Annotated in this window: 60 protein-coding genes and 1 tRNA gene (1 of these 61 only partly in view); 10 read left to right on the plus strand and 51 right to left on the minus strand. The window is 63.1% G+C overall.

From position 1 onward, the window contains the following. Positions 1–59 precede the first annotated feature (59 nt). Complete coding sequence (locus tag B4F07_RS09050; protein ID WP_293701819.1) at positions 60–971, minus strand: LysR family transcriptional regulator; 912 nt, start codon at positions 969–971, stop codon at positions 60–62. Positions 972–1,067: 96 nt separating this feature from the next. Between B4F07_RS09050 and B4F07_RS09055 the strand changes: the two genes are divergently transcribed. The 3 genes from B4F07_RS09055 to B4F07_RS09065 all read left to right on the plus strand — a co-directional run bounded on the left by B4F07_RS09055 (position 1,068) and on the right by B4F07_RS09065 (position 2,641). Next, entirely contained in the window at positions 1,068–1,397 is a 330-nt protein-coding gene (locus B4F07_RS09055; RefSeq protein WP_293701355.1) for a YybH family protein, read from the plus strand. Continuing rightward, positions 1,394–2,182: an SDR family oxidoreductase gene (locus tag B4F07_RS09060; RefSeq protein WP_293701354.1), complete on the plus strand. Its 789-nt coding sequence runs from the start codon at positions 1,394–1,396 to the stop codon at positions 2,180–2,182. Before B4F07_RS09055 ends, B4F07_RS09060 begins: the two co-directional genes overlap by 4 nt. A 216-nt stretch (positions 2,183–2,398) precedes the next feature. After that, positions 2,399–2,641, plus strand: a complete 243-nt coding sequence (locus B4F07_RS09065; RefSeq protein ID WP_293701351.1) for a hypothetical protein — start codon at positions 2,399–2,401, stop codon at positions 2,639–2,641. 123 nt (positions 2,642–2,764) lie between these two features. Here the strand turns inward: B4F07_RS09065 and B4F07_RS09070 are convergent, their stop codons facing one another. The 13 genes from B4F07_RS09070 to B4F07_RS09130 form a co-directional block, all read right to left on the minus strand. Then, positions 2,765–2,998 carry a helix-turn-helix domain-containing protein gene (locus B4F07_RS09070; RefSeq protein WP_051035681.1) on the minus strand — a complete coding sequence of 78 codons (234 nt, stop codon included), beginning with the start codon at positions 2,996–2,998 and terminating at the stop codon, positions 2,765–2,767. Positions 2,999–3,002: 4 nt separating this feature from the next. Further along, a complete protein-coding gene (locus B4F07_RS09075) occupies positions 3,003–3,215 on the minus strand; it encodes a DUF2274 domain-containing protein (RefSeq protein ID WP_017499928.1) in 213 nt (70 codons plus the stop codon). Beyond that, on the minus strand, positions 3,208–4,446 hold the full coding sequence (locus B4F07_RS09080; protein ID WP_017499929.1) for a TrbI/VirB10 family protein: 1,239 nt from the start codon (positions 4,444–4,446) through the stop codon (positions 3,208–3,210). Before B4F07_RS09080 ends, B4F07_RS09075 begins: the two co-directional genes overlap by 8 nt. Then, complete coding sequence (trbG, locus tag B4F07_RS09085; protein WP_006635655.1) at positions 4,443–5,294, minus strand: P-type conjugative transfer protein TrbG; 852 nt, start codon at positions 5,292–5,294, stop codon at positions 4,443–4,445. Before trbG ends, B4F07_RS09080 begins: the two co-directional genes overlap by 4 nt. Continuing rightward, positions 5,291–6,133 (minus strand): conjugal transfer protein TrbF, encoded by an 843-nt coding sequence (gene trbF / locus B4F07_RS09090; RefSeq protein WP_026108910.1) that lies wholly within the window; start codon positions 6,131–6,133, stop codon positions 5,291–5,293. Before trbF ends, trbG begins: the two co-directional genes overlap by 4 nt. Before the next feature lie 3 nt (positions 6,134–6,136). Continuing rightward, positions 6,137–7,444 (minus strand): P-type conjugative transfer protein TrbL, encoded by a 1,308-nt coding sequence (gene trbL / locus B4F07_RS09095; protein WP_017499931.1) that lies wholly within the window; start codon positions 7,442–7,444, stop codon positions 6,137–6,139. Between the two features lie 136 nt (positions 7,445–7,580). Beyond that, positions 7,581–8,333, minus strand: coding sequence for a P-type conjugative transfer protein TrbJ (gene trbJ / locus B4F07_RS09100; protein ID WP_017499932.1), 753 nt, complete (start codon positions 8,331–8,333; stop codon positions 7,581–7,583). Between the two features lie 6 nt (positions 8,334–8,339). After that, positions 8,340–10,808 (minus strand): conjugal transfer protein TrbE, encoded by a 2,469-nt coding sequence (gene trbE / locus B4F07_RS09105; RefSeq protein WP_017499933.1) that lies wholly within the window; start codon positions 10,806–10,808, stop codon positions 8,340–8,342. Next, positions 10,802–11,032, minus strand: a complete 231-nt coding sequence (locus B4F07_RS09110; RefSeq protein ID WP_051035683.1) for a VirB3 family type IV secretion system protein — start codon at positions 11,030–11,032, stop codon at positions 10,802–10,804. Before B4F07_RS09110 ends, trbE begins: the two co-directional genes overlap by 7 nt. 50 nt (positions 11,033–11,082) lie before the next feature. Continuing rightward, positions 11,083–11,436: a TrbC/VirB2 family protein gene (locus B4F07_RS09115; protein WP_017499935.1), complete on the minus strand. Its 354-nt coding sequence runs from the start codon at positions 11,434–11,436 to the stop codon at positions 11,083–11,085. After that, positions 11,433–12,455: a P-type conjugative transfer ATPase TrbB gene (gene trbB, locus B4F07_RS09120; protein ID WP_017499936.1), complete on the minus strand. Its 1,023-nt coding sequence runs from the start codon at positions 12,453–12,455 to the stop codon at positions 11,433–11,435. Before trbB ends, B4F07_RS09115 begins: the two co-directional genes overlap by 4 nt. Beyond that, positions 12,452–12,877 (minus strand): hypothetical protein, encoded by a 426-nt coding sequence (locus B4F07_RS09125; protein WP_017499937.1) that lies wholly within the window; start codon positions 12,875–12,877, stop codon positions 12,452–12,454. Before B4F07_RS09125 ends, trbB begins: the two co-directional genes overlap by 4 nt. Before the next feature lie 2 nt (positions 12,878–12,879). Further along, positions 12,880–14,907, minus strand: a complete 2,028-nt coding sequence (locus tag B4F07_RS09130; protein WP_038292469.1) for a conjugal transfer protein TraG — start codon at positions 14,905–14,907, stop codon at positions 12,880–12,882. 342 nt (positions 14,908–15,249) lie between these two features. Here B4F07_RS09130 and B4F07_RS09135 point away from each other — a divergent pair, with 342 nt between their 5' ends. The 5 genes from B4F07_RS09135 to B4F07_RS09155 are packed head-to-tail and all read left to right on the plus strand — an operon-like array spanning position 15,250 to position 18,411. Further along, the gene (locus tag B4F07_RS09135; RefSeq protein ID WP_017499939.1) at positions 15,250–15,588 is read left to right on the plus strand and encodes a hypothetical protein; all 339 of its coding nucleotides are present in this window, start codon (positions 15,250–15,252) and stop codon (positions 15,586–15,588) included. Beyond that, complete coding sequence (locus B4F07_RS09140; RefSeq protein ID WP_017499940.1) at positions 15,585–15,959, plus strand: helix-turn-helix domain-containing protein; 375 nt, start codon at positions 15,585–15,587, stop codon at positions 15,957–15,959. The genes B4F07_RS09135 and B4F07_RS09140 overlap by 4 nt, the downstream gene beginning before the upstream one ends. Before the next feature lie 3 nt (positions 15,960–15,962). After that, positions 15,963–16,973: an ImmA/IrrE family metallo-endopeptidase gene (locus B4F07_RS09145; protein WP_017499941.1), complete on the plus strand. Its 1,011-nt coding sequence runs from the start codon at positions 15,963–15,965 to the stop codon at positions 16,971–16,973. 6 nt (positions 16,974–16,979) lie between these two features. Continuing rightward, positions 16,980–17,660, plus strand: coding sequence for a C1 family peptidase (locus B4F07_RS09150; RefSeq protein WP_017499942.1), 681 nt, complete (start codon positions 16,980–16,982; stop codon positions 17,658–17,660). After that, on the plus strand, positions 17,632–18,411 hold the full coding sequence (locus tag B4F07_RS09155) for a hypothetical protein (RefSeq protein WP_017499943.1): 780 nt from the start codon (positions 17,632–17,634) through the stop codon (positions 18,409–18,411). Before B4F07_RS09150 ends, B4F07_RS09155 begins: the two co-directional genes overlap by 29 nt. On the opposite strand, the gene B4F07_RS09160 is transcribed toward B4F07_RS09155, so the two are convergent. The 6 genes from B4F07_RS09160 to B4F07_RS09185 all read right to left on the minus strand — a co-directional run bounded on the left by B4F07_RS09160 (position 18,378) and on the right by B4F07_RS09185 (position 23,631). After that, a complete protein-coding gene (locus tag B4F07_RS09160) occupies positions 18,378–19,082 on the minus strand; it encodes a uracil-DNA glycosylase (RefSeq protein ID WP_017499944.1) in 705 nt (234 codons plus the stop codon). The two genes, B4F07_RS09155 and B4F07_RS09160, sit on opposite strands and share 34 nt — an antisense overlap. Beyond that, on the minus strand, positions 19,079–20,257 hold the full coding sequence (locus B4F07_RS09165; protein ID WP_017499945.1) for a nucleoside triphosphate pyrophosphohydrolase family protein: 1,179 nt from the start codon (positions 20,255–20,257) through the stop codon (positions 19,079–19,081). Before B4F07_RS09165 ends, B4F07_RS09160 begins: the two co-directional genes overlap by 4 nt. Continuing rightward, positions 20,254–20,454 (minus strand): hypothetical protein, encoded by a 201-nt coding sequence (locus B4F07_RS09170; RefSeq protein ID WP_017499946.1) that lies wholly within the window; start codon positions 20,452–20,454, stop codon positions 20,254–20,256. The genes B4F07_RS09165 and B4F07_RS09170 overlap by 4 nt, the downstream gene beginning before the upstream one ends. Positions 20,455–20,505: 51 nt before the next feature. Further along, positions 20,506–22,470: a relaxase/mobilization nuclease RlxS gene (gene rlxS, locus B4F07_RS09175; protein ID WP_017499947.1), complete on the minus strand. Its 1,965-nt coding sequence runs from the start codon at positions 22,468–22,470 to the stop codon at positions 20,506–20,508. Between the two features lie 346 nt (positions 22,471–22,816). Next, entirely contained in the window at positions 22,817–22,978 is a 162-nt protein-coding gene (locus B4F07_RS09180; RefSeq protein WP_168196079.1) for a hypothetical protein, read from the minus strand. Positions 22,979–23,310: 332 nt separating this feature from the next. Next, complete coding sequence (locus B4F07_RS09185) at positions 23,311–23,631, minus strand: DUF736 domain-containing protein (RefSeq protein WP_017499949.1); 321 nt, start codon at positions 23,629–23,631, stop codon at positions 23,311–23,313. Positions 23,632–23,991: 360 nt separating this feature from the next. Here B4F07_RS09185 and B4F07_RS09190 point away from each other — a divergent pair, with 360 nt between their 5' ends. Beyond that, positions 23,992–24,219, plus strand: a complete 228-nt coding sequence (locus B4F07_RS09190; protein ID WP_017499950.1) for a hypothetical protein — start codon at positions 23,992–23,994, stop codon at positions 24,217–24,219. A 53-nt stretch (positions 24,220–24,272) separates the two neighbouring features. On the opposite strand, the gene B4F07_RS09195 is transcribed toward B4F07_RS09190, so the two are convergent. The 14 genes from B4F07_RS09195 to B4F07_RS09260 form a co-directional block, all read right to left on the minus strand. Then, positions 24,273–24,776, minus strand: coding sequence for a hypothetical protein (locus tag B4F07_RS09195; RefSeq protein ID WP_017499951.1), 504 nt, complete (start codon positions 24,774–24,776; stop codon positions 24,273–24,275). Further along, positions 24,769–25,236 carry a hypothetical protein gene (locus tag B4F07_RS09200; protein WP_017499952.1) on the minus strand — a complete coding sequence of 156 codons (468 nt, stop codon included), beginning with the start codon at positions 25,234–25,236 and terminating at the stop codon, positions 24,769–24,771. Before B4F07_RS09200 ends, B4F07_RS09195 begins: the two co-directional genes overlap by 8 nt. Before the next feature lie 110 nt (positions 25,237–25,346). Further along, the gene (locus B4F07_RS09205) at positions 25,347–27,158 is read right to left on the minus strand and encodes a ParB/RepB/Spo0J family partition protein (protein ID WP_017499953.1); all 1,812 of its coding nucleotides are present in this window, start codon (positions 27,156–27,158) and stop codon (positions 25,347–25,349) included. An 85-nt stretch (positions 27,159–27,243) separates the two neighbouring features. Continuing rightward, the gene (locus B4F07_RS09210; protein ID WP_017499954.1) at positions 27,244–27,678 is read right to left on the minus strand and encodes a DUF2958 domain-containing protein; all 435 of its coding nucleotides are present in this window, start codon (positions 27,676–27,678) and stop codon (positions 27,244–27,246) included. Then, positions 27,675–28,646, minus strand: a complete 972-nt coding sequence (locus B4F07_RS09215) for an ArdC family protein (protein ID WP_017499955.1) — start codon at positions 28,644–28,646, stop codon at positions 27,675–27,677. Before B4F07_RS09215 ends, B4F07_RS09210 begins: the two co-directional genes overlap by 4 nt. 515 nt (positions 28,647–29,161) lie before the next feature. Next, complete coding sequence (locus B4F07_RS09220; protein WP_136175471.1) at positions 29,162–29,605, minus strand: hypothetical protein; 444 nt, start codon at positions 29,603–29,605, stop codon at positions 29,162–29,164. Between the two features lie 66 nt (positions 29,606–29,671). Beyond that, positions 29,672–30,313, minus strand: coding sequence for a lytic transglycosylase domain-containing protein (locus B4F07_RS09225; RefSeq protein ID WP_017499957.1), 642 nt, complete (start codon positions 30,311–30,313; stop codon positions 29,672–29,674). Continuing rightward, positions 30,301–30,822: a S26 family signal peptidase gene (locus B4F07_RS09230; protein WP_017499958.1), complete on the minus strand. Its 522-nt coding sequence runs from the start codon at positions 30,820–30,822 to the stop codon at positions 30,301–30,303. The genes B4F07_RS09225 and B4F07_RS09230 overlap by 13 nt, the downstream gene beginning before the upstream one ends. After that, the gene (locus tag B4F07_RS09235; RefSeq protein WP_081095412.1) at positions 30,815–31,126 is read right to left on the minus strand and encodes a helix-turn-helix domain-containing protein; all 312 of its coding nucleotides are present in this window, start codon (positions 31,124–31,126) and stop codon (positions 30,815–30,817) included. The genes B4F07_RS09230 and B4F07_RS09235 overlap by 8 nt, the downstream gene beginning before the upstream one ends. 30 nt (positions 31,127–31,156) lie before the next feature. Beyond that, the gene (locus B4F07_RS09240; protein ID WP_017499960.1) at positions 31,157–32,038 is read right to left on the minus strand and encodes a phytanoyl-CoA dioxygenase family protein; all 882 of its coding nucleotides are present in this window, start codon (positions 32,036–32,038) and stop codon (positions 31,157–31,159) included. Positions 32,039–32,043: 5 nt separating this feature from the next. Further along, positions 32,044–32,658 (minus strand): acyl-homoserine-lactone synthase, encoded by a 615-nt coding sequence (locus B4F07_RS09245; RefSeq protein ID WP_017499961.1) that lies wholly within the window; start codon positions 32,656–32,658, stop codon positions 32,044–32,046. Between the two features lie 92 nt (positions 32,659–32,750). Then, positions 32,751–33,497, minus strand: a complete 747-nt coding sequence (locus B4F07_RS09250; protein ID WP_017499962.1) for a LuxR family transcriptional regulator — start codon at positions 33,495–33,497, stop codon at positions 32,751–32,753. An 86-nt stretch (positions 33,498–33,583) separates the two neighbouring features. Next, positions 33,584–33,910 (minus strand): helix-turn-helix domain-containing protein, encoded by a 327-nt coding sequence (locus B4F07_RS09255; protein ID WP_017499963.1) that lies wholly within the window; start codon positions 33,908–33,910, stop codon positions 33,584–33,586. Positions 33,911–34,397: 487 nt separating this feature from the next. Further along, positions 34,398–35,543, minus strand: a complete 1,146-nt coding sequence (locus B4F07_RS09260) for a CaiB/BaiF CoA transferase family protein (RefSeq protein ID WP_026108913.1) — start codon at positions 35,541–35,543, stop codon at positions 34,398–34,400. A 32-nt stretch (positions 35,544–35,575) separates the two neighbouring features. Here B4F07_RS09260 and B4F07_RS09265 point away from each other — a divergent pair, with 32 nt between their 5' ends. Next, positions 35,576–36,625 carry a LysR family transcriptional regulator gene (locus B4F07_RS09265; protein WP_293704733.1) on the plus strand — a complete coding sequence of 350 codons (1,050 nt, stop codon included), beginning with the start codon at positions 35,576–35,578 and terminating at the stop codon, positions 36,623–36,625. Between the two features lie 164 nt (positions 36,626–36,789). Here the strand turns inward: B4F07_RS09265 and B4F07_RS09270 are convergent, their stop codons facing one another. The 17 genes from B4F07_RS09270 to mltG all read right to left on the minus strand — a co-directional run. Further along, the gene (locus B4F07_RS09270) at positions 36,790–37,977 is read right to left on the minus strand and encodes a TonB-dependent receptor (RefSeq protein ID WP_231679523.1); all 1,188 of its coding nucleotides are present in this window, start codon (positions 37,975–37,977) and stop codon (positions 36,790–36,792) included. After that, entirely contained in the window at positions 37,872–38,936 is a 1,065-nt protein-coding gene (locus B4F07_RS09275; protein WP_231679520.1) for a TonB-dependent receptor plug domain-containing protein, read from the minus strand. The genes B4F07_RS09270 and B4F07_RS09275 overlap by 106 nt, the downstream gene beginning before the upstream one ends. 197 nt (positions 38,937–39,133) lie before the next feature. Then, positions 39,134–40,036: an SDR family oxidoreductase gene (locus tag B4F07_RS09280; RefSeq protein WP_011415065.1), complete on the minus strand. Its 903-nt coding sequence runs from the start codon at positions 40,034–40,036 to the stop codon at positions 39,134–39,136. A 105-nt stretch (positions 40,037–40,141) separates the two neighbouring features. Continuing rightward, on the minus strand, positions 40,142–41,287 hold the full coding sequence (locus tag B4F07_RS09285; protein ID WP_017499968.1) for an acyl-CoA dehydrogenase family protein: 1,146 nt from the start codon (positions 41,285–41,287) through the stop codon (positions 40,142–40,144). A gap of 37 nt (positions 41,288–41,324) precedes the next feature. Then, entirely contained in the window at positions 41,325–42,563 is a 1,239-nt protein-coding gene (locus tag B4F07_RS09290; RefSeq protein WP_011415063.1) for a thiolase family protein, read from the minus strand. A gap of 43 nt (positions 42,564–42,606) precedes the next feature. Beyond that, positions 42,607–43,401, minus strand: coding sequence for an enoyl-CoA hydratase/isomerase family protein (locus B4F07_RS09295; RefSeq protein WP_011415062.1), 795 nt, complete (start codon positions 43,399–43,401; stop codon positions 42,607–42,609). 66 nt (positions 43,402–43,467) lie between these two features. Beyond that, complete coding sequence (locus B4F07_RS09300; protein ID WP_026108915.1) at positions 43,468–45,012, minus strand: class I adenylate-forming enzyme family protein; 1,545 nt, start codon at positions 45,010–45,012, stop codon at positions 43,468–43,470. A gap of 129 nt (positions 45,013–45,141) precedes the next feature. Beyond that, positions 45,142–46,776 (minus strand): GMC family oxidoreductase, encoded by a 1,635-nt coding sequence (locus B4F07_RS09305; protein WP_292923121.1) that lies wholly within the window; start codon positions 46,774–46,776, stop codon positions 45,142–45,144. A 76-nt stretch (positions 46,777–46,852) separates the two neighbouring features. Further along, positions 46,853–48,277, minus strand: a complete 1,425-nt coding sequence (locus tag B4F07_RS09310; protein ID WP_157228455.1) for an aldehyde dehydrogenase family protein — start codon at positions 48,275–48,277, stop codon at positions 46,853–46,855. 1 nt (position 48,278) lies between these two features. Beyond that, positions 48,279–48,422 (minus strand): hypothetical protein, encoded by a 144-nt coding sequence (locus tag B4F07_RS09315; RefSeq protein WP_168196078.1) that lies wholly within the window; start codon positions 48,420–48,422, stop codon positions 48,279–48,281. 86 nt (positions 48,423–48,508) lie between these two features. Next, complete coding sequence (locus tag B4F07_RS09320) at positions 48,509–51,052, minus strand: TonB-dependent receptor (RefSeq protein WP_136176541.1); 2,544 nt, start codon at positions 51,050–51,052, stop codon at positions 48,509–48,511. Between the two features lie 504 nt (positions 51,053–51,556). Further along, positions 51,557–52,882 (minus strand): tyrosine-type recombinase/integrase, encoded by a 1,326-nt coding sequence (locus tag B4F07_RS09325; RefSeq protein WP_081095415.1) that lies wholly within the window; start codon positions 52,880–52,882, stop codon positions 51,557–51,559. A 190-nt stretch (positions 52,883–53,072) separates the two neighbouring features. Beyond that, positions 53,073–53,149 (minus strand) — tRNA-Met (locus tag B4F07_RS09330). 61 nt (positions 53,150–53,210) lie between these two features. Continuing rightward, positions 53,211–53,696, minus strand: coding sequence for a 2'-5' RNA ligase family protein (locus B4F07_RS09335; RefSeq protein WP_293701813.1), 486 nt, complete (start codon positions 53,694–53,696; stop codon positions 53,211–53,213). Between the two features lie 73 nt (positions 53,697–53,769). After that, positions 53,770–54,330, minus strand: a complete 561-nt coding sequence (locus B4F07_RS09340; protein ID WP_293701331.1) for a peroxiredoxin — start codon at positions 54,328–54,330, stop codon at positions 53,770–53,772. Positions 54,331–54,433: 103 nt separating this feature from the next. Next, positions 54,434–55,183: an alpha/beta fold hydrolase gene (locus tag B4F07_RS09345; RefSeq protein ID WP_293701329.1), complete on the minus strand. Its 750-nt coding sequence runs from the start codon at positions 55,181–55,183 to the stop codon at positions 54,434–54,436. Between the two features lie 111 nt (positions 55,184–55,294). After that, a protein-coding gene (mltG, locus tag B4F07_RS09350; RefSeq protein ID WP_293701810.1) for an endolytic transglycosylase MltG crosses the window boundary here: on the minus strand, positions 55,295–55,822 show its 3' portion. Its footprint extends 390 nt past the window's final position; only the last 528 of its 918 coding nucleotides appear in the window; its start codon lies beyond the right edge, outside the window; its stop codon occupies positions 55,295–55,297.

Genomic DNA, 55,822 nt, shown 5'->3' on the forward strand with positions numbered 1-55,822 from the left:
GGTCATAGCTCATCGCGCGCGGGAGCCGAACCGGCTCATCTGGACGCGTACCATCAGGCTCAAGGCTGTGCGAGCCGTCCGGCAGCGAAGTCGCGCGCGAGCGCGATAAAGGCTTGGAAGGCCGCCGAGGAATTGCGCCGATTGGAATAATAGAGGCACAGCGGCACCAGCGGCGGGGTCCAGTCGTCGAGAATGCGCACGAGCCGTCCCGACGCGATGTCGTCGCGTACATCGGTTTCCATGAAATAGCCGATCCCTACGCCGCTCATTACCGCGATCCGGGTCAGGGAGGCTTCGTCGAGCGTGATCGGGCCCTCGACGTCGAGTTGCAGTTCTTCGCCGCCCTTCTCGAACCGCCATCGGAACAATGCGCCATTGGGAAGCCGTACGCGAACGCAGGGATAAGTGAGCAGCTCCTGCGGCACTTGGGGGATCGCCCGATTTTCGAAGAAAGCGGGGGATGCGGCAACCGCCATGCGGCGCATCTGACCCAGCGGTATAGCGATTGCGTCGCTTGGCACCAGATCCGCGCTGCGCACGCCCAGATCGAAACCCGCCGCCACGACATCGACAAGCCGCCCCTCGGTAACGAGGTCGATGTGAACCTGGGGATAGCGCTGCATATAGCTCAGGACCAGCGGCGCCATGATCTCGCGCGCCGCCGTTGCGAAGGCATTGATGCGCAGCGTACCGGACGGCGTTTCCTGCTGGGAGCGCACCGTATTCATCGCTTTTCGAATGTCATCGAGAGCTGGTTTGATCTGTTTGACGAAGATTCGCCCCGCATGGGTGAGCGAGACGCTGCGTGTGGTCCGATTGAATAACCGCACGGCAAGCTCCCGCTCGAGCTTGCCCACTGCATTGCTGATGGCCGTGGTCGACATGCCGAGATCGAGCGCCGCTGCTCGAAACGAGCCGCACCGAACAATGGCAAGGACTGCCTCCAATTCAATCAGCGAATGGCGAGTCATTATCCCGATCTCCGTGATACCCCATGCCGATTTGTCCCGATTATCAGGCGACAAGTCCATCGCTAATTATGTCTCGTCACGATCGAGGAGATGAAAATGTCAGTGGACCTACCCAAACCCATCGCCGACTATGTCGAGGCAAATGCCCGTCTCGATATCGACGGCATGCTGAAGCCTTTTCTGCCCGACGCTGTCTTCATCGACAACGGCAAGCATTTCGAGGGGCAGTCGGCAATCCGCCAGTTGTTCGAAGAAGAAGTGATCCCGGTCAAAGCCATCTTCGTGCCCGATGCCGTTCGGGAAGAAGGCGGCGATGTTGTCGTGGAGGGGCCCGCACATGGTGACTTCCCGGGCAGTCCGCTCCGTTTCACCTATCGCTTCACGCTGGTGCACGGCGCCATCAAAACCCTGGAGACCACCGTATGAGCATCAAGGCAGACCCCACCGAGTTCGCGGGCAAGCGCGTCGTCGTCAGTGGTGGAACCAAGGGCCTAGGCCGCGCCACAGTCGAGCGCTTCCTTGCCGGCGGAGCCCGTGTTGTCACAGCCGCCCGCGCGATCAAGGATCCGATCGAGGGCGTTGAATATGTCCAGGCCGACCTGACGACTGCGGAGGGCGGCGAAACGCTGGCCAAGGCGGCGCTCGAACGGCTGGGCGGCATCGATATTCTCGCCCATGTTGTCGGAGGTTCGGCTTCGCCGGCGGGTGGCTTCGCCGCGCTGACGGACGACCACTGGCTCGCCGAGTTGAACCTCAATCTCTTGGCGACCGTCAGGCTCGATCGGCTGCTGATCCCGCAGATGCTCGAGCGGGGCAGGGGCACCGTGGTGCACGTCACCTCGATCCAGTCCGTCCTGCCGCTGCCTGAGTCCACCACCGGCTATGCCGCGGCCAAGGCCGCGCTGAGAACCTACAGCAAATCCATTTCGAAGGAGCTCGGTCCCAAGGGTGTGCGGGTCAACGCCGTCTCGCCGGGATGGATCATGACCGAGGCCACCGGCGACTTTCTCGAAATGCTTCGAGCAGCCAATGGCGGTACGATCGAGGACACGCGCCAGTCCGTGCTCGATGCCCTCGGCGGAATCTCGATCGGGCGGGGTGCCGAGCCCGAAGAGGTGGCCGACCTCATCGCCTATCTCGCCTCGGACCGGGCCGCTGCAATCCACGGCGCCGAGTTCGTCATCGATGGCGGGACCATCAGCACCGTCTGAGGGTGCCGCCCGGCGCTCGGCCCCCTTCTGAGGGCGGACGTCGGCATGCGGACGACGGCAAGCAACCGCTGCCTGCTGCCGTCATCCGGGCAAAGCAAGTTTCGCCACGATGGACGCGGTCCTGGCCCGCCAAGCCGCCCGGCGCAATATTTGCAATCGGCGGCGAGGCGCCAGACGCGGCAGGTGCGCCGACTAGGCAGGACGGCAATCCAGGCTATGGCCAGCACAATCGTCGATATCCGGAAGTCGCTTGAGGCCTCGCAGCTCAGTGGGAGCGAGCCGGCCGCGGAAATGATCTGTCAGGCGCTTGAGCGTGTGACCATCGTCTATGCCCCCGATGCCCCGGAAGAGTTTATGCTGAAAGTGAACGGCAAACTCGACGCATTCACCCGGCGCACGGCCAAAGAAGGAATATGCGTAACGATGGTAGCGGAGGAGGGATTCACACGAAAAACATAAGATACTGATTTATAACAACGTTCTTGATCGTCGTGCCGATAATTCCGCTCAATCCACCCCCAATTTTACCCCTTCGCGACAGGCCGTGCCGAAATATCGACAGGCCGACATGCGCGATCCCTGCTACGCCCGAGAACGCGGCTGTTTACAGTGTGATCGCAGAAAGGACCGCAGACTATCGACAAACACCACGGTTGCACGGCCGACCTTGGCTGCCTCGATGTCGCCGGAAGCGATGAGCTGGTAGATCTTGGATTTGCTGAGCCCCGTCATCCGTACTGCGTCGGGAATGCGAACGCTTATCGGCCCAATCGGGGGCGCGTCGTCGCCATTCGTTGCAGGCTGCCGGGCCGACATCGGACTATTTCTTACGTGCCCGGCTGAACGAGCGGTCGCTCGCCAGGAAGCCGCTAAGCATGAATGGAATGAGGTCCGGTACGGACTCGCGTCGGCCGTAGGCCGCCTCATAGGCCTCGGCGTAGTCGTTCAGCGCTTCGATGAGATCCGGCATGACGTTGATCGTGATCTTAGCCGGCGTCCGATCGGGCAGCCTTGGCAGCTTCAAATCAGCCATGACGGCCTCCCCAGGGTCCGGGCAATATGATGTCTTTGTGCACGACCACCCGTAGCGGCCAGCCGGGACGCACGCGCAAGGTCGGCTGGATATTGAGATTGCGCGTGACGAGCTGATCGCCGGCGCGCGCGCCGCTCTGCTGCGCTGACTCGCGGATCGCCCGGACAAGGTCGCTTTCGGTGCTGCCGAAGCTCAATTCAGTGCCGACGCCCAGCAGTGTCGACAGGGCGACGCCCTTCAGAAGTTGCCAAGTATGCCGGTCGATCCGGTCGGACAGACCCGCATAGCCCTGCGTATCGGTCGCCGGCACATTGTCGATACGAATCGACGAGCCGTCGGGCAGGATAATCCGCTGCCAGACGACCAGCGCACGGCTCTGCCCAAACGCTACAACGCTGTCGTAGCTGCCGATCAGCCGCGATCCTTGCGGAATGAGCAGACCGCGCCCGGTCACACTGTCATAGACGTTCTCCGTGATCTGCGCGGTGACGAGCCCGGGAAGATCCGAGTTGAGCCCGGTTATGAGGCTCGCGGCAATGATGCTGCCGGCCTGCAAGGTCCAAGGCGATACGGACTGCGCCAGCGCGTGCGGATTGATGTCGTCGTCGCGATTGGCGTGGCCGACCAATTCGTTCTTGCGCCCCTGGGCGTTAGGATCTCGGTCAGGGTCGAGGAGCGGCTTGGCAGTCTCGGCCGATGCTGGCGGAACACTTGCATCGGTAGTCACCGGTGCAGGGGCGGCGGCGCGACCGCCGCCCGCCAATTGCAGCATGACGCCAGACTCGCGTGCGGCCTTCTGCTCAGCGGCGATGCGCTGGCGCTCGGCTTCGGCTTCCTGCGCGGCCCGGCTCACCGCATCGGCAGCGGGGTCAGGGGGAACCATCCCGCCAAGCTGCCGCTGGCGCTCGAGGATCGGCCGCCCGAGATCACCGGGAAGCGGTAGCCCGAGCTTCGGCACGTCGCCATAGCTCGTCGGCGCGCCCGCGAGCGCATCAGGCGGCGCCTTCGCGCCAACCAGCTTTTCATCGCTTCGTGCGATCAGGCTCAGGGTCGCGGGCTTGAGCGCCAGCCAGGCGACGCCGATGATCGCGGTCGAGCCGGCGGCAGCGATGGCGACGATCGCACCGCGGCGAAAACGGGTGACGCGGCCCGGCGCCGCGCGCAGAACGAGCGTTTCGGGGTCGGCTTTGGGCGCCGCGATCGGCGCGGAAGAAGCGGTTGGATCGGTCACGCGCCCCTCCCGGCCTTGCGCTGCCGGCTCTTCGGCTGGGCGGCGGTGATACGGACAATCTGCTGTTTCTTGCCGCCAAGGCGCAGCTCGGCGACACCGAACAGGCGGTCGACCACATAATAGCGGCCGGCGACGCGATAGTTGACGAGCTGGGCCTCGCCATCCTCGCCAATCACGAACAGCGGGGGCGCCTCACCCACGGCGATCGCAGGCGAGAACTCGATGTAGGTCTGCCGCCCATCGTCGAACGCGCGCAGCGGCCGCCAGGCCGGCTTGTCGCCCGAGATCGCATAGTTGAAGTTGAGGCTTTCGACCGAGAGGCCCGACGCGATCGGCGTCGCCGCCACGGCTGCATCGCGCTGACGCCGGAGCGCGATCAGCTCGTCATGTGGATAGGTCCAGGAGATCGCCGCCATCGCGGTCGCGGGCGTGCTTTCGAGCTGGAGATGGTAGGTCCGGCGATCGGTAGCAATGACAAGGTTTGTGCGTAGGCCCGCCGAAAACGGCTTGACGAGGATGTGCACGCGCTTGCTTTCGCCGATGCCGCTGGTGGTATCGCCGACAGTCCAGCGCACGGTGTCGCCGGCGGCGACGGACACAATCGTTTCGCCCGGCTGCAAGGCAATGTCGGTGATGCGCTCGGGCGCGGCATAGAGCCGGTAGAGCACGCCTTCCGCCCAGGGATAGACCTGGACGGCATATATATATCCCGCGCTCGACGGCTCGCGCAGTGCCGCCCGGTTGGCGGCAGTGACGCGCGCGGTGGGTGACGCGGGTTCGCGGCTCTGCGCAGCGACGCCCATGGCAAGCGCCATCGCGCTCGCCGCCAGGATGAGGGCACGGATCATTGGTCGGTCCTTTCGGGGGATGGTGCGGCTGCGGGTTGAGCAAGGGTCGGATCGAGCGGCGAGCCCAGCGGAATGTCGGTGGGCGGCGCGACCGGGAGTGATTGTGCGGGATCGGGCACGGCCGATGGTTGCGGCGAAGGCGGCCGGTCCTGAGGCGTTTCCAGTTCGCGGCTCCAGTCGATCGCGTCAACATAGAGACCGAGCGGGTTTTTTCGGAGCACATCGGCCAAGCGCGGCGGCTTGATCTTCACCGTGAGCATCGCCGTCCAGCGTGACGTGCTGGCGAGGCTTCCCCGCTCATATTGCTGCTCGGTCCATTTGACCTGGAAGCTCGTATCCGACGCGCGGACGACGCTCGTCACCTGCACCGAAACCGTCTTGCGCCCGACATCGGCGAACGGATTGGAGGTGCGGGCATATTCGCCGAGGAACAGTGACGCACGTTCGGTCGCGAAATCATAGGCTGATAGCCAGTTTTCACGCATCAATACCGGATCGAGCGAGCGCGCTCGAACGCCGGTGATGAACCGGCCGAGGAACCATGCGATCTGCGGATCGGTCGGCCGATAGTCCTTGGCGGCAGGCGCGACGGCCTGTGCTTGCCCGAGTGCATCGACCTCGACCACATAGGGCACGACGCGGCTTTGCATCGATTGCCAGACCAGCGCGCCCGACAGACCAGTGGTCAGGAACAGGCCGCCGAAGGCCATCAGCCGCCAGTTCTTCGCCTGTGCGCGAGCCGAGCCGATACGCTCATCCCAAAGCTGGCCCGCTCGTTGGTAGGGTGTCTCGGGTTCGGGCGTTCGCCCATAGCGCTGCAATGCGCGTCGAAATTTCATCGCTCAGTCCCTTTCCTTGATGTCTGGAGTGGCGCCAGCGCCGCCGCGGTCGCCGCCCTGGATTGCGTGGATCGCCATCTGGCGGCGGTGGCGAGCATTCTGGCTGGCATGAAGCTTCTGCGCCCAGGCGGGTGTTCCTTCAGCTGCGCCTATCGGCGCGGCTGCGGGGGCGGCGCCGCCGGCACGGGTGCTTCCTGCTTCCCATGCGGCGCGCTGCCCACGATCGGCGGCAGCGCTAACGCCGAGACCGCCGCTCATCCGGTTGGCAGCCGCGCCGCGCATGGCGGTCGCAACGCCGCCGAGGCCCGCGCCGACGCTGGTCGAGCCCGAGGTTTCCTGCCCGAGCTTGTAGGCAGTGGATGCGGCAGACCCCATCGATGTACCGGCGCGGATCGCGCCGAGACCGGCCCCCGCGAGACCGCGTGCCGCGCCGACGGCGCCAGCGCCTGCCATCGCAAGACCTCCGCCGGCAAGCACGGTAGTGGCGATCACCGATCCGGCGCCGAGCTGCGGCGCGCCGGCGACGAGGCCGGATGCGATTCCCGGGCCGAAGATGGAGAGGCCAAAGATCGCGAGGCTCGCGAGCATCAGCGACACGGCCTGTTCGATCGACACCTCGTCGCCGGTGATCGCACTGGTGAAGTCGGCGAAATAGTTAGAGCCGATGCCGACGATGACCGCGAGCACCATGACCTTGATGCCCGAACTGACGACGTTCCCGAGCACCCGTTCGGCGAGGAACGACGTGCGGTTCCACAGCGCAAAGGGCACGAGCACGAAGCCGGCGAGCGAAGTAAGCTTGAATTCGAGGATTGTGATGAAAAGCTGGATCGCGAGGATGAAAAAGGCGGCGATGACGACGACCCAGGCGATCACCAGCACGGCGATCTCGATGAAATTGTCGAAGAAGGCGATCGGGCCAACCAACTCCTTCGCCTGCTCGAGGAGCGGCCATGCTGCCTCGAAGCCGGTCCCGGCCAGCTTGCCGGGTCGCAATAAATCGTCAGCCGTAATCGCGCTGCCCCCTGCGGTGAGGCCGAGGCCGGCGAAGCTGCGAAAGATGATATCGGACAGTGTCGAGAAGCTGTTGAGGATCAGGGCGAAGACGCCGACATAGAGGATCTTTTTGAGGAACTTGGCGATGACGTCGTCTTCGCCGCCGAGCGCCCAGAACAGCCCGGCGAGCGTGATGTCGATGCCGATCAGGATCGTGGTCAGGAAACCGACGTCACCGCCCAACAGGCCGAACCCGCTGTCGATGTAGGAGGCGAAGGCCTCCATGAACTGATCGATGACATTCAGGTCATCCATATGGGCGGGTTCCTGCTTGAAGTTGAAAGGTGTCGCGGGGACCGGCGGCCATGAGAGGGGCAAGCCCTACGGCCCCCGCGACGAGACAGGTTCGGACCCGGGGGGAGCTGGGGGCGCGGTCCTCGCCTGCCTCAGCTCATTGGCGTGGCGTGTAAGCCTTGCCGTCGCCGAGGAAGCGGCGCGTCGACTCGCGTGCCTCGCGCGCGATCTGGCCCCGCTGCGCCTGCTCGACCGATTCCGCCCGGAACTGCGCCGCCATCATTTGCTGAAGCTGGAGCTGCTGCTTGGCGGTGAGCGCGAGAAGCTGGTTCGTGGCCTGCTGCGCCTGAAGCGAGCCTTCCGCGCCCTGGCTGCGCGCGACGATGTCGGCGAGCGCCTGCGTGTCGCTCCGTACGTTGTCGACGATGCGGTTCTGGACCCCCATCGTCTGGCGAAACGCGGACATCGCGGTATCGAGTTGATCGCGTGCGCGAGCCACACGCTGATCGCGGCGGAACACCTGATCGAACTCCTGCGGGTAGAGCTGGCGGAAGCGCTCGTCGAGCTGATCGATGCGGAAGTCGACGCCCTGCGCCTGGCCCATGAGCTGGTCGATCTGCTGGAGGCGCTGGCGAAGCTCCTGAAGTTGCGGGAAATCGATCCGGGACAGGTTCTTGCCCTGGTTGATCAGCATCTGCGCTTCGTTCTGGAGACTCTGGATCTGGTTGTTGATCTGGGCAAGCGTGCGCGCGGCGGTGAGCAGGTTTTGCGAATAGTTCGATGGATCGAACACACTGAGCTGGGCCGCGACGGGCGTCGAGGTCAACGCGATGCCGATACCGAGCGAGCCGACGGCGCCGAGCGCGAGAGCGGAGAGGCACGCATATTTGCGGATAGGGATACGGGGCACGGGAAATTACTCCTTGTCTTCTGGGGGGCGGGCGGCAGGGTGACGCCCAAGCAGGTCGGCCGCCCAATCGAGGCCGGCTTGGGAGAGAAAGGTCGCGGCGAAGTCGGCCTGGCCCTTTTCGGCCAGCACCGCGTCTATGCGCTTCTGGCTGTCGGGATCGGACGCGCCGCACAACGCCAGCGCGATCGGGCCTAGCCCAAGCTCGAACAGCCGGTTGCCGCGCGCTGATTGCAGATAATATTGCCGCTTGGGCGTCGCGCGGCTGACCAGTTCGATCTGGCGCGCGTTGAGACCGAAGCGGACGTAGACCGTCTGGCCCTGCGGCTCGATCGCCCGATCATTGGGCAGCAAGATGCGCTGCGGACAGCTTTCGATGATGGCCGGCGCGATCGTGCTGTCGGCGATATCGGCTAGGCTCTGTGTCGCGAACACGACGCTGACGTTCTTCTTGCGCAGCACCTTCAGCCACTCACGGATGCGCGCGGCGAACAGCGGGTGGTCGAGGAACACCCAGGCTTCATCCAGTACGAGAAGCGTCGGCCGCCCGGTGAAGCGCTCCTCGAGACGATGGAACAGGTAGGTCAGCACGGGCGCAACGACGCCCGCCTGCCCCATCAGCGCTTCAGTCTCGAAGCACTGCACGTCGGCGATCGCTAGATCGTCTTCGGCGGCGTCGAGCAGGCGGCCGAACGATCCTTCGAGCGTATAGGGCGCGAGCGCCGATCGCAGCGGTGCCGATTGCAGCAGCAGCGACAGGCCGGTGAGCGTGCGTTCCTCGATCGGGGCGGTCGCGAGATTGGTGAGCGCCGACCAGACGGCCTCCTTGATCTCGGGTGTGACCAGTACTTTCTCATGGGCGAGCAGCGCGCCGATCCATTCGGTCGCCCAGGCGCGTGCGTTGGAGCGATCGATGTGGCGCAGCGGCTGGAAGGCGATCGTTCGCCCGCCCACGTCATCGGCATGACCGCTCTCACCGCCAAGCCCGAGCGCGTGATGCGCGCCGCCCATCGCCAGCACGGCCGCGCGCGCCGAAAATCCCTTGTCGAAGACATAGACCTGGGAGTCTGGATATCGCCGGAACTGAAGCGCGAGCATTGCGAGCAGCACCGACTTTCCGGCCCCGGTGGGTCCGACGATCAGCATATGACCGACGTCGCCGACATGCGTGCTGAGACGGAACGGCGTCGAGCCGCTGGTTTCCGCATAAAGCAGCGGCGGACCGTCGAGGTGCGGATTACGCGCCGGTCCTGCCCATACCGAGGACAGCGGCATGAGATGCGCGAGATTCAGGGTGTGGACGATCGGTTGCCGGACGTTCGCATAGACATGGCCCGGCAGGCTCGACAGCCACGCCTCGACCACATTCATGCCCTCGCGGATGCAGGTGAAGCCGAGCCCGTTGACGATGCGCTCGACCGCGCGGACCTTTTCCTCGACGCGGGCGCGGTCGATATCGGCAACGGTGATCGTCGTCGTCAGATAGCCGAACGCGACATGATCGCCGCCGAGCGCCTGCAAGGCGAGGTCGGCATCGACCACCTTGTTGTCGGCATCGCTGTCGAGAAGCTGGACCGGCTGGTTGTAGATGACTTCGCGCAGCAGCGCGGTGATCGACTTGCGCTTGTTGAACCACTGCCGCCGCAGGCGAGTGAGCGCTTTGGTTGCGTCGGTCTTGTCGAGCGCAATGAAGCGCGTCACCCAGCGATAGCCAAAATCCTCATGGTTGAGTCCGTCGAGGATGCCGGGACGGCTCGCGTTCGGAAATCCGAGGATGGTGAGCGTCCGCAGATGCTCGTCGCCGAGCATCGGTTCGAGCCCGCCGGTCAGCGGCGTGTCGGCGAGCAGCCCGTCCAGATAGATGGGCGTTTCGGGCACGGCGACGACATGGCGGCGCGCGGAGATCGCACCGTGGAGAAAGGTCAGCATTTCGCTGTCGCCGAGCGCGCGCACCTCGGGCATGAAGCCTCTGAACAGGTCAAGCGCACGATCCGTCTCGGCGATGAAGCCGGCAAGCGCTTGTCGCCAGTCGCGGCCCTTCGCGTCGTCGCTGCGCTCGATCAGCGCTCGGCCCGCCGTGTCCGCCTGATCGGGCGGAGGCAGGAGGGTGAGCGTCAGATAATAGCGGCTCTCGAAATGCGCGCCCGCGCTTTCGAACGCCGCGCGCCGTTCCTCATCGACCAGCCACGACGCCGCATCGGGAAAGCTGCTGTCGGGATAACCCAGCGCTTCGCGCCGCTCGGCCTCGAAATGGAGTGCCCAGCCCGAGCCGAAGCGCTTCAGGACATTGTTCGCCCGCGCGCAGGCGGCGACAAGCTCGGCTTCGGTGGCGGATTCTAGATCGGGGCCGCGGAACCTGAGGACGCGCAAAAAGCTGCCGTCCTTGTTGAGCACCACGCCGGGCGCGACAAGCGCCGCCCATGGAAGATGATCGGCGAGCCGGTCGGCCTTCTGACGGTATTCGCGCAGATTCAGCATGACAGATGCCCCTTCTGGCGAAGGTGGCGGACAAGGACCGGGGCGAAGTCGGGATCGCGCTTGGCGGCGAACACCGCGAGAGTGTGCCCGAACGCCCACATGGCCAGCCCGGCGATCCACTGCTGGAGACCGAGTCCGAGCGCGGCCGCGATCGTACCATTGACGATCGCGATCGCTCGCGGCGCCCCGCCAAGCAGGATCGGCTCGGCAAGCGCGCGGTGCATCGGCGCCTCGAACCCCTCGATATGGCTGGCGCCATAGGAATTTGGCGCGTTCACGAGATGAGCGCCCCGCCGCCGAAGCTGAAGAAGCTGAGGAAGAAGCTCGACGCCGCAAACGCGATCGACAGGCCGAAGATGATCTGGATGAGGCGCCGGAACCCGCCTGCCGTCTCGCCGAACGCGAGCGTCAAACCGGTGACGATGATGATGATCACCGCGACGATCTTGGCGACAGGACCCTGGACCGATTCGAGGACCTGCTGAAGCGGTTCCTCCCACGGCATGCCCGAGCCGGCGGCCTGCGCGGTGGCGGCGAGCGCAAGCCCGAGGCCGATGGCGGCGCCGGTGAGGAAGATGCTCCGACGATCGGGAATACGGGCAGGAATACGGGACAAGCGCATGGTCATTCTCCTTGGGGTTCGAGGGCGTGGTCGGGAGTAAGGTCGAGGACGGCGTAGCCGCCGTCGGGATCGAGGCCGGCGACGCGCGCGATCGTGTCGACGCGGCGCGCGAGGCCGCGCCCGGCGATGAACACGATCATGTCGATGGCGTCGGCGATCAGCCGGCGCGGAACGGTGACGACGCTTTCCTGCACGAGCTGCTCGAGCCGGTAGAGCGCCGACACTGCCGAATTGGCGTGGACGGTTGCGATGCCGCCCGGATGCCCGGTGTTCCAGGCTTTGAGCATGTCGAGCGCTTCGCGCCCGCGCACCTCGCCAACGACGATGCGATCGGGGCGGAGCCGCAATGTCGAGCGGACAAGATCAGCCATCGTGACGCCGCCGGCTCCGGCAGTGCCAATCGTACGCGTGCGCAGCCCCACCACGTCGGGCGCGGCGCATTGCAACTCACGCGTGTCTTCAATGATGATGACGCGTTCGTCGAGGTGCGCCATCTCGGCGAGCAGCGCGTTGGCAAGCGTCGTCTTGCCCGAACTGGTGCCACCCGCGACCAGGATGTTCTTGCGCTCGACCACGGCCATCGACAGCAGTCGCGCCGTGTCGGCGGGCATGATGCCGTCCCGCACATAGTCGAGCAAAGTGTAGATGCGCGCCGCGGGCTTGCGGATCGAGAAGCACGGCGCGAGGCTGACCGGCGGCAGGATACCCTCGAACCGCTCGCCCGCGCCTTCGCCGTGCGGTGGCAGCTCGGCTGACACGATCGGCGCATTGCCATGAACCTCTGTCCGTGCGTGGCTGGCAACCAGGCGGATGATCCGCTCGACCTGCGCGGGCTCATATTTGGTGCCGGTATCGATCCGGCCTTCGCCGAGTCGATCAAGGCGCAACACGCCGTCCGGGTTCACCATGATCTCGATGACCACCGGATCGGCCAGCGCTGCGGCGATGGTCGGCCCCATCGCGGTGCGCAGCATCGCGCGCCGACGCCCTGCGGAATTATCGGAGCCGAAAAGCGTGTCGCTCATCGCCCACCTCCATTGTCTTTCGCGGAGGCAGCAAGCGTGCGCTGGCCGCTGGCGAGCGCTTCGCCGACGCGGGCAATGAACGCCTCGAAGCGGTCTCGGCCGATCGCACGCGCCGCTTCGTCGGCTTCGGCCAAAGGGGCCTGCACCATCAGTTCATAGCGGATGAACAGCGCCAGGCTCTCGAGCAGCACATGCCCGTCACGCTCGACACGCCCCAGCGCGAGCGACATGCGATCGAGCCGCTGGCTGAACTTGTTCTCCAGCTCGCTCGCCGCCTGCCGGTTGAGCCAGGCGGTGAGCGCGTCGGTGAGGATCGCCGATTTGGACGCGCCGGGCTGGCTCGCCAGCGCCTCGAAGCGGTGGCTCAGATCTTCGGGCAGGAAGAGCTGGTAGCGGACGCGGTTGGGTTTGATCGCGGCCATTGTCAGAAGTCCGGCAGCATGTCGGCGCTGCGACCCTGATTGATCGCGTGAGCGCGGATCAGCGTGCCGGTGGCGCCGGCGCGGTCCATCGCGTGCTTGTCGGCGATCGTGTCGGTGTCGTCGCTGTCCAGGCCGAGCAGGTCGAGCTGCTTTGGCGGCTCGGGTTTTTTGGCGGGTTCTTCGCCGAGGCCGGGGTGGCGCTGCTGTTGCAAGCCGCCGTCCTCATCCGCCTTCGCATCGTCATCGGGCTTGCCGAGCCGGGTATCGGGCGCGCGGACCAGTCCGCTCCAGTCGTTGGGGCGTGCCTGCGGCCGGTCGGGATAGTCTCCGGGCGCGGGCTGCGGCGGCGGTGCGATCCGCTCGCGGAAATTGCGGTCCTCGTAATAGCGCAGCTTCCTCGCGCGGATCGGGGCCATGCCGGAGACAAGGACAAGCTCATCCTTGGGCGGGAGCTGCATCACCTCGCCGGTGGTCAGGAGTGGCCGGGCGGTCTCCTGCCGGCTGACCATGACGTGCGCCAGCCAGGGCGCGAGCCGGTGGCCGGCATAGTTGCGCATCGCGCGCTGTTCGGTGGCGATGCCGAGCGCGTCCGAAATCCGCCGCGCCGTGCGCTCGTCGTTGGTCGCAAACGCGACGCGGACATGGCAGTTGTCGAGGATCGAGTTGTGCTCGCCATAAGCCTTCTCGATCTGGTTCAAGGACTGCGCGATCAGGAAGGCGCGCACTCCATAGCCCGCGAGAAAGGCAAGACTGGTCTCGAAGAAGTCGAGCCGCCCCAATGCCGGGAACTCGTCGAGCATCATCAGGAGCTTGTGCTTGCCCGCCCTGGCGGGATCGGCATCGAGCTTTTCGGTGAGGCGGCGGCCGATCTGGTTGAGCACCAACCGCACCAGCGGCTTGGTGCGGCTGATGTCCGATGGCGGGATGACAAGGTAGAGCGAGACCGGATGGCCGGCCTCGACGAGATCGGCGATCCGCCAGTCGCAGCGCGATGTCACCGCGGCGACGGTCGGGTCGCGATAGAGCCCGAGAAACGACATTGCGGTGGAGAGGACGCCGCTGCGCTCGTTCTCGCTCTTGTTGAGCACCTCGCGCGCCGCCGAGGCGACGACGGGATGGATCTGCGGCGCATCCTTCGTGCCGAGGTGATTGGTGGTCATCATCCGCCGGAGCGTGGCGGTGAACGGCCGCTGCGGGTCCGACAGGAATGTGGCTACCCGTGCGAGCGTCTTTTCTTCCTCCGCATAAAGGACGTGGAGGATCGCGCCGACCAGGAGCGAATGGGAGGTTTTCTCCCAGTGGTTGCGCCGTTCGAGCGCGCCTTCGGGATCGACCAGGATGTCGGCGATGTTCTGGACGTCGCGGACCTCATGCTCGCCGCGCCGGACCTCCAGCAGCGGGTTGTATTTGGCGGAAGCGGGATCGGTCGGATTGAACAGCAGGACGTGGGAGAAGCGCGCGCGCCAGCCGGCGGTGAGCTGCCAGTTCTCGCCCTTGATGTCGTGAACCACGGCGCTGCCGGTCCAGCCAAGCAGTGTCGGTATGACCAGCCCGACGCCCTTGCCCGAACGGGTTGGCGCGAACGCCATGATATGTTCGGGGCCGTCATGCCGGAGATAGCGGCCGCGCGAGCGGCCCAGGAATACGCCGGCATCACCGTAAAGGCCGGCCCGCTCGATCTCGTTCGGCCTGGCCCAGCGCGCCGAACCATAGGTGGTGACGTGACGCGACTGCCGCGCGCGCCAGAGCGAGCCTGCGATCGCCGCGCCGCAGCCGATGAAACCGCTCGCGCCGGCGAGCGCGCCGGCCTTGTCGAAAACATGCGGCGCATAGGCATCGTAGTGATACCACCAGGGGAAGAGCGCCCAGGGACGATAGACCGGCGTGCTTCCAGCCATGAACCAGGCCGGACCAAGTTCGGGCTGGTAGGCGAGCATCGCCGCCGCCCATTGGGTCGCCGCCCAGAGGCCCGCGATCACGATTGCGAACACGACAAGGATCTGGCCGATGAGCAATTTGGTCGGGGTCACGTTGAAGCTCCCGCCCATACCGCCGGATGCGGTCGGGGCGCGGCTTCAAGACTCGGCTATGGGCCGCCCGAAATGAACGGAGCCGCTGGGGGCTGGTGGGTGACCGAAGGAGATCACTCGTCGGCGACTGACTCAATATTCCAGCTCTGTTCTTTTGATCGAGCTATGACCCGAGTTGATGATTCTGCCCTGTCGTTGTCCCTCGAGGTGGCACTGACCACCACACCGCACCGCCGATGACCCGCTACACCCTGCAAAAATCCGAGCTGCAAATTCGGGCTTGCGTGTCGGATTATCAGACATTATATCGCATTTAATGTAGTGAAATCGTGCGAGGCATGCATGGCGACAATCGCTCCTCCGCAGCCCGCGGCAACCGCGTTTCCCAAAGCCGACGCCATTAGGGCGTTGGTCGACGAACTGCTGCAAGTGGCCAGGGCTGAGGCACAGGTGCGCGGAATTGCCCTGCCTCCGGAAAACCCGAAGATCATCCAGGCGCCCGTGCCACTCGACTCCTTGTCCGTGGTCGACACGCTTTGCGCGGTGGAGCAGGTCCTCGACATCGAGCTTCGCGACAGCATCGTCCGCACCGGCGGCTACAATTCGATCGAGAAGGCGATTGACGACCTCCTCCCTAAGATCGAACGCGTCTGGGTTAAGAAGAAAGGGTCGAAGCCATGACCAATCTCGCACTCCGCCAGGAAGGCGACGAGCAGGAGCGGCGGCGCTTGGGCGACCGTCTGCGCGAAGCACGGAAATATCTCGGCCTCAAGCAGGAAGAAGTTGCTGCCTATCTCAAGATTCCCCGGACCGCGCTTACCGATATCGAGAATGGCCAGCGCCGCGTTGAAGCGATCGAACTGACGCGGCTTGCCCGTCTTTACCGCCAGTCGGTGGCCTATTTTACCGGCGAAGACGAGGCCTCCGCGAGCCTTCCCGCCGATGTCGCCCATCTGGCGCGACGCGTTGCGGCCTTGTCGACTGAGGACCGGGCCGAGCTGAGCCGGTTTGCCGAATATCTCCGCTCGCGGTCTGGCGGCGAACGGAGCTGATCGATGGCGTCGGATTATGCGAGCGCGGTTCGCGCTGGTACGATGGCAGCGGGCCGCCTGCATCGCGAACTCGATACGCGCGCACTGATCGAGACCCAAGGCGGCAGCGTCGATGTCTTCGGCGCGATCCATGCCGTGGGTCTACCCTTGCTGCTTCGTCCTCTGAAAGGCCTGCTCGGCGCCTATCTCAGCGCACCTGCTCCTGGCGTTCTCGTCACGACGGAACGACCGATGAGCATCCAGCGCTTCACGGCCGCGCACGAACTCGGGCATTTTTCGATGCGACACGAGCCGAGCCTCGACGATGAGAGCATCCTGCGCCGGATGCCGATGTCGCCCGAACCGGGAAACAACTTCGAGGAAACCGAAGCCGACGCCTTTGCGATCGCCTTCATGATGCCGAAATGGCTGGTGCTCGCGCACAGCGCGCGACAAGGATGGCAGATCGATCATTTCCGGCGCCCCAATGTCGTCTATCAGCTCTCGCTGCGGATCGGCGCCAGCTATGAGGCGACGTGCCGCACCCTGGTTCGCTACAATCTGATTTCGCCATCGGTGATGACCGACCTGCTCCGGACGCAGCCGCGCAGCCTGAAGGTCGATCTCCTCAAGGACTATCGGCCCGACAACTATCGCGGCGACGTCTGGCTGCTGACCGAGCGCGATGCCGGCTCGCGGATCGATGGCAGTCGCAATGATCTTTTCGTGCTGCAGCTCGAAGAACATAGCGGCGGTGGGTATCTCTGGGATCTCGACCAACTGATCGCCAGCGGCTTCGCCGTCGTTCGAGACGAGCGTGAGGCAATCGACGGCGATGGCATCGGTGGTCCCGTTGTCCGCCGTGTCACCGCGGCGCCCGATGCGCCGCGGCGCGGCCGCATGTCGCTCGACGAGCGGCGGCCGTGGCAGCCTGCGCCGGCCCTCACCAGCCTGACGCTCGATTTCGACCTCACCGGCCCGGAACAGACGGGCCTGTCGCGCGCCGAACGGCGGCACCTGCTCGAGGCCGCCTGACGCCCCATGATCGATATCGTCCGTGACCTTCGGCCGCTGTTCGGGCCTGCGCGCGATCAAGGCGCGCGGCCGACATGCCTCGCATTCGCCGCGAGCGACACCCACGCCGGGCTTCGCGACGGCTGGGCACCGCTGTCGTGTGAATTCGCCTTTTATGCCGCGCAGAAACGGGCGGGCAGACCGCCGACGAGCGGCGCACTGCTATCCACAATGCTGGACGCGCTACGGCTCGATGGCCAACCCGACGAGAAAGGCTGGCCGTATCTGGCAGCGGTTCCAGCCGATCATCGACTGTGGACGCCGCCGGCGACCGTTGGCCCGCTCTATGGCCGCAACGGACAGAGGGATGGAACCGACCTGTCATCCATCCTTGCCGCGCTGGATCGTGACACGCCGGTGCTCATGCTGACGATGCTGTCACGGTCTTTCTTCCAGCCGCGCGGTGATGGCGTCGTCGATCCGGCGAACGACGAACTCCCCGAGCCAGCGCAACGGCACGCGGTCGTCGCGGTCGGGCATGGAACCGTGGACGGCACCCCGGCCATTCTCATCCGCAACAGCTGGGGACCAGGTTGGGGCTTGGAAGGCCACGCCTGGCTTACTGAGCGCTTTCTAGCGCCGCGCCTTTTCGCCACGGCAAATTTGACGGAGGAAGTCGATGTATCTTCCCATACCGCCGCAGCCTGACTGCGTTGCTGGCTGGCGCGAGGCGGTCCGGCTCGTCGACCTCGCCACCGGACACCAGGCGCAGAATGTCGTCATCTCCGTGGCCGAGCCGACTGCGCGCGCAACACTCGCCGATCCCGTCGTGGCGGAAGTCGATGCCTTCCTTTCGGGCCATGGCAAGAAGCCCATCGAGACGGTCGCCAACACGATTTTTCCGGCAGCGCTGTACAGGCGCTACGGCGCGCCGCAATTCTTCGACCGGTTTCGCGACAACGTGCTGCCGAAGGTCCGGAGGTCGGGCGCTTGGTCGGGCTATTATTTCGAACGGATGATGGAATTGCCCCGCGCCGACGGCCAGCCAATCAATCAAATCTGGGGCATCGTCGAGCGCCTGCGCAACCCGAACGTCCGAGCGCTCAACAAATTCGAACTGCTGATCTTCGACCCCGCCCGCGACGTGAATGACTCGCCCTACGGCGGTCAGTGCCTGAGCTTTGCCAGTCTCAAGCTGATCGGCAAGGGCGACGATCGTCGCCTCGGCATGACCGCGCTCTACCGCAATCACTACTATATCGAAAAACTGCTCGGCAATCTGATCGGCCTCGGCCGTCTGCTCGAATTCATCGCCAAGGAAGGCGGGGTCGCGCTGGGTCCGCTCACGATCGTCTCGACCAACGCCACGGTCGACACCGCCAACTGGAACCGCGGCGATCTTAAGCAACTCTTTGAACGCTGCGATCAGGCGAGCGCACATCTCCGTGCTGCGGCGTGAGGCGCGCCCAACGGCAGTTCTAGCGGCTCATCGTTGTCATCCGCGACACCGTACAGGCTGAACATGCCCTCGATGAACTCGCGCTGCCCGCCGTAGCTCGGATGGCGGACCGCGGTGGTCGGAATGTCGAGACCGTCCAGCGCCAGGTGAGCGTCGCGCCCGATCGCGACGATCTGGCGGGGCCGGATCATTGACACGAGGGCTTGCAATATCGGCCAGGTCGCCTCGCGCTCGCTTCGCGTGTGGCATCGGTTCGACATCGGATCATCCGCTTCATGGGGATGGAACGGGAAAACGTTCCAGAGCATGACAGGCTGACCGATCCGCTCTAGCACACGCCAGACGATCGCCGCGGTGCGCTCCGCCACGGCGGGTCCCTGCGTCGCACGTTCAAATGCGATGCCGCCCATCAGCGTGCCGGCATGTCCGAGGTGAATTTCGTCGGTCAGCGGTACGCCCGTACGCCGCCCCCCGCGATAGCCGAGATCACGCGCGATCCAGATCGTTTCGACGCGATGATCAAGCGCCGCGGTGAGCAGCATTTCGAGATTGTCGCGGCGCCGGGCGGCGGCGTCGCTGCGGTCATGGACCGTGCAGCGATCGCGCCAGGGATTGAACACTGAGGGAAGTTCGGTCGCCGCCAGGGTGGACACAAAGGATTTCGGGGTCATGACGGCAATTCCTTGATACGCAGGCGGCGATTGGCGAAGTCGATCAGGACGCGGCCGCGCCGATGCTCCTGAAGGAAGCGGAAAGCCGTATAGCCCTGGAGGATCGCTTCCTCCCAAAGCCACAGCGGACAGCGTTCTGATTCGTAGCCGGCGACGAACTGGCGGACATGCTTCAGCATGTCCAGCGGAAGGCCACCGCGCTTCACGTTTTCAAAGTACCGGAGTTGCTGCGCTTGTCCGAAAATCCAGGAAGTTATGCCCTCTTCGATGAGAATCGCCCGAGCACCGTCTTCGGCGTCGTCGAGTTTCGGATCGCTCTTGCGCTTGAGACGGAGCAGCGCACGCAGCACTGGCGACCAGCCAAGCACCGCGACATAAGCGTAGTGAAAGACATCGTGGAAACGATAGTCGTCGGGTTCGAGCGCGTTGTCGGTGAGCCGGTCGCCGACATACACACCGCTTGAGCGTTGATACACGAATGTCTGCCCGCGAACGGTGCGTTCATAGACGTCGATCGCCATCCGCCGCGGCAATTGCTCTTCTGGGTCGAGCGCCGCATCGGTCGGCGCCGGATAGATGCGCTCGCGCGGCCAGCGATCGAAGATCTTGTGAAGATTCTTCACGGCGGCAGCCTCGATGGTAACACCGGATTCGTTTGCCGCCTGGATCAACCGGCGCATGACCGCGACCAGCCGGCCCGCGAGTGCTTCGCGGTCCTTCGCAAGACCGCCCGCCTGGAAATCGTTGATGAGCAGCCCAACGTCGCCTGCCAGCGCGAGCAGGCTATGCTCGAACTGCGGCATCGGTGCCTTGGCAAGCGGAATGTGCTGCGGCTGCAGCGCATGGAAACTGAGCGTTTCGTTGCCGCCCGTCTGCCATTGTCCGCCGTTTGTCGCCGCGGCGGCAGCGATGTCGCTGAGCGCCATGCGGCTGCGCCGTGCGATCGCCGCCAGATACCAAAGGACGTCACCAAGCTCTTCCGCGACGGCGTGAGCGTAACCCAGGTAGGAGGCATCGTCGCGCTGCTTTTTCTTGGCCTCACTGAGCAAGCTGCCGACTTCGCCGAAAAGGCCAAGCATCGAGAAGCCCAGTGCGCGGCCACCGCTGCGTTGATCAGTCCGCGCGGCCTGCTTCGCATAATCCGCAACAGTGAGAGCTTCGAAATCCTCGCTCATCGCCTGCCCTTCCGGCGATCCGATATCGCGTCTGCGGGGACGCTCACGCCATAGGCTTCAAGTGCCCGCAGTACGATCATCCGGATCGGCTCGCGGGAATCGAGCGACCGTTGACCGAGATCGCGTTTCGTAACGGCAGGAATCTGCACCTGAAGATGCTCGTCGCCGACATCGGTTTGCGCTGCGATATTTTTCATGAATCCATGAAAACATAATTTCATGAAAATAGAAAGCCCGAATCCTCCGGATCAGGAGACGCTCGGCCCGCTGCGCTGCCGCCCGAGTGTCCAGTTGATCCCGCCGTCGCGCATGATGCCCGAGACCGATTTACCGACATGGCGATCGAGAACAGAGCGCCACGGCACCAGCGTGAAATCGCGCGACCGTTCGATGAGCGCATGGCGACCACTCGTCATCTCGACTGCGCGCACGAGCCTGCCTTGAACAGCCTCCCCCTCTCTGGCCTCGGCGAACGGAACGCCTAACTTGTCGGAGAGCTGGCGGGCGACACGCAGCAATTCTCGCCGCTGGAGCGCGGCGAGCATCCCTCGCCGATAGACCGTCTGCCCATCCTGTTCGTCTGCAAGCTGTTCGGTGATCAGCCATTGCCGTCGCATCGCCTGCGCTGAACGAACCTCGTGCCCGAACCCAGCATCGCGCACTGGCACCGGCGCTTCGGCGACCAGCTCGCGATCGAGCCAGGTCGCGGCATCGGTTCCCGGTAATTTGTCGAGCGGGATCGCCGACAGGGTTTCAATGGCAACGGGGTGGTCGCGGAACTGCATGGCTTCGAACCTCTCGACCCTGGCGAGATGGTCCGGCGCGATGATCCAGCTTCCGTCGGGCTCGCGCTCGACGACGCCCGAGATTTTTCGCATCGCTTCAAGCCGCCGGACATGCGTTTCGGCGAAGCGTTCGCTGGCGGTCGGATCGTGCTTCAGATGGGCGTCGATCGAATAGCGCCCGCCGTTCGCCGCCGCGATCTCGTCGATCGTCCGATCGACGGCGCGAATGCCGCCCTCGCGTGGCGCGATCCGGACGATGGCATTTTCGGGGATCGTGTCGACCAGCTCGCCCTTGCCGATCTCGGCATAATGGGTGCGCCCGTCGATGCCGTCGACCAGCAGATAATGACGGTCTTCATGTTCGTCGGCGAGCCCGCGCATCACGACGCGGCCGATGATCGGCGTCGCCTCCTTCGCGACCGGGTCGTAGATGACGCGATCGACCGCAGCACGATCGAGCTTCCGCGCGGTCAGCTCGCGCTGCATGGTGCGGATGATGTCGCCGCGCTCGCCGATCTGGCGCAGTGTGTTCGCAAGGTCGGGCTCAAGCCGCCAGGTGCCGTTGCCGACATGCGAGGCGAGTCCCATGCGCCCGAGTTTCTGCAGGCGACCGACGCGAAGCGATTGCTGGAAGGGATCGCCATCGCTCGCGCTGACCAGCCGCGCGGTATCCATGTCGCGGATCAGCCGTCTGTCGATCGCGGTCAGCCGCTCGGCACCCGTATCGCTGCGAAGCCGCTCTTCGATTTCAAGGTCGGTGCGCGGCCCCAGGTCGAGGTTGACGATCTCGATCGCCCGCTGCCGGCTCCCGTGCGAGATATACTCGCGCGCGATCAGCAGATTCTCACCCCGATCGTTTACGCCGCGCACCACGATATGCGTGTGCGGATGGCCGGTATTGAAATGGTCGACCGCCACCCAATCGAGCTTTGTCCCAAGATCCTGCTCCATCTGCGTCATCAGCCGGCGCACGAACGGCTTCAAGTCGGGATACTGGTCGGCGTCCTCGGCCGACACGATGAACCGGAACTGGCGGCGGTCGCCGTCACACCGTTCGAGGAACGCCTTGCCATCGGCGACGTCGCTGTCGGGCGAGTAGAGCGCACCAGCCTCGCCCTCACGGGTCACGCCGTCGCGCTGAATATAGCGAAGGTGCGCCTTCGCACCGCCCATGCCTTTCCCGCCAAGGCCGACAGGCCGTATCTTGACGATCACGCGGCGCGACCGGAACGCGCCCAATCGGTCGCGCGATCTGAGCACCCGCGCAACACTCGCGCCGCGCCCGATCCGGCTGCCGTCGAAACGGCCGCGCCTGCCCGTTTTCATGCCGGCCCGCTTTGCCGCTTTCACGACGCGGCTCAGGTAGCGCTGCTCCTTGCCCCGGCCGCGCATCCGGCCCAGCTGCGGTTCGAACTCATCATCGCGCATAGCGGCGTCCTTCCATGCCGGAATGACGCTCCCCGCCGATAAGAATGGCGCGTCCTCGCCAGAGCGCAAGGAGTCTCGCGATTGGGATCGGAAAAGCCCAGAAAACCGCCACTCCTGGTAACCCTGTCTCGCACTCAAAGGGCGAGTCTCGCAAAAGCCTTCAAAAAACGATGTGCAGACAAACACTTACAAAATCGCGAGATTTTGCCTCTATCTTGCCATCGAGCCCGACTGCCACCTGCCGCCCCAGACGCCCGCTTTGCCTTCCCGCCTTCCCGATCAAAAAAGGGGAGCGGCGCCATGCGGCACCACTCCCGCGAACCTGCCCCTTCAACAGCGCATCGCCTTATTGCCAGCCTGCCTGTTCGGCCTGACGCAGCGCCCGATTGCACCGCTTCAGCCTCTTCTCAGCGGCCCTTAATTCGGCTTCGATCTGCCGCCGTTCTCCCGCGTCATCGCACCATGAAAGCTCCGCGCGAAGCTCCTCGATCTGTTGTTCAACCGACATCTCATCCTCCTGATACAAGCGAAAGATGAGCCATCGCCCGGCGGGGAGCGGGCGGGGTCAACCACCGCGCAGCGGCCGCGAAGCGGGCGACGGGGGAGCCGATTTTCTCGTCGCCGGAGTGGAGCGAAGCGGAACGCAGGTGGCGTGAAAATTGGGGGAACCGTCGATGGTTGAGGCGGTCCGTTCGCCGCCGGATACTCGGTGCTTGCTGAGCGGATTTCTTCCTCTCTGCAGGCCCGCAAGCGCGTTCCGGTGCAGGAAAAGGCCCACGCCAAGCCCTCAAGGCATGAGGAAAGCCCCGCGCCGGGTGACCGGCGCGGGGCCGATCCGGCTCAGTCGCCGGGGTTCCAGATAACGGCGAACGCGTCGTCGTCGTCCTGCCCGGCGGCGCGGCCGAGATTGGCGTAGAGGGTGCGGCCGCCAAGTTCGGGGGCCGACATGGCGAGGCGGACATATTCGCGCTGGCTCACCTCGCCGGTGCGGATCCAGCCGCCGCCCAGTTCGACGCCGTTCGACAGCACGCGGTAGTCGGGCTGGTCCCCGGTCTTACTGCGGTTGGGGATGATGGCGATCTCGGCATTGACCGAAAGCGTCTTCAAGGCGCCCCGGAACGAACCGTCGTTCTGGCGCTGGACATGACCGATTGAGGGCATTTCTCGTCTCCTTGCACATTCGCCCGACCCGATGCCGGGCGATGGGCGGACCGAAGGGACGGCCCTTGAGCGCGCTGCGAACCGCAGGCCGAAGCGAAGCGGAGGACCGGAAGCGCGGGGCTGATTTGGAGCGAAGCGGCCGCGAGGAGCGCCGCCAAAGCGGCGCGGGGAAATCAGTTCCGCGCGATGGTTTCGCGAGGCGCGCGGCCGTCCCAGGTCATGCGCCCAAGGAGCCGGCGACGGGTTGGTGAGACACGAAAGGACGAGATGCGCGCGCGGACAGGAAGCCCAGTCCGGCGTCTTTCCGGGAAGCCATGATTGCTTTCGCGGCCACGAGGCCGCGGCTATAGCCTCACGGCGATGAACGAAGGAACGACGATTGCGGGGCAGATCGAACGGCTGATCGTGCGGCTGGACGGCGCGGCGGTGTGCGATGCCTGCGTGACTGACCGGCTCAACCTGTCGGTTACCGCACAGGCCAATGTCGTCACCTGCGCGCTCGGCGGCACGCGCGGATTCGAGCGGCAGAAGGACGAATGCACGTTATGCGGAAGCGCCCGGACGGTGATCCGCCGCACCGCCCGGTAGGTCAGGCGGCAGGGGTTTTCGGCACGCGAGCGCGCAGTGCGGCGCGATTTGGGCTAGTTGCCGTCGCCCGCGAGCGCGCGCGACAGCGCCTCGTTGGTCGCGTCGATCTCGATGCGGTCTGCGAAAATCGCGCACCAGCCGCCACCGAACTCCCCGATGCGGGGCTTGGAACAGGTCATGGCCCATTCAAAGCCGATCGGCCCCTTGGCGAGCGTTTCGGGGCAACATCGCTGGATCACCACCGCGATGGCAGCGGCATCGAAATCGTCCATGCTGGCGAAACACACGATCCGCGCGGATGGATCGTCGGGGCAGGTTTCAGCGATGAAATCGGCTCCGATGGTGGGAAATTCGGGATCGTTGAACGCCTCGCGAAACCCGCTCCACCGCGCGTTCGCATCGTCCGGCGGAAAGGCTGCGAGCAGCGCCGCGCTCGGCGGATCGGGCGCGTCGTCATTCGCTAGCGCGTAGCCAGCGTTTGCGACTTCCTCGATCAGCGCGCACTCGGCGGCGGTGCAGCGAAAGGCGAAGCTGCCCTGAATCCAGATGTCAGCCATTGCTCGCCTCCTCCCGTTCGGGCGTGATGACAAGCGGGGGCACCGCGAAGTCGGCCGCATCGAAATGCGCGATGATCGCCGCATAGCTGCCCAATCGCTCGGCGGTGCAGCGCCCCATGAGGATATAGTCGTCCTCGTCGGCAGCGTAGCTTTGCGGTTCGCCGCTGCCGGTGAACACGGTGCGTTCCGCACCCCACTGGCAGGCATAGGCGCCCGACCAGCGCGCGAAGAAAAGCCCATGCGCGATGCAGAAGGCTTCGAGTCCCTCGAACCGCCCCCAGGCGACCTCGTGCGCCATGAGCGCCAAGGGCTCGCCCTCGGGCAGATCGCCGAGCGCGAAGGGTTCGCCGTCCCATTCGGTGGACAGCCCTTCGTTCGCGATGGCCTCGGCGAAGGCGGGAAGCTGGCTGGCGGGGAGCGTCCCGCCGATGGTGATGGATGCCGAAACACGGTCGGCCATGACAAGTCTCCTGTCTGAAATCCGCGCCGCGAGGGCCGCTTGCGGCCGAGCGGCGCGGCGATTTTATGGGGGACGGAACGGGCGGCGGGTGCGCCGCCGCCCGTCCAGTTTCATGCGGCTTCGCGCTCGGGCTGTTCCTGCGGCTCGGCCTTGGCAGGGGCCGGAAGCGCAATCACCGCGCCGGGGCCGGTCGGTTCCGGCTCGCGGTCGGGGCGCGCCGCGAGCACCTTGGCATGAGCCGCGACGGTGCCGACGCCGCCGCGCGCCGTATAGGTAGCGGGCGGGAACGCCATCCATTTCGGCACCCAACCCTCGACCTTGGGCCGCCCGTTCGCACCCTCCAGATGGTCGCGGACGATGCGCTTCAAGACCTTGCCCGGTTCCTTCGCATTGGCGGCGGCGACAGGTTCGCCCGCCACCTCGGCGACGATGCGGGTCAGCACCTCCTTGTCGCGGACACACTCGAAAAAGGCGTCGTCGGCCTGCCAGTAGCGGGCCATATCGACGCCGATCTCGCCGCCGACCGCCTCGATGGCGGCGCTGCCGCTGGCGAGCGTTTCGCCCATGACGATGACGATCACGTCCATTACGGCGCGGTCGGGCACGTCGAGCAAGCGCAGGAACACGCCGACCAGTCCGAAGTCGTCGCCGTTGCCGCCTGTGACGGTCGGTTCCTCGGGCGAGAAGCCGAGAAGGTCCAATACGGCGCGGCGCTTCGCGTCGAAGTCGGTTTCCGCGCGGCAAGTTTCGACGCTTTCGCGCACATCGTCGTTGCGCGCGGTCTGCGGCTCGGGCTTGACCGTCCACAGTGGCGACCCGACGATGACATGGGCGACCATCAAGCGCAGCGCGACCTTGGGATGACGGGTCAGCGAGGCGCGGACAGCGGCATGACGGTGCAGGTTGATATAGGTCTGCATCGTGCTCGTCACTTCGGGGCGCGGCACTTTGGGGCCGGTTTCGATTGCCTCGCCGCGTTCGAGCCGCTTGGCCTCCTTGCTCGTCACATAGCCTTCGTGGACCTCGACCTCGCCGCTTTCGCGCACATCTATATACACGCGCCCGCCCTTGCGCTTGGGTGCCTTGGCGAACTCATAGCGGTAGAAATATTCGCCGGGCGGGACGATCACCACGTCGAACCATCCGGCATCCAGATAGTCCTCCTTGCGCGCGTCGATTACGGCGTTCTGCGCGGTCCAGAACGCGTCGGCATCTGCAAAATAGCGGTCTTCGCCGAACAGATCGGCGACGATCGCAAGGCCGCTCGCATCGACGTCGAACAGGGCATGTTCGACCTTGATCGACTGCCCGCCGAACAGCCATGCCTTCAATTGCTGGCCGGTCGGGCAATAGGCGTCGTCATCGTCGTAGAGCGCCAGCCATGCCTTCTGCTGCTGCTTGCTCGCCAGCGTCAGATGCCGGACGGTCGCCGCGTTGATCTTCTCCTTGCGGTAAAGATCGCGGATGCGCGGAAGCAGGTTGCCGAGCGCTAGGATACGCTTCACGCCAAGCTCGGGAATGCCGAACGTCGCGGAGATATCCGCAATGTCGCGGCCCTCCTTGACCAGCCGTGCGAAGGTTTCCCATCGCGTCACCTCGTCGGGATCGAGCCGGGTGTTCTCGAGAAGCGATGCCTCGATGGCGTCGGCGTCGTCCCCGGCGTCGAGGATGGCGACGGGAAGCGGGCCGTGGTCGATGCCCTCGACAAGCGCGATGGCGTTCGCCGTCCAGCGCCGCCGCCCGGCGACGATTTCGTGGACGCCATTATCGTTGCCCGCCTGCGGGCGCACGATCAGCGGCACGATGACACCGCGCTTGCGGATCGAGGGCAGAATGTCGCCCACGTCCGGGGGCTTGGGTCCGTGCCGCATGTTCACCTTGGACGGAACCAGCTTGCTATGGTCGATAAAGTCGAGTTTCATTGGTCTGCTCCTTCTGGAGCGCCGGTCCCGTTTGTCTTGCTGGATGGGCGGGACCGGCACTCAATGCGGCGAAACGCGCCGCGCGTCATCCGGCCCCTCGATCATCAAGAGGCGGCGGAAGCTCGTTGCCGTTCCGGCTATCGGTGATGCGGCGAAGTTCGGCTTCGGCCAGAACGATTGCACCCATGCGCCGCGCGGTATCGGACCATAGCGAAAGCGGGGCCAGCGGCTCGAAATGCTCGTCGCGCTCGATGAACAGGCCGAAGGGCAAGCGGACGCCCGCAATCTCGGTAAGCGAGAACACGCCCATTTCCGGGCATCCGAACCCCAAGTCGGCGAGGCCGAACAGCGTGTCTCCATCGTCGTAAAGCTCGGTGGCGATCCACGTCGCCGCGCCGACCGGATTGAAGAATTTGACCACCGGGAACGGGTCGAACCGTTCGTCGCGCTGCTCGTGGAGGCGGCTGGCGCGCGCATTCGCGCGCAGCGCCGAAAGGATCGCATGGGGGAGCGTAATCATGCCGCTTCCCTCCCTTCGTCCTGCGTCTCGGCGTAGCGGGCAAGCAGCCAATCGGCGGCCTTGCTCGCCTGACTGGCCGCGCGAAAGATCGCGCGATTGTCCTCGCGCAGCACGTCGAGCCATGATGCCAGATAATCGGCGTGACGAACGGTCGGCACGATGCCGAGCGCGGCGCAAAGGAAGGCCGATCCCATCTCGGCGATCAATTCTTCGCGCGCATAGTCCTTGCTGCCGAACGCATTGCGCAGATTGCGATTGAGGCGCGACGGGTGGCCGCTGGCATGACAGAGTTCGTGCAGCGCCGTCCGGTAGAAATTGATCTGTTCGTGGAAGGCCGGTTGCGGGGGCACCTGCACATAGTCGGCGCTCGGGACATAGTAGGCCTTGTCCCCACCGATGCGGAAATCGACGCCCGATGCCGCAATGACCGCTTCGGCGATCGGCACGACTTGGCGTTCGGGAAGCGGTGCGGGGTCGGTGGCAAGGCCGGGGCGCAAGCCTTCGCACTGTGCGACGTTGAACACGGTGAAGCGTTTGAGGAACGGCACCGCGCGGGCTTCGCCGCCGGTCTGGCGCGCGCGTTCCTTCTCGGCTTCGGGGGTGAAGCGGTCGGCATAGACAACCCTTGTCCCGCGCTCGCCTTTCCTGACATTGCCGCCCGCCTCCAAGGCTTGGCGGAAGGTCAGCCACGATTGCGACGGATAGCCGTTCTCGATCACTGCTCCCCACAGGATCAGGACATTGACGCCGCTGTAATTGCGGCTGGTGAGCCCGTTGCGCGGGAGGCCGGGGGCGGCGGAGAAGCCTTGACCATTGGGGCGGCCCCAAGGCTGGACCCAAGGGAAGCGGCCCGCCTCAAGTTCGGAAACAATGCGGCCCGTCACCTCGTCGTAAAGATTGGCGCGCTCCGCCGGGGGCTGGCGTTTGCTGCCCTCTGCGCGCGCGCGTTGGCTGCCGGTCTGGTGCATGGCTATCCTCCAATGCCGCCCCAAAAACCCCAGGGCCTCCCCCGGAGCGGGGGTGGGCGGCGAATTGCGACCTGCCGGGCGCGGCCAGGAGGCGGTCCGCACCCGCAGGGCCGAAATGCAATGGAGGAGCCGGACCCGAGCGCAGTCGAAGGCCGGCTTGCGGGACGCCGGGCCGGGCCCAGAAGGGAGCGCCGCCCACCCGCGCGACGAGGGGAAGGCCCAACGAAAAATGCCGCCGCGCCGGTCAGGCGCGGCGACGACAGGCCGGAGCAAGGCTCCGGCATCCCGCCAGTCCGATCGTCACCTTTGGCCGGGACGCGCGAAGCGTGGCCCGGTGGAGCTTGGCGAACGGATGTGAGCCTAGCGGAATAGAGCGGCGGTCGCGCCGCAGGCGCGAGGCGCCTGAAAACCCGGATGCGTCAGGTCAGACCCTGCCGTCTTGAAGCACTCTCGTCGTGGTCGCCATGCGCGCGGTGACACGAGGAGCGAGCACTCGGCCCACTGGCCCCAACAGATCAACCGTGCAGCGGGGATCCGTTCGAACCGGTGCAAGCGGTCATCGCGGGCAACAGGCTCATCATGGCGGCACCGGCGATGATGATCGCGCCGACCGCCGCGGCGATGCCGGTCGCGGTCGGCCCCGCACCGCCGAGCTGCATCAGGCTGGAGACGACACTGCCGCCGGCGATCCCGGCGGGCACGGCGAAGAGAAGCGCGATCGCTCCGCGAAGCGGAACGGGCAACCGCGACGCGATGAGCATGCGTCCGATCAGCAAGACCGCGACGCCGACGACGAGGCCGAGAAGCAGACCGAGCAACGGCCCCAGTTCGCCACCCCCCGCCCACAGAAATGCGGCCGCACCGAGCCCGACCGGGAGTGCGAAGACGGCGAGCCGGAACATCGCCCAGGCGAAGAGGACGATGCCGGTGGCGGACAGGATCAGACCGAGCAACATCACGACCAACTCCATAGGCTCGGAACATAGCAGAAACACGATTCGGCATGAAGCCCCGATCGGCTCGCACTATGGGCGGTCTGGCGCGTTCTTCTCGGGCGACGTCGATCGCAGCGCGACGAACAGCGTGGCCGCACCGGCTTCGCTCCGGCCGGCAGGGGGCCGGTCGCCGATCGCGAAGAAGATGGCATTGACGGTACGCGGCGTTGCACTGGCGGCCGTGACAGCCGACCGGGAATTGACGGGCACTCCGGCGACGCTCGCGAGATAGGCGCGGGTCTCACCGGGCAGCGCGCGGCCGGTCCGCACGTGCTCGGCATAGCGTGCCGGTCCCGCGTTATAGGCTGCGAACAGTCCGGGATAACCGAAGCGGTCATACATCAGACGAAGATAGAGCGTCCCCGCCAATATGTTGTCGCGCGGGCTATGGGGATCACGTCCGAGCCCGAGCCGCGCGCGCATTTCGGACCAGGTGCCGGGCATGAGCTGCATCAGTCCCATCGCGCCGGCGTGGCTGGTAATCGGGCGCCCGTCCAGCACCGTGCGCCCGCCGCTCTCGGCGCGCATGACGCGCTCGATCCATTCTACCGGCACGCCGAAACGCGCCGAGGCTGCCTCGATATAGGGCCGCCAGTGAACGACCGACTGCGCGTCAGCCGGTGCCGCCGCCAGCAGCGCCAGGGCGGTGATGGCGACCCTCAGCCCAGCCACAGCAGTCGCACCTCGCCGATGACGTCGCCGCGCGATGTCGGTCCGAAATAACGCCCATCGAACGAATCCGGGCTGTCCATCAGCAGGAACAATGCGCCCGAACGCAACATCACGCAGCCATTCCACCACGGCATCGGACGGTCGCGGCCATCGGCTTCGCGGCGTTCGGCCACCGGGTGGCCGTTGACATAGATCTCCCGCCCGCGCGCACAGACGCGATCGCCGGGCGCGGCCGCGACGCGCTTGACCAGCGGGATATTGATCGGAATGTAGCGCCGCTCGGCGGCGAGCCGGCGCCAGCGGTCGGGCACCCGGACCAGCACCATGTCGCCCGATGCGATGTCCTGCCGTCCGCTGACGGCATAGAGACCGATCGGCGCGCTGGCCGATGCGTTCCAGACCAGCCACGGCGTTGGCGGCAGCGCGATCGTGGTCGCCAGCGCGGCCGCGCCGAGACCGATCAGCGCGGTGGGTTTAGCCGGCAGACGGGAGGGTAGCAGCCTAGCCATTGCCTCCCTCCCGCATGTTCGCGCGCGACCAGGCCTCGATATCGTCGATATGGTAGCGCCAGACGGTGCCATGCTTTCGGCACGGCGGGCCGCGCCGCTCCCGGCGCATCTTCTTGAGCGTGTCCCCCGCGAGACCGAGATGGAACGCGGCCTGCTTGGTTGTCAGAAACGGGCAATGCTCGCGTGCCCGCCGAGCGCGCTCCGCGGCCGACGACGCCGTGGCTCCACCGTCCACAGCGGATGAATCCGCCTCGATCCGTGTTCGCGCGCCGCCGCCTGCTTCGGGGTTTGGATCGTGTGTCATGAGTGCAGCGCCCGGTCCGACGAACCCGCGTTACCCGCCGATCAGGCCCGCACGCGCGGCTTCCTGTTCGGCGACATAGGCATCCAGCATGTCGGCCTGGCCGGGGAGCAGCGCGTCGATCGCAGGGAGGCCGTCGATATCGTCCCGGTGAAGCAGCACGGACGGGCACTGGCCTTCGACATTGCCGAGATTGGGGCGATGCTGGGCATAGCCGATGAGCGCGGCCAGATCGGGATCGAACGCTCGAGCGATGGCGGGCGGATAGACGAGATACTGATTCTCGAACGTCCGCAGCCATCCGAGGCAATAGGAGGTGATGACCGCGCGGCGCACATGATCGGACTGGTTAGCGCCGGCACCATGCAGGATCGATCCGAGGAACAGCAGCGCGGAGCCGGGTGGCATTTCGGCGGCGACCGGACGTGCATCGCCCGGTTGCGATGCCGCATCGTGATGGCTGCCCGGCCAGACCAGCGTCGCGCCACTCTCCAGCGTGAACGGATCGATCGGCCAGATGACGTTGATCTGATAGTGCATCCCGGTCTTGACGCCGCCCCAGAGATCCTGGTCGCGGTGCGGCACCTGCGCGAGCGCGCCGGGATGGATTTCGATCGCCTGGGTGAGGTTGAGAACGATACGATCGCACCATTCCCCGAGCACCGTTTCGGCGATACCGCGGATGATCGGGTGCAGCACAAGGCCGGCGATATGCCGTGAACGCCGCAACAACGCGCCAAAGCGCTTGGTGCGGGCTCCGTAGAATCCGCCTTCGCAAAAGGGCGTGGCGACGAAGCGCGGTGCGAGTTCGGCTTCGAGCGCGGTGATTAGCTCGGTCGGCACGGCGTTATCGACAATGACATAACCGTCGGCGAGCAGCATCGCGGCGAGGCGGGCGGGGTCGTGCATCGCCATTCCCTTCACGCGGCTCTTGCCGCCGCATCGGGAGTGATCGCACCCGGTACATAGATGCCGTTCGACGCCAGCAGCGCAGGCGTACCGGCGCAGATCTCGATGCGGAACGCTCCAAGGAACGCGCCATCGATGCGGCGCGCGGGGCCGAGCGGCGCTGCGCGCCAGCCCATCGCCAAAACCTCCTCGCGAAAAGCAGCGGTCACGACGCCGGTTAGCATGGTGATTCCGCTGCCGAGCGCATGATCGACCATCGCCGAGATGAGCCGGTTGCGGACACGCAGGCGTCCGGGGGCGCCCAATCGTTGCGGCAGGCAAAGTCGCGTAATCTCGCGAACCTGCTCCCCCCGGGGCGCATCGCACTCGCAGAGCGACGCGAAACGATCGGCGAGAAGATGTGCGCCCTCTGTCGATAGCAGCCGCATCGACCCCTGGTGAATGCAGCCATCGTCGGTGGCGATCAGATAGACCGCCTTGTCGCCGTCATAGCTGTCGATTTCATAGCGGCCGCCGACGACCGGAACATCCCAGCCCAGCAGATCGACGAACAGGGTCTTGCGGTCCTCGAACATCGAGGCGGCGCGCGCATCGGTAAGCGAGCACCCTTTGACAATATGGATCATGGCAGTAGCTCCCGTTCAAATTGAACAGTCGCGAAGGGAGCAGAGATGAAGGGCTCAAACAGTCGTCAATATTGAGGATGCGGCGATCCCGCTCAGAACCGCGGGACGATCTCCTCGATGCAGACGATTCCGCAGGCGAGCGCGATCGCCGGGAGCTGCGCGCGGGAATAGATTCCGAAATGTTCGCGCAGGTCACGCATGTAGGTGCGCACTGTCGTCGGGGCGATGTTCATCATGATCCCGATCTCGACGTCGCTCTTGCCCATCGCCGCCAAGCGAAAGCATTCGAGCCGCTTTGGGCTGAGATGGGGTAATTTCAGCGGGCGCGCCGGAAAGCCGTGCAAGCGCCGCGCCTCGGTAAACGCCTCGCTCGCCATCAGCGTCGCGATCCGGCAGATATGCGATGGCGGCAATTGCCCGTCGCGCGTTGCGAACGTACAGCATCCGGGCGGCTCGCCGGCGACGCCAATCGGAACGGTGAGGCCGTTGCGCAGGCCATGACGCGCGGCTTCGCGCACGATGCGCGCCTGTCGCCGCGTGAAGCCGCCCAGCAGTCGCTCCATTTCGTGCCAGCAGAACGCCCGGCTTGTCGAGCGCGCCGCGAGCAAGGCGGGATCGTCGCGGTAATAGCCTTCGGCGACGAAAACGTCGCCCCAGCTCTGGAAATTGTCCATGCGGAAATATCGCCCACCGGGCTGAAAGAAGGCCATGCTCTGGACGATCGCGAGCCATGGGAGGCCGAGCTGGCGTGCGGCGGCCTCGCTGCAACTGAACAGCTCGCGATCACTGTTCGCGCGCCTGGCCTGCTTAATATAGGCATCGAGGTCGCGAAACGGCACCGAGGGGCACTCCTTTCGACGCGCGCGTTGCGGGCGCGTCTATCGGGCGCGTGGTTCCAGCCCACGCGCGTGCAGCCCCCGATGATTTACTTGGTCTTGCTCGGCCGCCCCGTCGGCTTGTGCGGATGGCGCCGGAGCGTCACCGCCGGGCGCGCCAGTATCGCGCCGATTTCCAGTTCGTCGTCCGAAACGATCGAGATCGATATCCGGCCGGACAAGAGATAGACGGCATTAACGCCGAGTGCCTTCGCGAGCCGCTCCATTGCTTTCAGCGTCGGGCTCGACCGGCCATTTTCGATCGCACTCAGATAAGAGCTGCTCGTGCCCGCATCATGGGCGAGCGCTTCTTGCGTGATGCGCATCGCAAGCCGCAATTTCCTGAGATTCAAACTGAAGGACTTCGACGCATCCATAAGGGCGTAAGTTCACGCCCTGCGACCATTACTCCACACTGGATACAGGTTGGAGTTATTATCTATATTATTACGTTTTTACAAATATTTAAATGAGATTCCCGAACAACGCGCACTCAACTCTGATGCGGATTCTCAGGCGCGCCAAAAGACCGCATTCGGACGGTCGAATCGGTCGATGACCGAAGCCCTCACGCCAGGACATTGGCCGTGGACGCCGCAGTGGAAATCCCATCGGCGTCGTCACATCCGGGGCGAGCATTGATTTCAAGCGCCGAGCGAATCACGATGCGAACAACGTCCCGTGGACACGTCCGCAATCGCCGTTCCGGCGTGGCGTACAGGAATCATCGGATAGTTTGACGTGCCTGTGTGTCGTTGTCTCCTTTGATTTGAATGCAGCGCAGCGAAGCGGAGCGTCGCATTGGTTCATAGTTATGAAATCACCGTTCGTGTCGGGCCGCTGGCCGCCCACCATGCCAACCGACTACTCGCAACAGTCGGTTCTGGCGGTAATCCCGCAGCGGTCCGGTTTGCTCCAGCCCCGCCGAATTGTACTCGGATCTTCATGATGCAGCGGGATCGGTCCGGGGATCGGTAGTGACGAGCCCGAAAAACGTGGCGCCGGCATTGCCTGGAGGATATTGTCGATCTCCCGATAGACGCCTCGCGCTGCCATATGAGGATGGCGCGCCGCTTCGTCCGGATCAAGCACGGGGGCAAAGCAGGCATCGCTGCCTTCCAGCAGTGTGCGCCATTCTTCCCGTGTCCGCATGGCGAATATCTCGCTAAAACGCTGCTTGAGCTCGGGCCAGGCATCACGATCATAGCCGTCGTCAAAACTGCTATCGCCGGCCAACCCCAGCTTTTTGCAAAGCAGCGCATAGAACTTGGGCTCGAGTGATCCGACTGAGATGAAATTCCCGTCGGCGCACCGATAGGTCGAGTACCAGTGAGGGCCGTCAAGGATGCTGCAGCCGCGTATGCTGGCAACCTGGCCGGCGGCCTTCAGGCTCAGGAGCAAGTTCATCATGTGAGCGCTCCCATCGACGATCGCGGCGTCAACCACTTGCCCATTCCCGGTATCCCGCGCGTGCATTGCCGCTGCGAGGACGCCGATGGCCAAATAGAGCGCTCCACCCCCAATATCGCCTACCAGGCTTGGCGGCGCCATTGGCGGTTCACCGGGATGCCCAGCATACCAAAGGGCTCCTGACAGCGCGATATAGTTGATGTCATGGCCGGCCGCTTGGGCGAGAGGTCCCTGCTGCCCCCAACCCGTCATGCGACCGAATACAAGGCGGGGGTTACGCGCTAGGCAAACCTCGGGACCAAGGCCGAGCCTCTCCATCACCCCAGGCCGCATGCCTTCGATCAGTACATCGCCCCTTTGGACGAGATCCAGGACATGCGCGACGCCTTCGGGGGACTTCAGATCCAAGGCAATTACACGTTTCCCGCGGTTCACAATGGCGCCGCTGCCAAGATCGATATTTTCGGAGTTAGGGCTTACGCGTTCAATGACGACGACATCGGCGCCAAGGTCGGCCAACAGCATTCCGCAAAACGGCGCCGGGCCGATGCCCGCAATTTCGAGTATTTTGAGGCCTGCAAGCGGACCAGTTTTCGTCATTCAGGCATACCTGCGTCTGAGACCTTGGCGCTTTGATCCAGGCCGTTTCGCCGCTCCAGATTTCGAGACGGGTTGCAGTCGTGCTGGGCGGCAGTGTCGAAAGTAAGATTGACAAAATGACCTTGATTCGCCTAATTCATTCTCTGGAGCAATTATTCCTGTGGGGCATGTCCATGCTCGATTCTCGCCTCAAGCATGCCGTCGCGGTTGGTCAGCTTCGTTCCTTCTCCAGGGCAGCGGATGCGGTTGGTGTCACGCAGTCGGCGGTGACCAAGAGTGTCGCTGAACTCGAACGGCATCTTGGCTATTCCCTTTTCCATCGGACCTCACGGGGCGCGATGCCGACAGAGGAGGGACGCGAATTTATTGATCGCGCAGCGCGCTTGCTTGCCGACGCAGCTGAACTACTCGGAGATACAGCCCGCCGCGCCGACGCCTATGCGGGCCCGCTTCGAATCGGACTGTTCCCAGGGTCAATCGACTGGTTGCTCACCCAACCTCTGGTTTCTTTGCTGCGGCGCCATCCGGCAGTGCGCGTCGAAGTCGTTTCGGGCAACAGCGAAAGGGGCGTGCGACTCCTGTCGCGCGGCGATATCGATGTCGCCTTTGGACTTGAAGCGGCCTTTGCACGCTGGCCGGAATTCAAGTGCGAGCGGGTCGCCTCGATCGAAATACTGCCTTTTGTGCGGAACAATCATCCCATTCTGGGGATAAACCCGACCAGCAAGGAGCCGCTGGTCCAGTTCGAATTCGTAGTGCCCTCATCTTCCGAACCCTACACATCGATCATTCAGCAGATGTACGAAAAAAGCGGTAAGCGTCCCGCTGACTGGATCCACATGACAGACTATTTTCAATTGGTTCGACGGATCGTTGCCACATCCGATGCTATCGGGATGGTTGCAAAACAGTTCACCGAGAACTCATGGTTTCGCGCCAATTTCGTGGCCTTGGAGGGAATCGGTTTATTCGATCCATTGACGCTTTGTTATGCTGTGCGTAGCCGCTGGCAGGTAAAACCGGCTGGCCGTGCGCTCGTCAGCCTTGTTCGTCAGGCATGGCGCACCGCATCATCGGATTAACGGCAAGGGGGCGGGGTGCGATCGGAAATCCGCTGCATCCGTCGCGATCAGCTAGAGCATTTCGCGCAGAAGTGGGAACCGGCTTTCCGGCAGGAAATGCTCTAGCAAATTGATCTTGGGCATTTTCCGAGTTGGCGGGTGATTCCACTCGCCTCGAAAATGGCCTAGAAGCTAATCGCCACTTCTCCGCCGATGACGCGCCCCCTGTTTAGCGGTGAAAGGCTTGCACCCGTGCCCCCGAAGGCCGCCGGCAAAGGTGTATCGCCGCCAATCGTCACCTCATTCAGGAGGTTTCGGCCATAGATGGAGAAGCGCCAGTGCTTGTTGTCGGTCGCCAATGTGAGGCTCGCATCGAGCATATCGGCGCCCTGAAGGAAGCCGACGTTGTTGTCGGTGAATGCCGCCTTGTCGCGATGCGTGAAGCTGACACGCGCCGTTGCTGTCCCCAATTCGCCAAGCTGCTGATCATAAGTCAGCCCCACGCCATAGGTCCATGGCGACAGCCTTGGCAATTTGAGCGCACGATCCACATCGTTGATGACGCCATCACCGCTGAGGTCGAACTGGACGTTGCGATACTGGCCATTCACGTAGCCGAGCTGACCCGAAATCACGAGGTTGGACAAAAGAAAAAACTGCCCCTCGGCCTCGACGCCTTTGATTGTGGCGTCGGCGGTGTTCCGTATGACCTGGCTGACGCCAAGCGGTCCGGGCAGGTTGATCTCGCGCTGCAGGTCCTTCATGCGATTGTAGAAGGCCGCCAGGTTGATCCGGTGGCGCCCGAATTGCTTCTTGGCGCCGAGTTCGAAACTGTCCTGGGTCTCTTGATTGAATGGCCCCGGCGGCACAGCGGGATCGGTGTTGCGCAAATTATATCCGCCGCTGCGGAACCCGCGCGTGTAAAGGCCATAAATCTGCGTGTCGTCATCCGGCTTCCACTGAAGGCCGATTTTCGGCGTAAACCCTCGCCATTTTGCCGCGTCGGCGAAATTGGTTGCACAGATCAGCGTGTCTAGATTGCAACCATTTGCGCGTAAGGCCGAGACCCGAACGGCTTTGCGTTCCCAACTATACCGCGCGCCGAGATTCAAGGTCAGCGTATCGGTGAAATGCCAGTCGGTCGAAGCAAAAATGCCCCATGTTGTCTGGTCTTGCGTACCCCCACCGGAAACGATCCGAGCACCGCCCAAAAGATTCCGCAGCTCGGCGTAACGAAGATCCTGGGAAAAATAGTATAGACCGGTTGTCAATTCGACGTCACCGAACCTTCCGGCATAACGAAGTTCGTCGCTGAGTTGATCCTGGTCGATTTCGAAAAAGGCATGAAAGAAGGACTGTGGTGTTCCATCGATATCAGCGCCCGCGGAGGATCGGAATTTCCGATAGCCAGCGATGTTGGTGAAGACGCCTTCGCCCAGACCGACATCGATGTTGGTTTCCACGATCGCCTGGTCCCATTTGGCATCATAGAAACCTGGGAAATTGATCGAAAACCTGAAGCTGTCGCGGGAAACAGCGCGTGACTCTGGACAGGGGCTCCATCGCTTTCGACATCGCCATGCTCATAGCGGAGATCCATTCGGAAGCGGTCGCCACCCTTGAGCGAAAGTGCCGGGCGAATGATAAGGTCATGTGATTTACCGAAGCTGCGATTGTCGAAGCGGTTGCGAAACCAGCCATTGTCGTCGCTGTAGTAGACGGCCAATTTGGCAGCCAAAACGTCATCGACGATAGGTCCGGTAACCGTGCCGCTTACGGTCTTTTTCAGTCCCGTTTCAATGGATAGCTTGGCTTTGGCTCCAAAATCGAAGCTGGGCCGCGTGGTCCGCACAACCACGGCACCGCCGGTAACGTTGCGACCGAAAAGCAAGCCTTGCGGTCCACGCAGAACTTCGATCCCCTCAAGGTCGAAGTTGTCCAGCACGACACCAGCGTTGATGCCGAGGTAAATACCGTCAGTGAAAACGCCTACGGTGGGGTCGATCGATGGGATCGTGCTGTTGATGCCGAGGCCCCGGATAGTGAAATTGGCATAGCCCGGTGCCGTACCCACATCCTCGAGCTGGACGTTGGGAACGTCGTAGCTCAGACTTTGAAGATTCTGGACGAACTTGGCATCCAGCTGCGCTTCACCAAAAGCCGTGACCGCCATCGGTACTTTCTGCACGCTTTCGCCATAGCCCTTTTTGGTGGCGGTAACGACAATGTCCTCAGCCAGCGCTTCCGTGGCGCTCCCGGTTTGGTCGTTCGCCTGGGGCGTTGCTTCCTGGGCAAATGCTGTTCCCGAGCACAACAACGCGGCAGAAGCCAATAGACATCCTCTCATGGCTGATCCTCTCTTCCCAGGAGATATTGTGTAGTTCATGCCGTTTGGCGGCATTTGAGGGCCGTCGTCCAATTCAATTCGCTGCAGAACTATTCCTGCTGCTCATCGATATCTGGCGGCAGCACGACGCCATCGGCAGCCCGACGGCCGCTCAAAAATATCATGGTAATTCATCGGGTTGATTACGCTCTCAGCGCCCGTTCTACCGCCTCAAGGCTGTCATTCAGCCCGAGCGGGTGCTCGGCATCCGTGAAGTCGACAATTCTACCCCAGTGCCGGGCGACATCATCGAGCGTGAACGCCCTGTCCGCTCCGAAGGCGTGCCCAAGCGCGCGCTCCCACCTAAGCTTGGCGATATAGCCGGCTCCAACTTCAAAAAGCCCTTTGGTTTCGCTGCAATTCTCGTGCGCAAGCCAACCGACCAATGGACTGATCGCTTCCGCTCTGAGATTGGCGAGAAACTCTTGTGGAAAGGCAGTCGCGGTCATACGCGATGCGGCGATTGGGGCGATCGTATTAACCTGGATGTTTCTGGACCGCCCCTCCTCCGCCAGCGCGTTCGCAAGCCCCAATATTCCGAGCTTGGCTGCGGCATAGTTGGCCTGACCGAAGTTGCCGTAGATTGCGGCTGCAGACGTGGTCATGACGATGCGGCCATAGCCCTTGTCGCGCAGTATCGGCCATGCTGCCTGCGTCACTGCCCGCGTCCCATTCAGATGGACCCGCTGAAGCAGTGTCCAGTCTTCGTCGGTCATTTTGTGGAAGCTCACATCGCGCAGGATGCCGGCATTGTTGATGACGACGTCAACGGTTCCGAAGTTGTCAACCGCGGCTTGGATGATCAGCGCGCCCTCCTCGACCGACGCATAATTTGCCACCGCCTGACCGCCCGTGGCTCGAATTTCGTCGACCACATTGTCAGCGGCTGTGGAGCAGCTGCCGCTCCCTTTCTCGTCGCCACCCAGATCATTCACCACCACCTTGGCTCCGCGCCCGCCAAACATCAGCGCGTACTGGCGCCCAAGTCCGCCTCCGGCTCCGGTCACAACCACTACCCTGCCATCGAAACGAAGCTCTTCGTCCATCGCTTGTCTGCCTCTTTTACCTGAGCGACGCATCTGCGCATTTGATCCTGTGCGAGTCAGGCACGCGGCTCCATTTCCGTCGACGCTGTCGTTTTCGTCTGAGCCTTACCGAAAGGCTTGAATGCCGGTCAGGGCGCGCGAAACAACAAGCTTTTGAATCTCCGTCGTGCCATCGGGGATGGGGCAAATGATCGCCTCACGCACCAGCCGCTCAACGATGAATTCGCGGGTGACGCCGTTGCCGCCATGGATCTGAAGCGCATCGCGCGTCGCTTCGATCGCCATTTCGGTGGCGTACCACTTGGCCATCGAGCATTCCGTCTCTGCGCGCGTGCCCGCCTGGACGAGGGATATTGCCCGGTGCGTCAACAGACGGGCTGCGTCGATCTTGGTCGCCATGATGGCGATCTTGTCGGCGATCAGCTGATGGCCGGCGATCTTCTTGCCATGCTGCGCGCGATCGCGAGCGTACGCGATCGCCTCATCCATTGCTCGCCGTGCGATGCCGATACTCCACATCGCCATATGGCAGCGGGCAATCTCGAACACTTGCAACGTATTGCGCAATCCATCGCCGACCCGGCCGATCGTGTTTGCCACCGGTACGCGGCAATCGGACAGGAATATCTGTGCAGTCGATTGGCCGTTGAGCGCCATCTTCTGGATATCGCGCACCTCATACTCACTCTCGTCACGATCGACCAGGATGTGAGTGACTTCATTTTCGCCAGTCTTGCACGTACAGATGAAGATGTCCGAGTAGGCTCCGTTGGTGATCCAGGTCTTTTCGCCATTGATGACCCAGAAATCGCCGTCTCGTACGGCGCGTGTCTTGATGGCGGCGACGTCCGAGCCGACATCGGGCTCCGAGATGCCGAGCGAAACGAACTTCTCGGCCGCGACGAGGTCGGCAAGATAGCGTTGCTTGATCGTCTCCGGGGCGAAGCGGCGGATGAGTTCTGCGCCAACCGCGTTGATGAAGCCGGGTATGGCCACATCGAGCGAGGAATAGGCGATCTCCTCGAAAATGAGCAGATGAGTGAGCCATCCCATATCAAGCCCGCCCCATTGCTCCTGATGCGGTGCGGTAATATGGCCATAGCCGGTCAGTGCTTGAGTCCATTCCTTCATGAGCGGTTTGGGGATGAATCGCTCCCCATGCCGGCGGATTTCCGGCTCAAGCTTGTTGTCGAGAAAGCGGCGGACGGTTTCCACCGCCATGCGTTGTTCATCGGACAGCTCAAAGTTCATATCGTGACCCCGTGTTTCCCTAGGCGCGCTCTGACAACTACCGGCCCAGGATCGTGACGGCGACCACCGCCTCTTCCACCCCGATGACACCTCCGCCGTTCTGCGCGATCGCGAACCGGGCATTCGGAACCTGTCGATCTTCCGCCTCGCCGCGCAATTGCAGCGCAAGCTCGTAGATTTGGCCGAGCCCGGTGGCGCCGATCGGATGTCCCTTGCATTCAAGCCCGCCCGACGTGTTTACCGGAATACGCCCACCCAGCGCCGTCTCACCGCGCTCTGCCGCGAGTCCGCCCTCGCCAGGCGGCGTCAGGCCGAGCGCCTCGATTTCAATGATCTCGCCAACCGCCGTGGCGTCATGCACCTCCGCGACGCCAATATCTTCTGGCCCCACGCCGGCCATCGCATAGGCCCGGTTCGCCGCAAGGCGGCTGACATGGTGGTCATAATCAAAGGGATCGCGCGCGGCGCCGGTTTGCAGCACAGACGCCAGGATTCTTAGCGCCCTGTCCGGGGCTGCCGACAGTTTGCGCCGACCGGCTTCGCTGCAGATGATCGCAGCGGCGGCGCCGTCGCTGATCGGGGAGCACATCGGCAGTGTGAACGGGTAAACGATCGGAGGCGCAGCGAGTACACTTTCGACGGTATATGGGAGGCGATACTGGGCAAGCAGATTGCGCGTCGAATGCATGTGATTTTTCGCCGAGACGGCCGCGATTTGCGCTTGCGTCGAGCCGTAGGTCTTCATGTGCGCGCGTGCCATCGCGGCGTATACATCCATGAAAACGCTGTAAGGCTGACTCGATGTCGTTCCTTCCGGAACATCGACGCCATTGCCCATGGCCAGCAGCTGCGCGCGGCCCGACTCGGTTTCATGCACGTCCCAAGCGCCATCGAATGCACTGAACATGAGCGCCTTGTCGGGCGAGTACATCTTCTCCGCGCCGAGCGCGAGTACGACATCCGCTGCCCCCGATCGAACATAGGCGGCGGCCATGTGCAAGGCCGTGGAAGCCGTCGCACATGCGTTTTCGACATTCACCACGGGAACGCTTGAGATGCCCATCGCTCGCGCCACGATTTCGCCGCGGATCATGTCCTGGCCCTCCATATGCCCCTGGACGCAATTGCCGAAGAAGATGGCTTCGACATCGCCGGCGGTGCATCCTGCGTCGGAAAAGGCCTGCGACGAAGCTTCGGCGCAGAGCATTTTCAGGCTCTTGTCGAACTGTTTTCCGAACGGGGTCATCCCAACCCCCATGACGAATATGTCGGTCATTCGTTGATCCATTCTTCCAATGTGTTCCGCATCCGATCAGGTCTCACCGGTCGGAAAAATCGGGCTTCCGCTTCTCCCGGAATGCCGCCAGTCCTTCGACAATGTCGTTGGACAAGGCGTAAGCAGCCATGGTTTCGAGTTCCTGACGCAGCCCGACTTCGAGCGAGCTATCCTGCGCAGCGCGGACTAGCTGCTTCATGTAGGCGAGCCCTGGCCGGCTCTTTTCTGCAAGAGATTCTACCAGCGCTTGCGCTGCCGCAATGAGATCCTCGGGAGCAACCAGTTGGGTCACGAGTCCGGCTTCCTTCATCTCGGCAGCCGAGATGGTCCCGCCGGTCATCATCAGATGTTTCGCACGCGCTTCGCCGATCTTCCTAGGGAGTCGAACCGACCCTCCACCGCCGGGCAACAGGCCGTAATTTGCATGGGCGTCGCCAAATCTGGCCGGGTGCGCGGCAATGACGAGATCACAGCACAACACCAGTTCCAAGCCGCCGGCGAGCGTAAGGCCGTTGACCGCCGCAATTATCGGAAGGCGCGACGTCTCGATCCTGTTAAAAGCCTGACCGAGCGGCGGCAGAAACAGATTTAAGCGTTCGGCGAGAGTTTGTCCGCCTGTTCCATCGCCAATTGCGAGCAGATCCGCGCCAGCGCAAAACGCCCGTCCGGCGCCGGTAAGAATGCAAGCGCGCACCGTCGCATCTGCTTCCGCTGCCTCGATCGCTGCGGCGAGTTCCTCGGCCAAAGCCAACGACAGACTGTTCAACGCTGCCGGCCGGTTGAGGGTCACCCAAAGCGCTGGGCCGCGTTGCTCAACCAGGATGTATTCATAGTCCATTGCAGTCTCCCGCGCGCCGGCAGGCGGTCACCGGAATAGAGGATGTGGCTAGGATGGCTGCGTCGGTCATGCCCCCGAAATGCGCCGGTCCTGGCCCGCCCAATAGGGCTCTCGAAGCTTTGAACGAAGCACCTTTCCGACATTGCTCAACGGCAGTGGCTCGGCGGTAAAAACGACCTTGCTTGGCTTTTTTGCGGAGCCCAGACGCTGGCGCACCAAATCTATTATCTCGGTCTCCGTGATTTGTGCTCCGGGCTTGACACGCACCATTGCAAGCGGCGTTTCACCCCATTTTTCATGGGGCACGCCAAAGACCGCGACCTCGAGTACACCGGGATGGTCGGCAATTACGTTTTCGATTTCGGTGGGATAGATATTGAAGCCGCCTGACACGATCATGTCGTTGTTGCGATCGAGCAGATACAAAAATCCGTTTGTGTCGATCATGCCGACATCGCCGGTTTTGACCCAGCCATCTTCCATGCGCCGGGCGGTTTCCTCCGGATCGTTCCAGAATTCCTCCATCTGGCCATTTTCGAACCGTGCGACGATCTCGCCGGGCTCGTTTGGTCCCAGCACCTTTCCGTCCTCGTTACGGATTTCGATATCGGCGCCACTCATGGGACGTCCGACCGCCCGAATTGGGGCAGAACCTTCAAATTCGCCGAACCACTCGTTGGGCCCCATAGACGCGATGGGCAGGATTTCGGTCTGTCCATAGCCCGAATGAAGAACATGATTCCCGAATATCTGGCACGACTTGCGAAGCGTCGGCTCGGAGATCGGCGCTGAAGCACTCAGCAGAAACTTCAAATTCGGAAAGTGGCGGCCATATGCCCCGTCGTGATGCACTATGGCATTGAGCATGGTGGGGGCTACAAAGGCATGGCTGATCCGTTCCTGCTCGAGAGTGTCAAGAAAGGACGCTGGATCGAAGCCGTCCATCATCACGTTGCGGGCGCCGCAATACCAGGCCGGCACGAACAGGAAGCCCGATGCATGGGACAACGGGCCGACATGCAGAATGGCATCCCCTGGGGCCACTTGGGGGCCGATGCTGAAAAATGCGGCGGAGATCGTCATCCATGAACGGTGCCGATAGGCAACGCCCTTGGGTTTGCCCGTCGTGCCGCCGGTGTGGCGGATGACACAATAGTCCTCCGGCGCGACGACGGGATCAGGATCCCGGTCCGAGGCTGTCGCCAACCAATTCTCATAGTTGTGATCGCGGATAATGATCCGCTCAAGCGTCGGAGCTTGGGCATCCAGCCCCGCCAACTCCGAAGCCAATGCCTCATCGACCAGCGCCAACCGAGATCCGGTACTCGCGATCATATGGGCGTGCGCTTCACATCGGTTGCGCGCATAGAGAGGAACACGCGTATAGTTTCCAATGGCAGCCGCCAGTATGATGTCGGCGGCCTCGATGGAGTTCTTCTCCAGCGTAGCAATCCGGTCACCCGGTTGAAGGCCGCACTCCGCAAGAGCATTTGCGAGCTTCACGCCGCGCAACCAGGCTTCCGAGAAAGTCAACCGCCTGTGGCCGTGAACGAGAGCCTCTTGCTGGGCGAAATAACGTGCGGCGCGACGTATTTGCGTACGGACGTCCATCAGCCGCGCTCCTCTAAGGCGCTCGCCCACAATGGCGCAGTCGACACATAATAAACTGACATGCGATAGGCCTCTCCGGACTTCTTTTCGTAAGCATCTGTGTCTGCAGCATTGATCCAATCGTCCAATTCAATATTCTGCGATGCTATTCTTGCTGCTCATATTATCGTGCCGGATCATGTCGGCGGCTTTCTCGCCGATCATGATGCAGGTTGCATTGGTGTTGCCGTTGACGATTGATGGCATGATCGAGGCATCGGCCACGCGGATATTTGCGAGGCCGTGAACGCGCAGGCGGTTGTCGACCACCGCCATCTCGTCGGTGCCCATCTTGCATGTTCCCACCGGATGATAAGCATGATTGGCTTCTGCCCGGATATAGGCGTCGATCTCTTCATCAGTTTCAAGGTAGCGGTCAGGATAGAGAGGCCGTTTCATCATCGCCTTCATGCGATCCGAATGCAGGATCTCCTGCACGACACGGAAGGCATTGCGCAACGTCTTGAGGTCGTCGGGATGACTCAAGAGATTGAGGTCAATCTTGGGATCGGATTCGGGGTTTGAGTCATGTAAGGCAACCCAGCCGCGGCTCTTTGGGCGCCCAATATTGAGAATGATCGTATAGCCCCATTTCGTCATCAGCTTGTAGTCGCGCGCATGGTCGCGATAGGCGAGCGGCACGACATGGACCTGGCAGTCCGCCCGGTTCTGCCCCGGCGCGGATCGCAAGAAACCGCCTGCAGCCGTGGGCGGCGATGCCAGCCAGCTTTTCCTTTGCGTGAGATACTGGAATAGGTCTCGCACGGTCTTGAGCGCGCCAACGACATTGAGTGCGATCCCGAGCCGCTTCTTCGACTGGTAGACCAGCATCAGGTCAGGATGGTCGTGAAGATTCTGGCCGACACCGGGAATATCATGAATCACTTCGATTCCATGCTTCTCCAACTCATCACGCGGTCCGATACCGGAAAGCATCAACAGTTGGGGCGAATTATAGGCGCCGCCGCTGACAATGACTTCCTTTTCGCACGGGATCGTCTTCAACTGCCCGTCCTGGGAATACTCGACTGCCACCGCGCGGTTGCCCTCAAACCTGATACGATGGACGCGGGCATGTACTTCGACGCGGAGGTTGCCGCGCCTGCCCATCACCGGATCAAGGTAACACGCCTTCACGCTGGCGCGCTTCCCGTCCTTCACGGTAAACTGATAGATGCCGACACCTTCCTGGCTGGCACCATTGAAGTCCGGATTGGCTTGATGGTCCAGTCCAGTCGCCGCCTCGATGAAAGCATCATAGACATCGAATTCGCGCTTGCCGTTGGATACGTGAAGCGGTCCCGACGAGCCGTGAAACTCATCCTCACCGCGCTCATTATTCTCAGCCTTGCGGAAATAGGACAGGACATCGTTGTAACCCCAGCCGTCGTTGCCGAGTTCGGCCCAGTGGTCGAAATCCGACCGGTCGCCGCGGATATAGACCATCCCGTTCATACCGCTCGATCCACCCAGCATCTTCCCGCGCGGATTGTAGAGGCGGCGGTCGTTGAGCGCCTTTGAAGGGTCGGTGTTGAACCGCCAGTTGAGCGTATTGATCCGATAGTCTTGGATCAGCGCCGCAAAAGCGCCGGGCGTGGACACAAGCGGCGAGGTGCCTGGGCCGCCTGCCTCGAGCAGGCAAACGGTGACATCGGGGTCCTCGGACAACCGGCTGGCGATAACGCCGCCCGACGACCCACCTCCAATAATTACATAGTCAGCCATTTGCTTCCCTTGTCATTCGACCCATGCTGGCGACCCGGCGTCATGCAACATGCCAGCATCAACCGCCGCAGCCACGTCAGAGGATCTTTTCGAAGATGTTGAGTAGTCCTTCGGTCTTGCTCGAATAGGGTGGCAGAAGTTGACCAAGCAGGCTGAGTTTCGGCTGAGAGAACACCGGCTTGTAATGAGTGAAGCGCTCGAAACTGGCGACGCCGGTATAGGCACCGATGCCGCTCTGTCCGATGCCACCGAAAGGCAGCCGGCGCTGGAAGACGTGCATGACCGTGCCGTTGAGAGTCACGCCGCCAGCGTGCGTTTCGGAAATGATCTTGCGCCGTTCCTCACTTTCGTCGCCAAAATAATAGAGCGCCAGCGGGCGCTCATGCCGGTTTACGTAGCGAATGAGCTCGTCTTCGGAGCGATATGGCATGATCGGCAGGATCGGTCCGAAAATCTCCTCCTGCATCATCGCCATGTCATCGGTAACGTCGAGAACCGCCAACGGCACGATCCGATGCCGTTCAGGAAGCGTTCCATCGCCGTTGTCCGAGAGGTTGAGCACCGTCGCGCCCTTGGCTTCGGCATCATCGAGCAAACCTTGGAGCCGCGCGAACTGTCGGTCATTGATGATACTGGTGAAATCGGGGTTGCTTGCCGCGTTGGGGTAGCATTTGGCAACCTGAGCGCGGAGTGCGGCGACGAAGCTTTCCATCTGATCGACATGGACGAAGGCATAGTCAGCGGCGATGCAGGTCTGGCCGGCGTTGAGCAGCTTGCCGAACACTAAGCTTTCACAGACTTGTGCAAGCGATGCACCCTTGCCCACGATGGCAGGGCATTTGCCGCCAAGTTCCAGAGTAACAGGTGTAAGGTTGGCAGCCGCCGCTTCATAGACTTTGCGGCCAACCGCGGGTGAACCGGTGAAGAGAATATGGTCGAAAGGTAGGGCCGTCATCGCCTGTGCCATGTCGGGCCCGCCCTGGACAATCGCGAATTCCTCTTCGGCGAAATACCGGCGCACAAGCCGCTCGCTGGCTTCGGCGGCGTTGGCGGAAACTTCGCTCGGCTTTGCGATCACGCGGTTGCCGGCCGCCAATGCACCGGCCGCGCCAACGAATATGGTGCCGAGCGGATAGTTCCACGTGCCGAGAACGCCCACCACACCTAGGGGCTGGGGGACCAGGCGCGATGAACCGGGAAGGCCGAAGATGTCAGTCTTCACCCGCCGCGGCCTCAGCCACGTCTTCAGATTGCGGCGCGCAAATTTAATTTCCGATATGCCAAGCATCAGGTCGAGCAGGATAGTCTCGTAGCGGGATCGAATGCCGAAATCGGCGGCAACGGCATCGACCAATTCGTCTCTGTGCTGCTCAAATATCCGGCCAAGGCGCCCGAGCAGGTCCATGCGTTCTTCGTAGCTGCGCGAAACCTGCTCACGCGTCCCTTCGCGTTGGGTCGCGAAAATTCGTTCCAGCTCAGTTCTGTTCCGAGACGCATCCACGTTAAATCGTCCGGAGGCGCGCTGGCCGCTCGGCGCTGCTCGCCTGGGCGGTGCTTTCAGCTGCGCCGATCTCAGTGATCACAGCGCGCTCGATTCTGTACGCCGTGCCGATGAATGAGGGACCGTTGCCGGTGGAACGCATCATGGATACTCCTCGGTCTGAAAGTCAGGTCGAAAAAATCGGGGGCAGCGGGCGGGAGAGGATGCCCGCCGCCCCCGTCGCAGCAGCGATCAGAACTTGACTGTCGCTTCGACGCCATAAGTGCGCGGCATGCCGCGGTTCAGATAATCGTAGCCGAACACGTTGAGGTTGAGGCCGTAGGTGTAGTAATATTTGTCGAACAGATTCTTCGCCCACAAGCTAACCGACATATTGTCGTGCGCATAGGTTAATCGCGCATTGGCGAGCCAGTAGCCCGGATTTGCGCATGTAATCGCCTTACCCGCGAGCGTTATGTTCGATCCCGCTGGGGGTGTATCGCACGGTGTCTGCCCATAATTCTTGAACGGATCAAAATAGTACTTGCCCATGTAGGACGCATCACCGCGCAAGGTCAGCTTGTTGGTGCCGTCATCGATCATATCCCAGTCGAATCCGGCCTGGAACGTAACCTCCGGCGCGTTCGGGAAGGGATTGCCGTTGACGTTCAATGTCGGGCTGGCCGGGTTTGCCGGATCGATCACATTGCCTTTGTACTTGCTGTTGAGATAGCCCAGCGAAGCATCGAAACGCAACGTATCGGCCACCTGCCAGGCGAGTTCGGCCTCGCCACCGAACAGGCGACCATTGGCGCTGCGCGTGAAGGTTGTAGCGCCGACCACCTGCGTTACTTGGTGATTCGAATACTCGTAGTAGAAGCCCGCGAGGTTAAGTTGGACGCGGCGATCGAACAGCCGGGTTTTGAGCCCCGCCTCATATGCATTCACCTTTTCAGGCTGGATATAATAGACTTGATTGACGCCCTGATAGGCAAGCCCGTTGAAGCTGCCGCTGCGGTAACCGCGACTGTACTGGAGATAGCCCATGATATCATCGGCGAACTCATAGCTGACATTGATACGGCCGGTTAGCCTGTTTGCCTTTTCGCGCTGCTCAAGCGGCGCGAGATTGGGGTTGTATGGATTGCTGTAGGGGATCAGGTTGACAACCGGCGTCGTACCGTCGAGCGCATAGAGGAAAGTGCTGCCGTTAAGGTAATTGACCTTATCCTGGGTGTAGCGTGCACCCACCGCCACGGTCAGCCGCTCGGTCGCTTTCCAGGTTACGTCGCCGTAGATCGCCTTCGAGGGGCGCGACACGTCAAAACGCTGTTCGCCGAGGATCGGGGTGAACGGAGGCGCGCCTGCCCCGGCGCAGCCCGCCGAAAAGCTACCCCCCATGCCGCCATTGCCCGTATTATTGATCGCGATGTCGGTCTGGAGTGCAATCAGCGAGCGTGCATCAAGGAAGCCGTTGGGATTGATCTCGATCGCGTCGCAGAATCCGGCATCGCCAGGCCCCAACGCCGGATTGGCGGCAAAGGCTGGGATATAGCGGATCGCGTCGGGCGTTCCGATTGCGGCGTTATTGTAGCTGCCCGGAAGACCGGCGCCAAGCAGCAGCGGCCTCAGCGCCCCGAAAAAGTCCGGGTAGTTGACCGTCTTGACCTTGTCCCTGCCATAATAAAGGCCGGCAATGATATCGAGGCGGTCGTTCGAATAGCTGAAACGCAGGTCCTGGTTGAAATTCTTGCTCGTCGACGTGTAGCCGATCGAGCAGAGATCGGCTGGGCCGCCATCGCAATCATCAGGATTGTTGATATAGTCGCCGGTGTCGTAGCCGGTAATCGAGGTGACGGAGAATTGGTCGCTGACATCCCATTTGATGTTGAGGGCTATCCCTTTCGACTTGCTGATGTTCTTACCTACCCGATCAACTGCGACCTCATTGTCACGCAGCAACCGCCCGCCTAGGAAAGGTTGCGGATCGTAACGCGAATAGCCGAGCGCATCCTGCCCGCCCGCGAGTTGACCACCTGCATAGGGCGCGGTGCCCCATGGATCGTCCTTCGCGGCATAGAGCTTCAAATTGATGTCGAGATCGGGATCGGGCCGGAAGCGGATCGAGATGCGACCGCCGATCGTATCGGTGGTCCCTAGGTCGCGCTCATTCCCAGGCAGTACATTGCGCTGCCAACCATCCCCTTTTGCAAAAGTACCGGCGACGCGGACGCCCAAGATGTCGGGAACCAGCGTCGCTTCAGCGGCGCCCTGCACCGTGAAAGTGTCGTAATTGGCATAGCCGGCGGTCAGATAGCCATTGGCCTCTCCCAGATCCGGCTTGCGCGTGAAGAAGCTGATCGCGCCACCCGTGGTGTTGCGACCGTAGAGTGTTCCTTGCGGTCCGCGCAGTACCTCGACCCGGTCGATGTCATAGAGTTGCAGGCCATGGCTCGCCCGGAAGCTCTGATAGACTTCATCGACATAGACGCCAACCGGCGACGCAGTGGAGGCGGAAAATTCGTTCGCCACTGAAATCCCGCGCAGCGAGAAATTCGGTTGGGTGCGACCATAGGGAGTGGTGACTTGCAGGCTGGGGATCGCGCCCATCAAGTCTGAGGTCTCCGTGATGCCGCGCGTGCGCAGCGTCTCGCCGCCTATGGCGGAAACGGCGGCTGGAACATCCTGCAAATTCTGTTCGCGCTTCTGCGCCGTGACGACGATTGTCTCAAGGCCACCTTCCTGCGCCTCGGGCTTTTCGCCCTGCGATGCAGCGTCCTGGGCATGTGCCGGCACTGCAAGCGCACACGCGATCGATAGCGCGGTGGCACAAAGCAAATTTGTCCTAAAGGCTGTGACCATGACTGTCCTCCCCACGGCATTTTTTGATTTGGCGCCATTTGCCGCGCCTTGGGGCTCATCGTCCAATTCAATTTGTTGGCGAACTATTCCTCCCACTCATTGATTAAGGACTGATGAGCCTGCACCGCTGACGCTTCGTGGCGACGCAAATAACCCCATATATTTCATTGAATTAGTCACGCTGAGCGCGTCCATCGGGACGGATGCGCGCGTTCTGCTCGCCCCAATCGAGCCCTTCCAGACGATGTATCGGCGTAATTGGCGGTCCCGGCGGTTTCCCTTGTCGAGTTGCAAGGGGAATCAGCTATGATGAGATGTAGTGAGATACGGTTTCTTGGAGTTCATTCTACTATTCGCGGATGCATCTAAGTAGCTGATATTTCTAACAACTATGGCAGAAAACCGCGCCTCTAAATCGGCGGTTCTGACTTTTGAGGCTCATCGCGAAGCCGCCCGAAGGGGGCGTTGCCAATACGGCTGTCTCTGGTCGCTTGGTGGCAGGTGCTGGATGGGAGCGGAACAGCGCATGAATTGTGAGAACTCGATAGGATTCTTCTCGACATTCGACACTGCGGTTGCCGCGTCGATCACGTCGGCCCAGTCTTGGAGCATCCGCCTTCGCGGTGTGAGATAGAGCGCACTGTTGTAAGCGCCGCGCACCTCATCCTCGTCCTCGTGAGCGAGCGCCATCTCGATCCAATCCGGCTTGTAGCGTTCGGCTTCGTTCGCCCAGGTCGAGCCGAGCCCCCTAAACCCATGTACCGTCTGCCGATGGAGATACCCCATCCGATAACAGGCATAGATCATGGTGTTCTCGGAAATAGACTTTCCAGGCTTGGCTCCGGGAAAGAGGAACGCATCGTTCGTCGCCTGCAAGCGGCGCTGAACGATCATTGCGGCCTGGCGGGACAGCGGAACAAGATGCTCACGTTCCATCTTCATGCGCTCCGGCGACAGACGCCATAGCGGGTTCGGTCCATAGAGATCCTCGAACTCGTCCCTGGCCGCGAAGCGGGTTTCGCTGGTTCGGACCCATGTGAGCAAGGTGAACAGCAGCGCGTCACGGGTGATCTCGCGGCGGCGCGGCGTGTCCTCGCCGTCATAGGCGAAGATCGCTCGCACCAGCTTCGGAAACTCCGCGAGCGGCACGCGCGCCATGTGCCTGACGGGCGGCTTGGGCTTGAGCGCATCGTTGAGGCCGAGCGTCGGATCGATGGTCGCCCAGCCGCTCGCGATCGCGAAGCGATAGATCTGGCTGACGTTCTGCTTGAGGCGACGGGCGATATCGAGGGCGCCGCGCGCTTCGACCGCGCGGATCATCTCGAGAATCTCGGGCGGGTCGATTTCCGTGATCGGACGCTTCCCGATGACCGGAAAGACGTCGCGCTCCATCCGGTTGATGACGCGCAGGGCATGGGCCGAGTCCAGCCCTTCAATACGATTGGCGTGCCAGGCCCGCGCAATCTCTTCGAACAGCTTGAGCGCGGCCCTCTGCTTCTTCGCCCGCTTCCTGGCCTCGGCGGGGTCCTCACCCTGATCGAGCAGCCGCTTGGCTTCGGTCCGCTTCTCGCGGGCGATCGCCAGCGTGACGGTCGGATATTTGCCGAAGCTCAGCAGTTTTTCCTTGCCGTCGAAGCGGTATTTCAGGCGCCAGAGCTTCGATCCGTTCGGCTGGACGAGCAGGTGCAGGCCTTCTCCATCGGACAGCTTGTAGGGGCGCTGCCGCTTGGTGGCGTATTTGACCTCAAGTTCTTTCAAAGCCATCTGGGGGTATCGCCTGTTTTGGGGACAGCCGAAAAATACCCCCAAAATACCCCCAATCCAAATCGCCGTGGGTGGCCGCAGCCGGTCGCACCGGGACGCCGGCGTACGCAACGGGACGCGAAAAATATTTGATTTTCCTCGAAAAATGTCTGCCAGTGGCCTCAGTGGGTCACTGGTGGACAATCCGGGTTGGTAGCGGAGGAGGGACTCGAACCCCCGACACGCGGATTATGATTCCGCTGCTCTAACCAGCTGAGCTACTCCGCCCCACAGGGCCGCCTCGACGGGCGAGCAGCGCCTATAGGCAGGGTGCTGGCGCGGGTCAATATCATGTGCGATCCCCGCGAAAATTCCGGGCGAAGGCGGCTTCCCACGGGCCGCCGCGATAGTGGTGGGCGGCAAGCCCAGTGATCGCCAGGGAGCGCGGCACGAAATCGGCGGTGAGTTCGGCGAGCAGAGCGCGCGCTTCGCTGGGCGCAACCTTGTTCTGAACCGTGATGTGGAGCCGCGGCGTCCCCTGATCCTGCGCGGTCAGCATGCCGGTGAAATGTTCGGCGATGCGTTCGCGGATCGCGAGCAAGTCGGGGCTGTCGATGCGATAGGCGACGCCTTTGCCGAGCGAATAGACCTCACGCAGCCGCGCAACGGGCGGCGGGGTGTCGGCGGCGATGCGGCGGATCAGCCCGTCGAGTTCGTCCAGCGCCGATGGCGGCAGCTGATGAAACAGCGTGATATGCGCGGTCAGATAGTTGCGCTCGGGCGGAAAATGCGCCGCGCGCAGATTGTCGAAGAAACGCTGGTCGGCCGCACCCATCGTCGCGGTCACGATGATGGGTGCGGCGCCAGCGGCCCGATCGGGAGGAGGGATGGCCGGGCCGCCTATTGGTCTAGGCCGCCTGTGCCAGCTTGCCGCGATAGGGATTCGCCTTCACCCACTCGAGCGCCTTTTCGGGGGTCGATTCGACATAGGGATCGCTGTCGGTGCCGACATCGTTGATGCCAGGTTCGACGAACATCTGAACCACGATGCCGTCATCGACGATCGCGGTGTAGCGCCAGCTGCGCATGCCGAAACCGACATGATCCTTGTTGATCAACATGCCCATACGGCGCGTGAACGCGCCCGAGCCGTCGGGGACCATCTTGACGTTCTGGACGCCTAGGCTCTTGCCCCAATTGTACATCACGAACGCGTCGTTGACGCTGATGCAATGGATGTCCGTGACACCTTCAGCGGTGAAATCGCCATAAAGGCGCTCGAAACCCGGGCACTGCTCGTTCGAGCAGGTCGGGGTGTAGGCGCCCGGCAGGCCGAACAGGATGTGACGACCGGTGCCAAAAGCTTCGCCGGTGTCGACGTCCTGCCAGCGGAACGGGTTCGGGCCGTCGACAGCCTCGTCGCGGACGCGCGTCTTGAGGGTCACGGCGGGAACGGGTTGATTGATCATGGGAGAGAATCCTTTCTGTGGGATTTTTGTGCAGCGCACCAAAAGCAGACCGGCGGACGCGGGTCAAATCGAGTGGGCCGCTTATATTGATTGGGTCAGACGATCAGAGCGCGGACCAAAAGCGATGCAGTGCCGCCGCGACCTCTGCGGGTCGCTCGGCGATCGCCCAATGCCCTGCCCCGTCGATGACGGTGAGCGGGATGCCGGTGTTCGCGCTGAAGCGCTGTGCCACCGACAGTTGCACATATGGGTCGTCGGCGCCCCAGATCAACGCCCCTTGCGCAGGCAATTTGCCGATATCGCGCGCCCAGTCATGTTTGAAACTGAGCCCCTTGGCCGATCGATAGAGTTTCAGGATCGCGCGGCGTTTGTCCTTGTTCTGCCACTGCTCCGCCTCTTCGGCGGCGATGTCAGCAGGCATGCCCTGCGCCGCCAATCCCTCCGCCAGCTTCGCTGGCTGGCTCAGCGCCATGAAGATTTCGCCGAGGATCGGGGTGTTCCAGATCCGCGCGACGCGGTGGCCGCGATAGTCGGGATCGATCACCGCGTTCGAGATCGCCCAACTGCGCAGCAGATCGGGACGCAGCATCGCGACGCGCTGGGCAATCAGCGCGCCCCAGTCATGGCCGATAACGTCGATCGGGCCGTGCGCGACGAACAACGCTTCGGCTTGTCCGATTGCCCAGTCGGCATAGGCTTCCTTGGTGGCCGGGAATCCCCCGGGCAGCGGCGCGGTGAAGCCGGGGAGCGCCGGAACCGCGACGGGCGTGTCGCCCAAATCGAGTGCGGCGAGCAGCGGGCGCCAGATTGCGGGGCTGTCGGGGACGCCGTGGAGAAAGAGTTTGGCGGTCATATCGTTTCTCCGTCGCCCCCGTGGAGGCGGAGGCCACTGTCGTTCTTGCCAATCGCCGACGGGATAAGCCGCCAACGGCCCCCGCCTTCGCGGGGGCGACGTGTACGCCTGTTACTCCATCTCCCCGCGATCCCGGCGCAGCTGATACCATTTCTGCACATTGGCATTATGTTCGGACAGCGTCCGCGCGAAGATGTGGCCGCCGTCGCCTTTCGCGACAAAGAACAGATAGTCGGTCGGCTCGGGATCGAGCACGGCGGCGATCGAGGCTTTGCCGGGGTTGGCGATCGGTCCCTTGGGCAGGCCGATCATGCTGTAGGTGTTGTAATCATTCACCGCCTGAATTTCGGAACGCAGGATGCGGCGGCCGAGCGGTTTGCCCTTGGTGAGCGGGTAGATGATCGTCGGGTCGGCCTGGAGCCGCATGCCGACCGCGAGGCGGTTGGTATAGACGCCGGCGACGGTGCGGCGTTCGGCGGGGACGCCGGTTTCCTTCTCGACGATCGAGGCGAGCGTGATCGCCTGGTTGCGGTCCTTGGCGGCGGTGCGCGGGGTGCGCTTGGCCCAGAGTTCGTTGAACGCCTTGTCCATCGCCGCCTGCATGCGTTTGACGACCGCGGCACGGCTTTCGCCGGTGGT

The sequence above is a fragment of the Sphingopyxis sp. UBA6723 genome (assembly GCF_002454115.1).
Lineage (GTDB): Bacteria > Pseudomonadota > Alphaproteobacteria > Sphingomonadales > Sphingomonadaceae > Sphingopyxis.

Coding starts and splice junctions, on each gene's coding strand:
- B4F07_RS09050 (WP_293701819.1), bottom strand. CDS start 971: ATGACTCGCCATTCGCTGATTGAATTGGAGGCAGTCCTTGCCATTGTT.
- B4F07_RS09055 (WP_293701355.1), top strand. CDS start 1,068: ATGTCAGTGGACCTACCCAAACCCATCGCCGACTATGTCGAGGCAAAT.
- B4F07_RS09060 (WP_293701354.1), top strand. CDS start 1,394: ATGAGCATCAAGGCAGACCCCACCGAGTTCGCGGGCAAGCGCGTCGTC.
- B4F07_RS09065 (WP_293701351.1), top strand. CDS start 2,399: ATGGCCAGCACAATCGTCGATATCCGGAAGTCGCTTGAGGCCTCGCAG.
- B4F07_RS09070 (WP_051035681.1), bottom strand. CDS start 2,998: ATGTCGGCCCGGCAGCCTGCAACGAATGGCGACGACGCGCCCCCGATT.
- B4F07_RS09075 (WP_017499928.1), bottom strand. CDS start 3,215: ATGGCTGATTTGAAGCTGCCAAGGCTGCCCGATCGGACGCCGGCTAAG.
- trbG (WP_006635655.1), bottom strand. CDS start 5,294: ATGATCCGTGCCCTCATCCTGGCGGCGAGCGCGATGGCGCTTGCCATG.
- trbF (WP_026108910.1), bottom strand. CDS start 6,133: ATGAAATTTCGACGCGCATTGCAGCGCTATGGGCGAACGCCCGAACCC.
- trbL (WP_017499931.1), bottom strand. CDS start 7,444: ATGGATGACCTGAATGTCATCGATCAGTTCATGGAGGCCTTCGCCTCC.
- trbE (WP_017499933.1), bottom strand. CDS start 10,808: ATGCTGAATCTGCGCGAATACCGTCAGAAGGCCGACCGGCTCGCCGAT.
- B4F07_RS09110 (WP_051035683.1), bottom strand. CDS start 11,032: ATGCACCGCGCGCTTGCCGAGCCGATCCTGCTTGGCGGGGCGCCGCGA.
- B4F07_RS09115 (WP_017499935.1), bottom strand. CDS start 11,436: ATGACCATGCGCTTGTCCCGTATTCCTGCCCGTATTCCCGATCGTCGG.
- trbB (WP_017499936.1), bottom strand. CDS start 12,455: ATGAGCGACACGCTTTTCGGCTCCGATAATTCCGCAGGGCGTCGGCGC.
- B4F07_RS09125 (WP_017499937.1), bottom strand. CDS start 12,877: ATGGCCGCGATCAAACCCAACCGCGTCCGCTACCAGCTCTTCCTGCCC.
- B4F07_RS09135 (WP_017499939.1), top strand. CDS start 15,250: ATGGCGACAATCGCTCCTCCGCAGCCCGCGGCAACCGCGTTTCCCAAA.
- B4F07_RS09140 (WP_017499940.1), top strand. CDS start 15,585: ATGACCAATCTCGCACTCCGCCAGGAAGGCGACGAGCAGGAGCGGCGG.
- B4F07_RS09145 (WP_017499941.1), top strand. CDS start 15,963: ATGGCGTCGGATTATGCGAGCGCGGTTCGCGCTGGTACGATGGCAGCG.
- B4F07_RS09150 (WP_017499942.1), top strand. CDS start 16,980: ATGATCGATATCGTCCGTGACCTTCGGCCGCTGTTCGGGCCTGCGCGC.
- B4F07_RS09155 (WP_017499943.1), top strand. CDS start 17,632: ATGTATCTTCCCATACCGCCGCAGCCTGACTGCGTTGCTGGCTGGCGC.
- B4F07_RS09160 (WP_017499944.1), bottom strand. CDS start 19,082: ATGACCCCGAAATCCTTTGTGTCCACCCTGGCGGCGACCGAACTTCCC.
- B4F07_RS09165 (WP_017499945.1), bottom strand. CDS start 20,257: ATGAGCGAGGATTTCGAAGCTCTCACTGTTGCGGATTATGCGAAGCAG.
- B4F07_RS09170 (WP_017499946.1), bottom strand. CDS start 20,454: ATGAAAAATATCGCAGCGCAAACCGATGTCGGCGACGAGCATCTTCAG.
- rlxS (WP_017499947.1), bottom strand. CDS start 22,470: ATGCGCGATGATGAGTTCGAACCGCAGCTGGGCCGGATGCGCGGCCGG.
- B4F07_RS09180 (WP_168196079.1), bottom strand. CDS start 22,978: ATGTCGGTTGAACAACAGATCGAGGAGCTTCGCGCGGAGCTTTCATGG.
- B4F07_RS09185 (WP_017499949.1), bottom strand. CDS start 23,631: ATGCCCTCAATCGGTCATGTCCAGCGCCAGAACGACGGTTCGTTCCGG.
- B4F07_RS09190 (WP_017499950.1), top strand. CDS start 23,992: ATGAACGAAGGAACGACGATTGCGGGGCAGATCGAACGGCTGATCGTG.
- B4F07_RS09195 (WP_017499951.1), bottom strand. CDS start 24,776: ATGGCTGACATCTGGATTCAGGGCAGCTTCGCCTTTCGCTGCACCGCC.
- B4F07_RS09200 (WP_017499952.1), bottom strand. CDS start 25,236: ATGGCCGACCGTGTTTCGGCATCCATCACCATCGGCGGGACGCTCCCC.
- B4F07_RS09205 (WP_017499953.1), bottom strand. CDS start 27,158: ATGAAACTCGACTTTATCGACCATAGCAAGCTGGTTCCGTCCAAGGTG.
- B4F07_RS09210 (WP_017499954.1), bottom strand. CDS start 27,678: ATGATTACGCTCCCCCATGCGATCCTTTCGGCGCTGCGCGCGAATGCG.
- B4F07_RS09215 (WP_017499955.1), bottom strand. CDS start 28,646: ATGCACCAGACCGGCAGCCAACGCGCGCGCGCAGAGGGCAGCAAACGC.
- B4F07_RS09230 (WP_017499958.1), bottom strand. CDS start 30,822: ATGGCTAGGCTGCTACCCTCCCGTCTGCCGGCTAAACCCACCGCGCTG.
- B4F07_RS09235 (WP_081095412.1), bottom strand. CDS start 31,126: ATGACACACGATCCAAACCCCGAAGCAGGCGGCGGCGCGCGAACACGG.
- B4F07_RS09240 (WP_017499960.1), bottom strand. CDS start 32,038: ATGGCGATGCACGACCCCGCCCGCCTCGCCGCGATGCTGCTCGCCGAC.
- B4F07_RS09245 (WP_017499961.1), bottom strand. CDS start 32,658: ATGATCCATATTGTCAAAGGGTGCTCGCTTACCGATGCGCGCGCCGCC.
- B4F07_RS09255 (WP_017499963.1), bottom strand. CDS start 33,910: ATGGATGCGTCGAAGTCCTTCAGTTTGAATCTCAGGAAATTGCGGCTT.
- B4F07_RS09260 (WP_026108913.1), bottom strand. CDS start 35,543: ATGACGAAAACTGGTCCGCTTGCAGGCCTCAAAATACTCGAAATTGCG.
- B4F07_RS09280 (WP_011415065.1), bottom strand. CDS start 40,036: ATGGACGAAGAGCTTCGTTTCGATGGCAGGGTAGTGGTTGTGACCGGA.
- B4F07_RS09285 (WP_017499968.1), bottom strand. CDS start 41,287: ATGAACTTTGAGCTGTCCGATGAACAACGCATGGCGGTGGAAACCGTC.
- B4F07_RS09290 (WP_011415063.1), bottom strand. CDS start 42,563: ATGACCGACATATTCGTCATGGGGGTTGGGATGACCCCGTTCGGAAAA.
- B4F07_RS09295 (WP_011415062.1), bottom strand. CDS start 43,401: ATGGACTATGAATACATCCTGGTTGAGCAACGCGGCCCAGCGCTTTGG.
- B4F07_RS09300 (WP_026108915.1), bottom strand. CDS start 45,012: ATGGACGTCCGTACGCAAATACGTCGCGCCGCACGTTATTTCGCCCAG.
- B4F07_RS09305 (WP_292923121.1), bottom strand. CDS start 46,776: ATGGCTGACTATGTAATTATTGGAGGTGGGTCGTCGGGCGGCGTTATC.
- B4F07_RS09315 (WP_168196078.1), bottom strand. CDS start 48,422: ATGATGCGTTCCACCGGCAACGGTCCCTCATTCATCGGCACGGCGTAC.
- B4F07_RS09325 (WP_081095415.1), bottom strand. CDS start 52,882: ATGGCTTTGAAAGAACTTGAGGTCAAATACGCCACCAAGCGGCAGCGC.
- B4F07_RS09335 (WP_293701813.1), bottom strand. CDS start 53,696: ATGGGTGCGGCCGACCAGCGTTTCTTCGACAATCTGCGCGCGGCGCAT.
- B4F07_RS09340 (WP_293701331.1), bottom strand. CDS start 54,330: ATGATCAATCAACCCGTTCCCGCCGTGACCCTCAAGACGCGCGTCCGC.
- B4F07_RS09345 (WP_293701329.1), bottom strand. CDS start 55,183: ATGACCGCCAAACTCTTTCTCCACGGCGTCCCCGACAGCCCCGCAATC.